Source organism: Massilia eburnea (assembly GCF_009720745.1).
GTDB lineage: Bacteria > Pseudomonadota > Gammaproteobacteria > Burkholderiales > Burkholderiaceae_D > Rugamonas > Rugamonas eburnea.
The window spans coordinates 337253-393589 of record NZ_WNKX01000001.1 but is presented as its reverse complement, the minus strand read 5'-3'; the positions used below and the strand labels follow the sequence as shown (position 1 = coordinate 393589).

Annotated in this window: 53 protein-coding genes, 3 tRNA genes, 1 other RNA gene and 1 riboswitch (2 of these 58 only partly in view); of the genes, 26 read left to right on the top strand and 31 right to left on the bottom strand. The window is 62.1% G+C overall.

Annotated features, from left to right (window positions below; all coding sequences use genetic code 11):
- Positions 1-237, bottom strand: partial view of a hypothetical protein gene (locus tag GM658_RS01970; protein ID WP_155452321.1) — the 5' portion only. The gene continues 252 nt to the left of window position 1, outside the view; 237 of the gene's 489 nt are visible here — the first part of the coding sequence; it begins with the start codon at positions 235-237; its stop codon lies off the left edge, out of view.
- Between the two features lie 43 nt (positions 238-280).
- Entirely contained in the window at positions 281-1117 is an 837-nt protein-coding gene (locus GM658_RS01965) for an alpha/beta fold hydrolase (protein ID WP_155452444.1), read from the bottom strand.
- Positions 1118-1452: 335 nt separating this feature from the next.
- On the opposite strand from GM658_RS01965, the gene GM658_RS01960 reads away from it, so the two are divergent.
- A complete protein-coding gene (locus GM658_RS01960) occupies positions 1453-2403 on the top strand; it encodes an AraC family transcriptional regulator (protein ID WP_155452320.1) in 951 nt (316 codons plus the stop codon).
- Between the two features lie 72 nt (positions 2404-2475).
- Here GM658_RS01960 and GM658_RS01955 read toward each other — a convergent pair.
- Positions 2476-2551 (bottom strand) — tRNA-Lys (locus GM658_RS01955).
- A 123-nt stretch (positions 2552-2674) separates the two neighbouring features.
- Here GM658_RS01955 and GM658_RS01950 point away from each other — a divergent pair.
- Positions 2675-2890 (top strand): hypothetical protein, encoded by a 216-nt coding sequence (locus GM658_RS01950; protein WP_155452319.1) that lies wholly within the window; start codon positions 2675-2677, stop codon positions 2888-2890.
- Positions 2890-3573 (top strand): pentapeptide repeat-containing protein, encoded by a 684-nt coding sequence (locus GM658_RS01945; protein ID WP_155452318.1) that lies wholly within the window; start codon positions 2890-2892, stop codon positions 3571-3573. Before GM658_RS01950 ends, GM658_RS01945 begins: the two co-directional genes overlap by 1 nt.
- On the opposite strand, the gene GM658_RS01940 is transcribed toward GM658_RS01945, so the two are convergent.
- The 9 genes from GM658_RS01940 to GM658_RS01900 form a co-directional block, all read right to left on the bottom strand.
- On the bottom strand, positions 3570-5747 hold the full coding sequence (locus GM658_RS01940) for a DUF945 family protein (RefSeq protein WP_155452317.1): 2178 nt from the start codon (positions 5745-5747) through the stop codon (positions 3570-3572). The genes GM658_RS01945 and GM658_RS01940 overlap by 4 nt on opposite strands.
- Positions 5748-5888: 141 nt before the next feature.
- On the bottom strand, positions 5889-7619 hold the full coding sequence (locus GM658_RS01935; protein WP_155452316.1) for an FUSC family protein: 1731 nt from the start codon (positions 7617-7619) through the stop codon (positions 5889-5891).
- Between the two features lie 5 nt (positions 7620-7624).
- Entirely contained in the window at positions 7625-8650 is a 1026-nt protein-coding gene (mdtN, locus tag GM658_RS01930) for a multidrug transporter subunit MdtN (RefSeq protein ID WP_155452315.1), read from the bottom strand.
- Between the two features lie 9 nt (positions 8651-8659).
- Positions 8660-8869, bottom strand: a complete 210-nt coding sequence (locus GM658_RS01925; protein WP_155452314.1) for a YtcA family lipoprotein — start codon at positions 8867-8869, stop codon at positions 8660-8662.
- A gap of 53 nt (positions 8870-8922) precedes the next feature.
- On the bottom strand, positions 8923-9348 hold the full coding sequence (locus GM658_RS01920) for a MarR family winged helix-turn-helix transcriptional regulator (RefSeq protein WP_155452313.1): 426 nt from the start codon (positions 9346-9348) through the stop codon (positions 8923-8925).
- A gap of 84 nt (positions 9349-9432) precedes the next feature.
- Entirely contained in the window at positions 9433-12423 is a 2991-nt protein-coding gene (locus tag GM658_RS01915) for a TonB-dependent receptor (protein WP_155452312.1), read from the bottom strand.
- A 132-nt stretch (positions 12424-12555) separates the two neighbouring features.
- A complete protein-coding gene (locus GM658_RS01910) occupies positions 12556-14568 on the bottom strand; it encodes a glucosidase family protein (protein WP_155452311.1) in 2013 nt (670 codons plus the stop codon).
- A gap of 10 nt (positions 14569-14578) precedes the next feature.
- Positions 14579-16537, bottom strand: coding sequence for a glycoside hydrolase family 97 protein (locus GM658_RS01905; RefSeq protein WP_155452310.1), 1959 nt, complete (start codon positions 16535-16537; stop codon positions 14579-14581).
- A 69-nt stretch (positions 16538-16606) separates the two neighbouring features.
- Positions 16607-17647, bottom strand: a complete 1041-nt coding sequence (locus GM658_RS01900; RefSeq protein ID WP_155452309.1) for a LysR family transcriptional regulator — start codon at positions 17645-17647, stop codon at positions 16607-16609.
- A gap of 160 nt (positions 17648-17807) precedes the next feature.
- Between GM658_RS01900 and GM658_RS01895 the strand changes: the two genes are divergently transcribed.
- Complete coding sequence (locus GM658_RS01895; RefSeq protein ID WP_155452308.1) at positions 17808-19031, top strand: GNAT family N-acetyltransferase; 1224 nt, start codon at positions 17808-17810, stop codon at positions 19029-19031.
- A gap of 103 nt (positions 19032-19134) precedes the next feature.
- Positions 19135-20199 carry an acyltransferase family protein gene (locus GM658_RS01890; RefSeq protein WP_371865014.1) on the top strand — a complete coding sequence of 355 codons (1065 nt, stop codon included), beginning with the start codon at positions 19135-19137 and terminating at the stop codon, positions 20197-20199.
- Between the two features lie 4 nt (positions 20200-20203).
- Here GM658_RS01890 and GM658_RS01885 read toward each other — a convergent pair whose 3' ends face one another.
- The gene (locus GM658_RS01885) at positions 20204-21109 is read right to left on the bottom strand and encodes a LysR family transcriptional regulator (RefSeq protein WP_155452306.1); all 906 of its coding nucleotides are present in this window, start codon (positions 21107-21109) and stop codon (positions 20204-20206) included.
- Positions 21110-21225: 116 nt separating this feature from the next.
- On the opposite strand from GM658_RS01885, the gene GM658_RS01880 reads away from it, so the two are divergent.
- Entirely contained in the window at positions 21226-21615 is a 390-nt protein-coding gene (locus tag GM658_RS01880; RefSeq protein ID WP_155452443.1) for a RidA family protein, read from the top strand.
- A 74-nt stretch (positions 21616-21689) separates the two neighbouring features.
- Here GM658_RS01880 and GM658_RS01875 read toward each other — a convergent pair whose 3' ends face one another.
- On the bottom strand, positions 21690-23636 hold the full coding sequence (locus GM658_RS01875) for a phosphatase PAP2 family protein (RefSeq protein ID WP_155452305.1): 1947 nt from the start codon (positions 23634-23636) through the stop codon (positions 21690-21692).
- Positions 23637-23888: 252 nt separating this feature from the next.
- Here GM658_RS01875 and GM658_RS01870 point away from each other — a divergent pair, with 252 nt between their 5' ends.
- On the top strand, positions 23889-24719 hold the full coding sequence (locus GM658_RS01870) for a substrate-binding periplasmic protein (protein ID WP_170298629.1): 831 nt from the start codon (positions 23889-23891) through the stop codon (positions 24717-24719).
- A 72-nt stretch (positions 24720-24791) separates the two neighbouring features.
- On the opposite strand, the gene GM658_RS01865 is transcribed toward GM658_RS01870, so the two are convergent.
- The 10 genes from GM658_RS01865 to GM658_RS01820 all read right to left on the bottom strand — a co-directional run bounded on the left by GM658_RS01865 (position 24792) and on the right by GM658_RS01820 (position 30988).
- Positions 24792-24867 (bottom strand) — tRNA-Lys (locus GM658_RS01865).
- Between the two features lie 18 nt (positions 24868-24885).
- Positions 24886-24961 (bottom strand) — tRNA-Lys (locus GM658_RS01860).
- Positions 24962-25025: 64 nt separating this feature from the next.
- A complete protein-coding gene (gene ybgF / locus GM658_RS01855) occupies positions 25026-25775 on the bottom strand; it encodes a tol-pal system protein YbgF (RefSeq protein WP_155452303.1) in 750 nt (249 codons plus the stop codon).
- Between the two features lie 87 nt (positions 25776-25862).
- Positions 25863-26387: a peptidoglycan-associated lipoprotein Pal gene (pal, locus tag GM658_RS01850; RefSeq protein ID WP_155452302.1), complete on the bottom strand. Its 525-nt coding sequence runs from the start codon at positions 26385-26387 to the stop codon at positions 25863-25865.
- Positions 26388-26442: 55 nt separating this feature from the next.
- A complete protein-coding gene (tolB, locus tag GM658_RS01845; RefSeq protein ID WP_443093802.1) occupies positions 26443-27705 on the bottom strand; it encodes a Tol-Pal system beta propeller repeat protein TolB in 1263 nt (420 codons plus the stop codon).
- A gap of 14 nt (positions 27706-27719) precedes the next feature.
- Positions 27720-28553, bottom strand: a complete 834-nt coding sequence (locus GM658_RS01840) for an energy transducer TonB (RefSeq protein ID WP_155452300.1) — start codon at positions 28551-28553, stop codon at positions 27720-27722.
- A gap of 9 nt (positions 28554-28562) precedes the next feature.
- Positions 28563-29003 (bottom strand): ExbD/TolR family protein, encoded by a 441-nt coding sequence (locus GM658_RS01835; protein WP_229416708.1) that lies wholly within the window; start codon positions 29001-29003, stop codon positions 28563-28565.
- A 15-nt stretch (positions 29004-29018) separates the two neighbouring features.
- Positions 29019-29708, bottom strand: a complete 690-nt coding sequence (gene tolQ / locus GM658_RS01830; RefSeq protein ID WP_155452299.1) for a protein TolQ — start codon at positions 29706-29708, stop codon at positions 29019-29021.
- An 18-nt stretch (positions 29709-29726) separates the two neighbouring features.
- Positions 29727-30125 carry a tol-pal system-associated acyl-CoA thioesterase gene (ybgC, locus tag GM658_RS01825; RefSeq protein WP_155452298.1) on the bottom strand — a complete coding sequence of 133 codons (399 nt, stop codon included), beginning with the start codon at positions 30123-30125 and terminating at the stop codon, positions 29727-29729.
- A 119-nt stretch (positions 30126-30244) separates the two neighbouring features.
- Complete coding sequence (locus GM658_RS01820) at positions 30245-30988, bottom strand: SDR family NAD(P)-dependent oxidoreductase (RefSeq protein ID WP_155452297.1); 744 nt, start codon at positions 30986-30988, stop codon at positions 30245-30247.
- 210 nt (positions 30989-31198) lie between these two features.
- A riboswitch (ZMP/ZTP riboswitch) is annotated at positions 31199-31311 on the top strand.
- 81 nt (positions 31312-31392) lie between these two features.
- Between GM658_RS01820 and glyA the strand changes: the two genes are divergently transcribed.
- The 10 genes from glyA to GM658_RS01770 all read left to right on the top strand — a co-directional run bounded on the left by glyA (position 31393) and on the right by GM658_RS01770 (position 38502).
- Positions 31393-32637, top strand: coding sequence for a serine hydroxymethyltransferase (glyA, locus tag GM658_RS01815; RefSeq protein WP_155452296.1), 1245 nt, complete (start codon positions 31393-31395; stop codon positions 32635-32637).
- Positions 32638-32715: 78 nt separating this feature from the next.
- A complete protein-coding gene (gene nrdR / locus GM658_RS01810) occupies positions 32716-33189 on the top strand; it encodes a transcriptional regulator NrdR (RefSeq protein ID WP_155452295.1) in 474 nt (157 codons plus the stop codon).
- 60 nt (positions 33190-33249) lie between these two features.
- Complete coding sequence (pilV, locus tag GM658_RS01805; protein ID WP_155452294.1) at positions 33250-33801, top strand: type IV pilus modification protein PilV; 552 nt, start codon at positions 33250-33252, stop codon at positions 33799-33801.
- Entirely contained in the window at positions 33798-34688 is an 891-nt protein-coding gene (locus GM658_RS01800) for a PilW family protein (protein ID WP_155452293.1), read from the top strand. Before pilV ends, GM658_RS01800 begins: the two co-directional genes overlap by 4 nt.
- Positions 34689-34697: 9 nt before the next feature.
- Positions 34698-35330: a pilus assembly PilX family protein gene (locus GM658_RS01795; RefSeq protein ID WP_155452292.1), complete on the top strand. Its 633-nt coding sequence runs from the start codon at positions 34698-34700 to the stop codon at positions 35328-35330.
- Positions 35327-35767, top strand: a complete 441-nt coding sequence (locus GM658_RS01790; protein WP_155452291.1) for a type IV pilin protein — start codon at positions 35327-35329, stop codon at positions 35765-35767. The genes GM658_RS01795 and GM658_RS01790 overlap by 4 nt, the downstream gene beginning before the upstream one ends.
- Positions 35695-36348, top strand: a complete 654-nt coding sequence (locus GM658_RS01785; RefSeq protein WP_155452290.1) for a GspH/FimT family pseudopilin — start codon at positions 35695-35697, stop codon at positions 36346-36348. Before GM658_RS01790 ends, GM658_RS01785 begins: the two co-directional genes overlap by 73 nt.
- Positions 36345-37442, top strand: coding sequence for a bifunctional diaminohydroxyphosphoribosylaminopyrimidine deaminase/5-amino-6-(5-phosphoribosylamino)uracil reductase RibD (gene ribD, locus GM658_RS01780; RefSeq protein WP_155452289.1), 1098 nt, complete (start codon positions 36345-36347; stop codon positions 37440-37442). The genes GM658_RS01785 and ribD overlap by 4 nt, the downstream gene beginning before the upstream one ends.
- 8 nt (positions 37443-37450) lie before the next feature.
- Positions 37451-38071: a riboflavin synthase gene (locus tag GM658_RS01775; RefSeq protein ID WP_155452288.1), complete on the top strand. Its 621-nt coding sequence runs from the start codon at positions 37451-37453 to the stop codon at positions 38069-38071.
- Between the two features lie 89 nt (positions 38072-38160).
- The gene (locus tag GM658_RS01770) at positions 38161-38502 is read left to right on the top strand and encodes a hypothetical protein (RefSeq protein WP_155452287.1); all 342 of its coding nucleotides are present in this window, start codon (positions 38161-38163) and stop codon (positions 38500-38502) included.
- Between the two features lie 211 nt (positions 38503-38713).
- Here GM658_RS01770 and GM658_RS01765 read toward each other — a convergent pair whose 3' ends face one another.
- Both GM658_RS01765 and GM658_RS01760 read right to left on the bottom strand, forming a co-directional pair.
- On the bottom strand, positions 38714-39427 hold the full coding sequence (locus GM658_RS01765) for an SDR family oxidoreductase (protein WP_155452286.1): 714 nt from the start codon (positions 39425-39427) through the stop codon (positions 38714-38716).
- Positions 39428-39547: 120 nt separating this feature from the next.
- Positions 39548-39970: an OsmC family protein gene (locus GM658_RS01760; RefSeq protein WP_155452285.1), complete on the bottom strand. Its 423-nt coding sequence runs from the start codon at positions 39968-39970 to the stop codon at positions 39548-39550.
- A 144-nt stretch (positions 39971-40114) separates the two neighbouring features.
- On the opposite strand from GM658_RS01760, the gene ribBA reads away from it, so the two are divergent.
- Genes ribBA through nusB form a run of 3 tightly spaced genes read left to right on the top strand, consistent with a single transcriptional unit; the run spans position 40115 to position 42249 of the window.
- The gene (gene ribBA, locus GM658_RS01755; protein ID WP_155452284.1) at positions 40115-41224 is read left to right on the top strand and encodes a bifunctional 3,4-dihydroxy-2-butanone-4-phosphate synthase/GTP cyclohydrolase II; all 1110 of its coding nucleotides are present in this window, start codon (positions 40115-40117) and stop codon (positions 41222-41224) included.
- 45 nt (positions 41225-41269) lie between these two features.
- A complete protein-coding gene (gene ribH, locus GM658_RS01750; RefSeq protein WP_155452283.1) occupies positions 41270-41758 on the top strand; it encodes a 6,7-dimethyl-8-ribityllumazine synthase in 489 nt (162 codons plus the stop codon).
- Positions 41759-41778: 20 nt separating this feature from the next.
- Positions 41779-42249, top strand: a complete 471-nt coding sequence (gene nusB, locus GM658_RS01745; RefSeq protein WP_155452282.1) for a transcription antitermination factor NusB — start codon at positions 41779-41781, stop codon at positions 42247-42249.
- Between the two features lie 203 nt (positions 42250-42452).
- Here the strand turns inward: nusB and GM658_RS01740 are convergent, their stop codons facing one another.
- Positions 42453-43367, bottom strand: a complete 915-nt coding sequence (locus GM658_RS01740; RefSeq protein WP_155452281.1) for a transglycosylase SLT domain-containing protein — start codon at positions 43365-43367, stop codon at positions 42453-42455.
- 478 nt (positions 43368-43845) lie between these two features.
- Between GM658_RS01740 and ubiD the strand changes: the two genes are divergently transcribed.
- The 6 genes from ubiD (at position 43846) to recR (ending at position 49454) form a co-directional block, all read left to right on the top strand.
- Positions 43846-45330, top strand: coding sequence for a 4-hydroxy-3-polyprenylbenzoate decarboxylase (gene ubiD, locus GM658_RS01735; protein WP_155452280.1), 1485 nt, complete (start codon positions 43846-43848; stop codon positions 45328-45330).
- Positions 45331-45346: 16 nt separating this feature from the next.
- Positions 45347-45445: signal recognition particle sRNA small type (gene ffs, locus GM658_RS01730), an RNA gene on the top strand.
- Between the two features lie 128 nt (positions 45446-45573).
- Complete coding sequence (dnaX, locus tag GM658_RS01725) at positions 45574-48195, top strand: DNA polymerase III subunit gamma/tau (protein WP_155452279.1); 2622 nt, start codon at positions 45574-45576, stop codon at positions 48193-48195.
- Between the two features lie 37 nt (positions 48196-48232).
- Positions 48233-48559, top strand: a complete 327-nt coding sequence (locus GM658_RS01720; RefSeq protein WP_155452278.1) for a YbaB/EbfC family nucleoid-associated protein — start codon at positions 48233-48235, stop codon at positions 48557-48559.
- A gap of 9 nt (positions 48560-48568) precedes the next feature.
- Positions 48569-48859 (top strand): YciI family protein, encoded by a 291-nt coding sequence (locus GM658_RS01715; protein WP_057263408.1) that lies wholly within the window; start codon positions 48569-48571, stop codon positions 48857-48859.
- Positions 48860-48863: 4 nt separating this feature from the next.
- The gene (gene recR, locus GM658_RS01710) at positions 48864-49454 is read left to right on the top strand and encodes a recombination mediator RecR (RefSeq protein ID WP_155452277.1); all 591 of its coding nucleotides are present in this window, start codon (positions 48864-48866) and stop codon (positions 49452-49454) included.
- Here the strand turns inward: recR and GM658_RS01705 are convergent.
- The 4 genes from GM658_RS01705 to GM658_RS01690 form a co-directional block, all read right to left on the bottom strand.
- Positions 49434-51521 carry a putative bifunctional diguanylate cyclase/phosphodiesterase gene (locus tag GM658_RS01705; RefSeq protein ID WP_155452276.1) on the bottom strand — a complete coding sequence of 696 codons (2088 nt, stop codon included), beginning with the start codon at positions 51519-51521 and terminating at the stop codon, positions 49434-49436. The genes recR and GM658_RS01705 overlap by 21 nt on opposite strands.
- Before the next feature lie 4 nt (positions 51522-51525).
- Complete coding sequence (locus GM658_RS01700) at positions 51526-54510, bottom strand: response regulator (protein WP_155452275.1); 2985 nt, start codon at positions 54508-54510, stop codon at positions 51526-51528.
- A gap of 174 nt (positions 54511-54684) precedes the next feature.
- The gene (locus GM658_RS01695) at positions 54685-54885 is read right to left on the bottom strand and encodes a YbdD/YjiX family protein (protein WP_130313223.1); all 201 of its coding nucleotides are present in this window, start codon (positions 54883-54885) and stop codon (positions 54685-54687) included.
- 4 nt (positions 54886-54889) lie between these two features.
- Positions 54890-56337, bottom strand: the 3' portion of a protein-coding gene (locus tag GM658_RS01690; protein ID WP_155452274.1) for a carbon starvation CstA family protein. It continues 613 nt past the right edge of the window; 1448 of the gene's 2061 nt are visible here — the last part of the coding sequence; the start codon falls outside the window, past its right edge; it ends in the stop codon at positions 54890-54892.

The window sequence follows — 56337 nt, the reverse complement described above, 5'->3', positions numbered from 1 at the left end:
CGCGGCAGCCAAAAACAAGAGTGTTATCACGCCAAGGACATGTGGTTTTCCGAAGCCGCCATGCTGGAAAATACCAAAGCCAGTCAGGCAAGTCAGTACCGTCATGATGAGGTACGTTTTTCCTGCCCCATTGACCAGGTCGATGCGCTTGTCCCGAACCAGCCCGACCACGCCTGCACCAACGGCAACCAGGCTGATCGCGGTATGGATGATACCTAAAGGCGTTAACCCCAACATGACGTACCTCCTGATTTTCGGTGTGTTGCATCTCATTCGGGTTTCAGCTGCGGATGAACGCGAGTAAATCAGCGTTGATCACGTCGGCATTCAATGTGCACATTCCATGTGAAAAGCCGGGGTAGACCTTAAGCGTACTGTTCTTGATCAGCTTCGCCTGTAGCAATGCGCCCGTCTTGTAGGGGACTATCTGGTCGTCATCGCCCGCCATCACGAGCGTCGGCACCTTGAACGCCTTCAGGTCCTCAGTCTGATCGGTTTCGGAAAACGCTTTAATTCCCTCGTAGTGAGCCTTTGCACTGCCCATCATGCCTTGGCGCCACCAGTTTTCGATGACACCCTGCGACACTTTTGCACCTGGGCGATTGAAACCATAGAAGGGGCCCGAAGGGACGTCGATAAAGAACTGAGCGCGGTTGGCAGCGAATGCCTTACGGAACCCATCGAACACTTCAATTGGAGTGCCATCGGGATTGCTCTCAGTCTTCACCATCAGCGGAGGAACCGCGCAAATCAGGACGGCCTTCGCTACCCGGCCCTGTGGCTGGCCAAACTTCGCGACGTAGCGCGCAACCTGCCCGCCTCCGGTTGAATGCCCGATGTGGATCGCATTCTTAAGGTCCAGATGTTCGACCACTGCAGAGGCATCCGCAGCATAGTGGTCCATATCGTGGCCCTCGCTGACTTGCGAGGAGCGGCCGTGACCACGGCGGTCAAACGCGATGACTCGGAAGCCATGCATGACAAAGAACAACATTTGCGCGTCCCAATCATCGGCACTGAGAGGCCAGCCGTGGTGGAACACGAGTGGTTGCGCCTCTTTTGGCCCCCAATCCTTGTAGAAGATTTGAACGCCATCTTTCGTCGTCACGTAGGACATAGCATCTACTCCTTGCTTTGAGTTGAGCGGTTTGGCTTTCGTTTTTGGCTCAGCGGCGGCGCCCAGCGGGGTGAGCAACGGGGCCGCAATCATGGCGGCACCAGCTGCGAGGCCGTCCGGCGGGAGATTGCCTCCCCGATTTCGTTTTCGGCTCTTAATTTCACGGTATTTCCCTCGCTTTCAATCATTGGATGGAAGGCTTTGCGCGACTGTTCAATCCAAGACGCGCAGTAGTCATGGTGCATTCTTGCGCTTTGACAAGTGGAGTAAGATTGCCAGACTGGCGCAAGACCGGCTACGTAAAATCGGCAATTGGCGCCTAAGGGAGTGATCGCATGACACAACTGGTCTGCCCGGAATTCGATGCGTTCGAAGCGGCGCTTTACGGTGTTCAAGGGAAATACGTCTTGCGCTCACGCCAGTATCGGGACTGGCGCCTGAAGATGATCGATCTCGATGGCGCCGCGATCATGCTCGGCAAGGAAGGCGCATCGACAGCCTACTCCGGTACGGGAATGCCCGGTTACTTCAACATTTTCGTGCCGCTGAGTGCTCAGCAGTACACCATCGTCAATGGTCACGCCTTCGATGCCGACACGATCGGATGGATGTCACCCGAGCGGATGTTCCATATCGTCGCCGAACGGGCGGCGAGCTGGCTGACCGTGGCGATTGCGGCGCCGCTGGTGGTGCGATGGTGCCAGTCCCATGCCGACGAATTTGATCTGGCATCGCTGTCTGATAACTTTGTCTGCACCGGGCGGGGCCCGGTGCCGGCGCTGCGGTCGATGATCGGCCGCATCCTGCAGGTTGAGCGTGACGATTCTGCCCAGCTCAACTTTCCGAACGCTGCAATTGTTGTGCGTGCCGAACTGGTCGACAAGGTGTTGCGCGCCGTCCTCGATGGCAATGATCGGTCGCTGCGTTACCGGATCGTGCAACGTCATCGCTGGATACTTGATAGGGCATTAGAACTGCTGAACTCGATGCCGGAAGGGCCCATCCTGGTCGATGACCTGTGCGCGGCGACAGGCGCGTCCGAGCGCACCATCCGCAATGTATTTCATCACTACCTAGGGATGAGTCCGCATCGATACCTGATGCTTTACCGTATGCACAGAATTCGCTCAGCCATACTCAATGCAGGGCCCGCTGCAACGGTCTCGGAAATTTGCGGCCGGTTCGGCGTGTGGGACTTCGGTCGATTTGCTCAACTCTATTGCCATTATTTTGGCGTGATTCCGTCGCGGACCCTGGGCACGCGTCTGTCCGTCAAGTCAAGCTAGTAGCGATGGCGCGCGGGCGGCAGAAACAAAAAAGCCCACGAATCGAAATTCGTGGGCTCCCTTGATTATTTCTGGTAGGCCGTGCGGGGCTCGAACCTGCGACCAACGGATTAAAAGTCCGCTGCTCTACCAACTGAGCTAACGACCCGAAGGGCACGAATTATATAGACCCCCGGCCGTTTCAGCAAGTGCCGCTAAGCTATCGGCGCAAAGGCCGTGCAGGTCGCGTGGCGATTATAATCAGCGCACTTAAGCTCCACTGGATTTGATCATGACTTACGAAGAATACCTGGACGAAGTGACGACGCTCATCTTCGAAAAATACAACCTGAAGGACTCGCTCGCCGTCAAGCTGGTGATGGATGCGCAAGAGGCGGAATTCTTTGTGCGCCACGATGACGACAAGAAGCTGCGCAATATCGACCAGGCGCACAAGGATGCGAAGACGATTTACGAAGCCTATGCAGGCCGGGCCCCGCGCCGTTAATGGAAGTGCAAGCGAAACAGATTGAAGGCGTCGCGCTGGGTCGCGACGCATTGGCGCAGCATCTTGCAGCCGGCGTGCGGCACTTCGTACAGTGCGATTTTGATGAGGCCGAGCTGTCGCGGCTTGACCTGCAGGACTGCGTTTTCGAGCGTTGCACTTTCAACGAATCGGTCCTGTACGCCAGCAAACTTGCGCGCAGCATGTGGCAGCGCTGCCGCGCCATGGCGGCGGACTTCGAGTCGGCCGACCTCGTCGACGCCCAATTCAGCGGCTGCGACCTGAATAACAGCAAATGGCGGCGCACCAAGCTGGCGTCGGCCAGTTTCCGCAGCTGCAAGCTGACCGGCGCGCAGTTTGAGGAAGTCGCGCATCTCGGCGCCAGTTTCGAGGAATGCCTGCTGGTTGGTGCGGACTTGCGCGGCTTCTCGTTCCGCAAAGCCGAATTGAGGCGGCTGGATTTTTCGGACGCCGATTTGTCCGGCTGCGATTTCCGCGACGCCGTGTTCCATGAATGCAGCCTGCGCGAAGCAGTGTTGAAGCAGGCGCGCTTTGAAGGCGCGGACTTGCGTGGCGCCGATCTCGGTGGCCTCAAGCTCACCGAGGTACGCGCTTTCAAAGGAGCAGTGATCTCCTACAGCCAGGCCGCCGCAATCCTGGCTGAAATGGGATTGGTTGTGGCTTAGTGCTGGACGTCAAACTTGCAATCGGCGGTTGAGCAATTAAGCATCATGACTTCAACCGGGAAATTCACCTCCTGCACCAGCGAGTCGTCGCCGTTGACGACAAAGTGAACCTCTTTTCCGCGCGTGTAGACGACGAGGTCGAATTTGTCGCCCGGCTTGTACTTAATATCCAGCCATTTTTCATTGGTCGACTGCGTGCTTCGAGGGCCTCGAATATCGCTATCGACGTGAATTGAAGGCGATTCTCCTCGTTCGCCAATCAATTTGAAACAGGCCGTATCGCTTGGATTGATGGCGGAAACGCAGACGCCAAGCAACGGCCCCCATTTCTCATGTGCTTGAAGGTTATCCATCGAGACAGAAAGCTTTCGGTGTTTATCTTTGTCGAAGCGGAATTCCCGTTTGACGTAGTAGCCGGCTTCTACGCTCGCAGGGAAGGACCATGCATCTGACGTGGCGTCGTCGGAACCGTTGCGCGCAGGTGGCTGGTAGTTTGCATCGGCTTCCTTCATTGCCTTGACCGCATCGGCAAATCCCTGGTCGGCAGCCTGCTGCAGGTAGGCTTGAGCCTTCTTCTTGTCCCTGGTCACGCCTTTGCCTTCGCTGAGCAGCAGGTACATCAGGTACTGCGCCTTCCAGTTTTCGCCCTCGTCGGCAGCCTTCTGGACCATGCCTGGAATCGCGGCGTCTTCCAGTTCCCCCTTCAGGTAAAGCTGACCCAGGACATTTGCCGCCGAATACTGCTCTTGATCGAAGGCTTTGGTGCACCAAGAAATCGCCTGCTGCAGATCTTTCTCGACACCGAGTCCGGCTGCAGTCCGTTCGCACATATCAAGCTGGCCTTCGCCGTCGCCGTTCAGCGCAAACAGCTGGGCCGCTTCCACTCCACGGTCGCGCATGCTGATGGCGACAGGCGGTTCGGTATCGGCCGGTGGCAGATTCTTGTCTTCGAACAGCGCCAGCAAAGGTTCGATCGGCGTGACGTTACCGTTGATTGCGAGCAGGCCGCCTTTCAGTTCAATGGTGGTGCGCAGCATGTTCTTGTCCAGGCGCGCGTAATTGTTGGCCAGTGCTTTGCCAAGCATCATTTCGTAGATCTGTGCCGACATCTGCTCAACCGTCATCTTCGCCTTTTCCCTGGACTTGTCGTTGCGGGCCATGGCATCGGCAATCTCGCGCAGCAAAGGGAGTGGAACGGCGATTTCCAGCCTGCCCGCCATTTTCTTGACGAAAGCGGTGCCGGATTCAAAGTCGGCATCGGAAGCATTGGGCAGCGCCATGCTGCCCTTGATGACAACCTTCTGGCCGTTGTAGCTGCCACTGAGGTCTTCGATGTCCAGCGCAGCGCCAAGCTTGACCAGGCGTTTGAGCAGAGGTGCATAACGTGCCAGCAGCTGGCCTGCATTGTCGTCCGCGCCTTCGCCACGCATCCTGTCCATTTCCTGTTTCAGGCCGGTCATCGCGCTTGCATCGAGTTTGCGCCAGCGTAAGGCCAGGTGCACATTGTCGACGGATTGGTCATGCGTGCTGAAGCTGCCGAAAGTGATTTCGGATAGTCCGCCATAGTATTGGCCCTGGCGTTTCATCTCGTTACTGTAGTGGGTGTCGCTGACAGTGAATCCGTCGCCTTCTTCGCTCGCCAGGGTAAAGCGCATCTTGCCAATCTCGCCGCGCGATTTGCCGGTCCAATAGTCTGGCTGCATGGTGCCCGAGCTGCGCATGTTTTCCAGGTCGAAGCGGTCGCCCTTGTCGGTGAAGCTCAGCGAAGGGAGGCTGCCGTTGACGGTCAGGCTGCCGTTCGGCGCTACGCCCACCTGCATGCTGGTCTGCGCCCATTTCACCTGGTTCTGGTCGGCCAGGTATTCATTGGCGGGCAGCGTAATACTGTAATTGGTACGGCCGCCAGTTGCCGGCAGGCGCTTGACCAAGAACGGATCTTCGCTGCCGAACACGGTGCGCACTGCAGCCAACTGTTCGGCTGAATATCGATTCTTGCTGGCCTTATCCGGCTGGATAGTCTTGCCTTGTTTGATTACCAGGCGGGAGCCAAGCTCGCGCATCACGTAATCGCTTGCCAGCGTAGCGGTGCGTACGGGGTTTGGCGTTTCAACTGGTTGAGCAAAGGCGAGGGGAGTGAGGGCGATCAGGGCCCCCAGGATGTGCAGTTTTGCCACGGCGGGATTCGATTTCTTTTATTGCAAAAAGAATATTCTAGCAGTTTTGCGGGCAACATTTTGCTTTAGAAACTTTTGAATAAGCAGCCGATTATGTAGCGCTTCCGAAAACTGCTGCCCGCCGCCTGCGAGACCAGCGTATCAAGTGCGGGCCTGCTGCGCCACCAGGCTTTCTTCGGCTTTCGCCAGCAGGTTCGAGATGCGGCGCGCATTGCGGTCGCGCCAGCCCGGCTCCATCGCCACACGCGCCTGCAATTCGCGGCATTGGTTCAGTAGGGACCAAGCCTGCAGGCGTGCCGCGCCGATGCTGTGATGATCGGCGTGGGCGCATGCGGCAACTGCTTTCCGCAGCCGCGCCAGCGCAGTTTTCAGAGCCTGGCCTTCGCGCTCCGGCCACAGCAGCGTGTACACGGTAATCGATACCGACAGGCCAAGCATGATGCCCAGCAGGCGGTCGCGAATTTCGGTCAGGTCGGTCACCGGGCCGAAACTGCCCAGCTGCGCCAGGGCGAAGGCAAACATCATCTGCACGCCGATATAGTTGGAGCGCGGTGAACCGGCAGCGATCCATGCGCCGACCGCAATGACCGGCAGCGCCATGGCCAGCAGGCCGACGATGCTCTCCAGGTGCGGCACCACAAATACGGTCGCCACCAAAGCGGCCACGCTGCCCAGCAAGCAACCGAGCAGGCGATTCAAGCCTTTGTGCGTGGTAGCGCCCAGGCTTGGCAGCGCCAGGATGATGCAGGTCTGCGTCGCAGTGCCGATCCCCGGCCATTGGAGGCTGGTGTAAATCACATAGCTGATCATCGCGGCCAGGATGGCTTTGAAAGCAAACTTGGCGTAGAGCACGCGGGGAACTGCTGCGGGCATTACTGCGCCGCTTGCGCCGTTGTTTGCCGTGCCGGCGGGCTGCTCTTCGTCACTGTCGGCCGCAGTAGCTGCGCGCAAAGCGCGTTCCATTTCGCGCAGGATCGCATTGCGGGCGCCGCCAGTGCCCGCCGTGGCTGTCGTCGCCGCGAAGGTGAATGGGGTTTCGTGGCCCAGGCACTGCCGCAACGTGGTGCAGGCATTGCGGATCGCGATCATCTGCAGGCGCTCATCCTCGCTGGCCTCGAAAGGCGCCTGGCGTGCCAGCTGCGCCGCCGCTGCATGCAGGCGGCTGACGGCAGCGGCGCGCGCCGCAGTGCGCTCCTTGTGGCCCAGGGAAGCAAAGGCCAATTGCCGCTGCAATGCCAATGCGCCGCGCGCAACCTGCGCGCCATGCAGGGTGGGCGGCTTGCCGCCGGTGATGCGCGCTTCGAGCTGGTGCTCGATCTCGACCAGCTGGCGGCTATATTCGCTCACCAGCAGATTGACAGGCAACGCGGGCCGGAACAGGCGCTGGATAGTCATCGCCACCACGACAGGGTAGGTGGTGGCGACCCACACCCACAACTGCAGGCGCGTCAGCACGTCAGGGTCTGCATAGTTGTCGGCCATGGCCTGCGCGTTCACCACGAGCAGCGCGACCAGGAAGCCGATTGCGCCCAGCTTGCTGGTCCGCAGGAAGTACATGCCGCAGAACGCGATCACGGCTGCGCCAAGAATGCGCAGCATCGGATAATCGATGGTGAACATCAGCAGGATCAGCGAGGCCATCACCGCCAGCGTGCTGCCGGCCAGCAGGCCGATTGCGCTCATGCGGGACAGCACGGTGTTCTCCTGTGCCGTGAAGAACACCATGATCAGCGACAGCGACAGCATGGGAATCTGCAGGGTCATCGAACAGACGATCACGATGGTGCAGCTGGCCAGCAGGCGCCACACCGCATCCATGCGTCCGTGGAAGGGCGCCAGTTCGGTGCGGATACGTGCGATCAGCGATTCCATGATGTTCACTTGGCGGCAAGTACGGCGACTGCGGAGGCGCCGATGCGGAAGGCCGCATCAGGCTTTTCGACCAGGATACGTACCGGGAAGCGCTGCGCCACCCGCACCCAGTTGATCGAACGCGGTACGTGCGGCAGGCCTGCCACCTCGGTGCCGCCATCGTCGGGGAACACGCCGTAGCCGATCGATTCCACGGTTCCGCTGTAGCGCTTGTGCGCATCGCCAAGCAGGTAGACCTGGGCGTGGCGGCCGGACTTGATCCCTGCCAGATCGGTCTCACGGAAATTGGCCACCACGTACCAGCGGTCGGAGCTGGCGAGGGTGAACACCGGGTGGCCCGCGCCGACGAACTGGCCGGCGGACGTCTTCAGGTTCAGCACGATGCCGTCGCCTGGTGCGCGTACTTCGGTATAGGAGAGATTCAGGCGGGCCAGGGCGATTTCGGCCTTCGCCACTTCGCGCTTCGCCACCAGGGCATCGACGCCGCTGACGGCGGCTTCGGCACGCCGTGCATCAAGCAGTGCGGCGCTAAGCTGGGATTGCGCGCTGCGCCGCGCGGTGCGTGCCTGGTCGATGCGCTCGGCTGAGACAAAACCCTTGCTAAGCAGCGGCTCCAGGCGCGCCAGCGAATCGTTGGCCTGCTCGGATGCCGCCTGGGCGTGTTCGACGTTGGCGCGGGCCGCGGCGGCGGCGAACTTCTGGGCTTCCACGGAGCGCTGGGTCAGTTTGATCTCGCTGTCCAGCGCCACCAGGCTGGCTTCGGCCTTGGCCAGCGTTTCCTTGAAAGGCTCGGGATCGATGCGAAACAGCAGGTCGCCTTTTTTCACCCGCTGGTTGTCCGCTACCGGCAATTCCACAATGCGTCCGTTTACTTCGGGCGCGACGTTGATGGTGTCGGCGTAGACGTAAGCGTCGTCCGTGCGAGGCGAATTGTCGATCGAGCGGATGACGTAGATGGCCAGGCCGATTGCGGCCAGCATCAGGGCCAGCACGATGGCGGTCCAGCGCCGCGAATTCTTGGTCTTCTTCATAACATCACCTTAGTGTTGGAAAAATACGAGCCAGGCCGAAAGTGAAAGCACGGTCGCCAGTGCTGGGTAGCCCAGTGCCAGCAGGTGCGCTGGCGCGCCGGCCAGCCAGCCGCGTGCCTCCAGCACGGCGTGCAGCAGGAAGCACAGCACCGTCGCTCCGGCCATGCAGAACAGCCAGTCGGGGAAATACGCCCCCAGCACATTGATCGATGGTTCCATATCTATTCCTTAATGAATCATTGCCTAGGCAATGCTTAGGGCAAAAAAAAGAGCTACTTCCCGGCGAACATTTTCAAGAGCAGGGCTTCGAAGGTATCGAGTTCCTGCGCGCTGAAAGTGCCAAAGTACTGGTCGATCACGGTGCCCGAAGCTTGCAGCAGGCTTGGGAACAGGCGCTGGCCTTCTTCAGTCAATTCCAGTTGCACGGTGCGGCGGTTGCCGATGCTGGGCGCCTTCCGGACCATGCCTTTCTGCTCCAGGCGGTTGAGCATGCGGGTCATGGCGCCGGGGCTGTAGGACAGCTCCTTGCAGATCTGCGCGGCGATATTGGCACGGCCGCTGTGCAGCGTCGACAGGACGACGTATTGGGCCGCCGTGATGTCAAAAGGTACAAGCTTGACGTCCAGTTCATCCGCCAGCGCATTCTGGGCACGGCTGATGAGGCGGGCAACACGGCGCGGGTCGGGGTGTTTGTTCATAAATGAACTATACGTTGCCTAGGCAACGTTTGTCAAGCACTTTGAGGAAGCGGGGAGCAACCCCCGCTTCCTCATGCGGCAAGCTTAGAACTTATGGTTGTATTCCGCCGTGAAGCGCACCTGGCGTTCAGGCGCACGCCCCAGCACTTCGCCGTAGTACGGGCTGACGGTATCCTTGCCGGAGTTGTAGACCGGCTGGGTAGCCAGGACGGTCTGACGGTTCAGCAGGTTGAATACGTCCGCCTTCAGCGTCAGGCCCTTGAACATGCGCGGCGAATAGGCTGCATTCAGCGCGATGCGGAAGTCGGTCGGCAGCGTGCCCGCCGAACCGCGCGGCGCCAGCTTCTCGTCGCAATAGAAGTTGGCGGAGCCGTACCAGCCGCCAGGATTGGTGCCGTTCTGGTCCAGTGCATGCGGCAGGTTGCCGATACAGGACTTCGGACCGCCGGTGACAATATTGATGTTGCCGCCCACCGTCCATTCAGGCGCCACCTGGTAGTAGCCGAAAGCCTTGAGCACGTGGGTGTGGTTGTTCGGCAGCAGGCCGTCCGCGCCGTCCATCAGCTCCGGGAAATCGAAGGCCGTGGTGGCGGCGATGTCGGCCTGGCCGATATCGGACATCACCTGGCCTTCCATATTGCCGCGGCTGCGCGACAGGGTGTAGTTAACCTTGCCGTACCAGCCGTTGCGGAACGGATGCTCGACGAACATATCGAGCGCGGTGTAGATGCGCTTCACCTTCGGCAGGCCCATGTCCGCGGCCGACAGCGGGATGGTGACCAGCTGGCCGTTGCCGCGCAGGTCCAGCGTCAGGGTGTTGGCGCGCCCAGGGTTGACCAGCAGGCATGGCATGCCGTAGCCGCTGTTGTCGATGCCGTTCCTCTTGGCCCAGGCATCAACCGGACGCTGGTCGCACCAGTCTTCGATGGTGTTGCGCAGGGTCCTGTAGGTGACTTTGGAGCCGACCGTGTATTCCGGATTCAGCGCCGCTTCGAAGCCCAGCGCCAGTTCATCCTGGTAGGTGGCGCCCAGGTTGGCTGCTGCTACCTGGCGTGCGTCTTTTGGCTTACCCCATTCATTAGCAGCGGAGAAAGGCGGGCTGATTTCGTTCAGTCCAGTCGGCGCACCGGTCACAGGATCGACGCCGGTGTAGGTGAAGTATTGGTCGATGTGCACCGGATTGCCTGCGATACGCTGCGCCACGCTGGTCGGGATCTGAAGGTGGTAGCGGCCGGCGTTGGCAAACGCCTTCAGGGTGCCGTCGCCGTGCACGTCCCAGGCTGCGCCCAGGCGCGGCGCCAGCATGTGGCGCTGCGAGGCGTATGGCTCGCCGAAGCTGTTCTTGTTCGTGAACTGCTCGTTGCGCAGGCCCAGGTCAAGCAGCAGGTTGTCGGTAATTTGCCAGCGGTCCTGGATGTATTGCGCGGCCTGGTCGGTCTTTGGCGAGGCCGAGTCGCTCTGGTGATAGATGTCGACGTAATAGCCTTGCGGACCAAAGCCGCCGCCCGATGCCGGCGAGCGGCCGCCGGTGACGTTTGCATTCGGATTGTCGGAACGCAGGTAGAAGTATTCGCCGCCGCCGGCCAGTTCCGAACCGTTGACGGACGAAACGTTGTTGCGGTCGATACCGGCGCGCAGGGCGTGGGCGCCAAGCTTGTATTCCACGTCCAGGCGCAGGGTGGATTGCCTGTCTTCCGCATTCGGTACCTGGATGGTGCCGCCGATGGTCTGCGGGTTGTTGTATGTCAGGCCTGGAACCTGGGCGCGCAGGGGCGCGCTGACCTGGTACAGCCCCGGCACGTAGCCTTCGCGGCTTTGCGGATAGGTCGACTTGAAGCGGCCGGCCAGTGCGGTTACCGTCAGGTTGTCGGTCAGGAAGCCGGTGTATTTGAGGATCGAGTCGTCGGTCTTGGCGCCGTCGCCCGTGGTGCCGCCGGCGACGATATCGTTGTGCTGCAGGGTGGCGTAGTCGAAGCCGTAATTCTGCTGCGTCTTCTTGTACTCGTCGTGGATCTGGGTGAATTCGAGGCGATGTTCGTCGCTGACGTTGTAATCGAGCTTGACCATGTAGCGCGGCGTCATGGTCTTGCGCTTGGTCCAGCCGTTGGTCTTGTTCAGCGAGTCGGAGTCCTTGCTGATGTAGCTGGTGGTGAAGCGGTCGTCTTCGATATTGGCGAACATGAACAGCTTGTCCTTGATCAGCGGGCCGCCGACATAGGCGCTGCCGAAGACGTCGTTGGCGGTGTTGGCGCCACGGTAGGTGAGCAGCTTGCCATCGGTCTTGGGATTGTGGCCTGTCTCCGGATAGTAGGTGTCCTTCGGCTTGTCGCGCAGCCAGTTCGGCGTGTACTGCATCACGGCGCCGGCTTCCCAGGTGTTGGTGCCGCTCTTGGTGGTGATGTTCACCACGCCGCCGGTGGAGCGGCCGAATTCCGCGCTGTAGCCGCCCTGCAGGATCTGCGCCTGTGCAATGGCGAAGAAGGGCAGGGTGGTCGAACCGATCTGGCGATACACGTTGGTGACCGGGAAGCCGTTGATATAGTAGGCGTTCTCCGTCACGCCCGAGCCGCCGAAACTATCGCCGCCGATACGCGGGTTGGCGCGCGTGGTGCCGGGCGCCAGCTGGATAATGGCCGAAATGCTTTGCCCGATCGGCAGCGCATCCAGTTGGCGCGCCGTGAAGACCACGCCGTTGTTGGTGTTGGTCACGTCAATCGATGCGCGCCGGCCGGTAACGCTCACCGCCTGCACAGTTTCAAATGAAGCTTCCACACCCTGTCCAATCAGCGCTTCCACTTCGAGCGTGCGCTCGACGGTGCCGCCGCGCACCAGCATCACCTTGTAAGCGCCAGGCTGCATGGAGTTCGCGTTGTAATGCCCGGTGGCGTCCACAGTCACGGTACGGCGCGCGCCGGTGGCCACGTTCTCCAGCACCACGGTGGCGCCGCTGGCGTTGGTGACCTGGCCGAAGATGGTACCGGTGGCATTCGATTGTGCAACGGCCGTCCCAGCGAAAGCCATTGCAAGGGCGTGTGCAACAAGCGTCATCCGCACACGTTGGGAAGTGATCTTCATTTCGTCTCCTGTTTAGTTAGCAATCGGCCGCGCATGGCGGCCGATGGAGACATGCTAGGTAGGTAAGCGATAGCGAACAATTGAATGTTTGCTAGCCTCCTATGCCGAAAACGGTATATCGGGTTTTTCGCCTTATTCCGGCAGGGTTACAAGCAGCGGCGCCTTGCCGTCCCAGGCCTGGTCAAGCAAGGTTTTTCCGTTCAGGCTGACCAATACCCGCTGCCCGCGCGGCGTGCGCGTGGTGACGATGTCGATGCCGGCGCTGCCATCGTCGCCTTCGCCTGCGCCGAACGCACGTATATGCCGCAAGGCCATGCGCGGCCAGCCTTTGGGCAAGCGCGGCGTGGTGGTAAAGCTGCGCAGGCTTGTCGCTTCGATGCCGAACAATCCTTCCGTCACTACGCGCGCATACAGCCCGCTTTCTGCCGACAGGTGGCGTTGCTGGCCTTCCGGCCATGCTTCAACTGCGTATGGCACGTGCTCGCCGAGCAGGCGCCGGTTCGAGTAATAGCGCAGGTAGGGCATGGTGCGTTCCAGTTCGCCTGCTTTCAGCAGGCCACGCAAGGCATACAGCGTGGAGCGGTCCCAGAAAGTCTTGTCGCCCGCTTCGGTCAGCACGCCATTTTCGCTCCATAGCTGCGGCGACAGCAGCGCATCGACGGTGCCGCGCTGGCGTTCGCTGATGCCCAGTGCCAGCGGCAGCGCGATCCAGGCCCGCAGTTTTTCGTTGCCGTCGTAGTAGCGGTAGGTGTCGTAGCCTGCCATGCGTGCGCCGAAATAGTGCTCGATGGCGGCGCGCTGGGCCTCGGCTTCTTGCCGCAGTTGTGACGCGCGTTGCGTGTCGCCCAGCGAGGCCACCAGGCGCGCTGCGCCTTGCAGGCCGCCGTAGGCCAGCACATTGGTCGACAGGTTGGCTTTGCCTGCCGGGAAGCGGCCCTCCAGTTCATCGCTGTCCGAATGCACGATGCCTTGTGCGTCGCGTTTTCGGCGCGTGAATTCCAGGCACCAGTCGATCAGCGGCAGCAGCTGACGTGCCGTACCGCTGTCGCCTTGCGCCAGTGCGAACTGGCTGGCGCCGTATGAAATCATGGCGCAGTCGCCACGGTCGCCGGCGCCGTTCCAATAGCTGCGGCCTTCGGCGATGATGGAGGAGGGGATCGGCTTGAAGTCTGCGTTCATGTAGCGCGCGAACATGCCGAAGCTGGTCAGGGCGCTTTGGACGCCTGCGCGGTCGCCCAGGTAAGGGAAGAACGGGTTGATGTACTCCGCCTGGTCGTTGGCCCAGATGGCGGCGTAATAGCGGGTGCCGCCAGGGCCGTGCAGCAGGCCGCCGCGCGTGGAGAAGATACTTTCTGCGGCGCGTACTTTGGCGAAGGCGAACATGGCGTCCAACGCGGGTTCCGGCGTCTCCAGCACCAGGTTGGCGCGCCATTGTTGCACCTTGCGCGCGCGTTCCTGCAAGGCCTCGCCGCCATCGACGTACACCATGTCGTTTTGCAGCCGGCCGCTGATGATGAGGTCCACATGCACGCGGGCGCCCGGCGCCAGCTCTCCTTGGCGGGCGGGGGAGCGGACTTCGACCACGTAAGCGCCATGCGTGCCTTTTTCTGCGGGCGTCGTTTCACTGCGTTCGAGTGCTGCGAAGCTGTAGCGGCGCGCGTTCTTGCCGGTGTTGGCCAGTTCCAGCCGTTCCACCAGCGCCGGTTCGGTGGGCGAGGGCGTCAGGGTGCGCGTCAGAACCAGCCCCGGCGCCAGTTCGGACTGCAGGGCGAGGCGGCCGTCGAAGCGAACTTGCTGCAGGCGCTCGGTACTGACGGCACGGCCGTCGATTTCGATCGCCGGCGACGCCTCCGCGCCAAACTTGCGAATCAGGCTGGCGTGGGTGTCGTCAGGAATGGTGCGCAGCATCGGCCACACAACGGTGCGTTCCAGCAGCAGAGTACCATCGGGCTGGCTGCCATAGTCGATGACGGCGGAGACCTGGCGGCCGCTCATCTCAAGCTGGTCGCGGTGGACATCCTTCACCTGCCAGCGAATGGCGTTGCCATCGAGCTGCCAGCGCGGCGTGAAGGCCGGCGGCGCGGCCGACGCGGTGGCCGCGGCTAGCAACGCGGCGAGGAAAGCGGAGCTGAATTTTCCTGGCATGCGATTCTCCTTAATTCGCCTTGCGGATGATCGCCGCCCAGCCGCCGCCCGGCGCAAGGTGCATCGTCATGCGGGTGCTGCGCGTCACGCTGGCGCTGCCTTTCTGCACGTCGGTCGCGAAGACTGCGGCATTCGGACCATCTTCCATGCTCTCCAGCTGGTAGCTGTCGTCGCCCAGGAAGGACAGGTCGAGTTCCAGGTCGCAGCCATCGTTGCCGGCCATGGCGCCCACGTACCACGAGTCACCGTGGCGGCGCGCCATGGCGATGTAGCGGCCCAGCTGCGCGTGCAGCACGCGGCTTTCGTCCCACTCGACCGGCACCTGGCGGATGAATTCCAGCGAAGATGGATTTGCGCGGTATTGCGATGGGCTGTCAGCCAGCATCTGCAGCGGGCTTTCGTAAATCATGTACATCGCCAGCTGGTGCGCTCGCGTGCCCTGGCTCATGGGCCGGTCGAAGCTGGCCACGAAATCCTTGCGGTGCGCATTGCTCATGGCGCCCGGCGTGTAGTCCACCGGGCCCGCGAACATGCGGATGAAGGGCAGGGTGACGTCGTGCTCCGGCGTCTGCTTGTCGGTCCATTTATTGTTTTCCAGGCCTTTCACGCCTTCGAAAGTCAGCACGTTGGGCCAAGTGCGCTGCAGGCCGCTGGGCTTGAAACTGCCGTGGAAATCCACCAGCAGGTGGCGGGCCGCCGCTTCGCGCGCGACGCGCTCGTAATAGTTCACCATCCACTGGTCGGAGCGCTGCATGAAGTCGACCTTGATGCCGGCTGCGCCCCAGCGCGCAAACTGGTCCAGCGCAGGCGCCATCTGGCTATCGAGCGTCTTCCACGACACCCAGAGGATGATGCCGACGCCGCGCTGCTTTGCGTGCGCCATCAATTCCGGCATGTCGATCTCCGGCTTGACGGACAGCAGGTCGCCCAGCTTGTACCAGCCTTCATCCATGATGATGTATTCGAGGCCGTTGTCGGCTGCGAAGTCGATGTAATGGCGGTAAGTGCGCGTATCCAGCCCTGCCTTGAACGGCACGCCATACAGCTTGTTGCCGTTGTACCAGTCCCAGGCCACCTTGCCCGGCCTGATCCAGCTGGTCTCCTTCAATTCCTGCGGATCGGCCAGCAAGTAGGGCATCTGGTTCAGCAGCAGTCCGCCTGCATCGGCGGCAATGCCCAGGATGCGCCATGGGAAGGCGCGCTTGCCTTCGGTGCGCGCGATATACGGCGCCTCTTGCGTCACCGGCACATTACGGTCGTCGCGCGCGGTTTCGGCCAGCGCCACTTTCGGGAAAATGGCTTTCAGCCCGGCCGCCTCGCCGTGCAGGTACAGGCCGGGATAATCGCGCAAGCCCGATTCGGTGAATACCAGGTGCAGGTTGCCATTCCTGACCAGGGCTGGCACGCCAACCAGCTTGCCTTCGGCACTGGCCACAGTCAGGGCCTGGTAATAGTGCTCGTTGTGCGACTGCATCGACTTTTCCTGCGGCCAGTACAAGGTGTCCTGCGGCCGCAGGTTGACGCCAGCCTGTTCGTCTTCCACCGTGACCTGGCCGGGCAGGTTCGTGCGGAAGCGGTAGGCGACGCCTTCGTCGTAGGCGCGCACTTCCAGCGCAAAGCCGCCGGCGAAGTCCAGCTGGAGGGCGTTGTAATGGTCGCGTACCACGCGCGATTTCTGCGCCACGACCGGGCGCACGGTGGTGTCGACGCTTTGGCGCTGCTGGCCGGTCAGGCGGGGCTTGTCGCCCAGCGTGCCGATGCCGGTCAACGTCATGCCGATCGGGGTCGGCAGCACCAGCGGCGTGGCGCCATGGCTGACGGCCAGCGCAAGGCGCTCACTGGTGTCGATCGTCACGCGCAGCTGGCGGTCGGGGGAGCTCAGCTCGAGCGGGCGCGCGGCATGGCTGGCCAGCGGCGCGAGAAGCAGCAGGGCGCCGGCCAGGCGGCGCGCAAGGGACAGGTGTTTCAAGACAGGTCTCCGGATATGGGTATGCCGGTCCATGCTATGCCCATGGGGGTATGCCAATCCAATGACTTTTCAGGCCAGCGCTATGTCGTAAAGGTTATACGGGGCGGGCACGCCTGGCGCCGCGGGCATGGCCGCGGGCGCGGTCACTGGCGCCGCGGGTACAGTTGCCGACGCCGCAGCCAATGCCTCGCGCCGGATCGCGTCCAGCAGCAATTCCGCACCCGGTGTGAGCACGTGGTCGCGGCGGCGGACGATGCCGAAAGGGTCCATGCGGCAGTCAAGTTTCACCGGCAGGATCGTCAGCAGCCCCAGTTCCTGATAGCGCCGTGCCACGTCTTCCGACATCACATTCAGCGCATCGCTCATTTGCAGCATGCTCGTAATCAGCACAATTTCGCGCGTATCGACCACGTCGCTCGGCGGCTCCATGCCCGCGTTATGGAACAGCTGGTCGAAACGCTCGCGCAGGATGCTGCCCGGCGGCGGCGTAATCCATGAGGCCTGCACCAGGTCGTGCATGGACAGGCTGCCGCGCTCCGCCAGTGGATGCCCGACGCGCGCCACCGCCACCACGGGTTCAGGCGCCAGCTCCTCGTACTGCAGGTCGCCGCTGTCCTGGAATCCGGTAATGCGCGCGATCAGGAAATCGAGCGTGCCGCGCTGCAGCCGCTCCAGCAGCTCCGGGCTCGCCTCGATCTGCACGCCGATGCGCAGCTGCGGCACCTGCTGCTTGACACGCGTGATGGCGCGCGGCAGCAGGCTCATTGCAGGCGTCATGATGCTGCCCACGTCCACCTTGCCCGCCATGCCGGACTTCAAAGCGACGATGTCCTCATGCGCGCGCGCCAGGCTGGTGAGCGCCATGCGCGCGTGGCGGATCATGCTTTCGCCATAAATGGTGGGCGCCACGCCGCGCGGATGGCGCTCGAACAGGGCGATGCCAAGCATGTCTTCCAGCTCCTTCAGCTGTTTGGACGCCGCCGGCTGCGTCATGCACAACACTTCTGCGGCGCGCAGGATATTGCCTTGTTCGTCGAGCGCGATCAGCAGCAGCAGCTGGCGCGTCTTGAGCCGCGCGCGCAGGAACCAGTTTGGATTTGGTGCAGTCATTCGAGTGCCTTTCGGATTGTTTGGCATTTTTAACATGTCCAAATTGGCATGGCTGTCGCCATTTTGTGGATTGGATGCATATAGCGCACTCCGATGACATAATCGGCACAATCGCTGTTGGGAATGGTAGACTGCGCCGTCGATTGCTAAATTTGTAACAATGAAAATCCAGCAAAAGCTCCGCTCCGTCAAAACCGCCTTGTCCGAACGCCGCGAAGTGCGCAAGCGCCTGCGCGGCCCCGCCCAACTGCGCTACGCCATCGCCGACTCCATCGGCCTGCTCGACGCCAACGCCTGGAAAGGGCTTACCGGGCAAGCAAGCTTTTTCCTGTCCTACGAATACCTGCGCCGCATCGAAGGCGTGCTGCCGGCGAACCTCGACCCGCGCTATGCGCTGGTGTACGAAGACGATCAGCCGGTGGCTGCAATCTATATGCAGGTTGCCGATATCAAACTGGCGCAGGCCAGCAAGGCCTCGCTCGGGGCGATTGGCGAAACCCTGCGCCAGCGCGTGCTCACCTGCGGCAACCTGCTGACCTTCGGCCAGCATGGCATCGTGTTCGCGCCAGGCGTCGATCCGGAACTGGCATGGCATGGCGTGGCGGAAGTGCTGTATCGCGTGCGCCAGGCCGAAAAGCTGGCGGGCGAAGCCAATTTCGTCATGATCAAGGACTTGCACGGCCCGCACGTGGAGGACGCCACCTTCCTCAAGAACCTCAGCTACCGTTTCGTGGAAACGGAGCCGAACATGGTGCTGACCATTGGCGACGACTGGAAAAGCTACGACGATTACCTGGCCAGCCTGGCCTCCAAATACCGCGCCAACATCCGCAACGGCGTGTTCAAGCCGATCGAACAGGCGCAATGCACGGTGGAGCACTTCACCGGTATGGCAGAAATGCAACACGAAGTCCACGCCTTGTATAAGGCGGTGCAGGTGAATGCCGGCTTCCGCCCATTCGAACTGCTGCCGGAATATTTCCCGGCGTTGCAAGAAGCGGCAGGGGAGCGCTTCCGCTGCAGCGTGGTCAAACGCGAAGGCAAGATCCTGGGCTTCCTGGTCACGATTGCCGATGGCGAAACCGCGATTGCCTTCCACGTCGGCTTTGACCGCGCCGCCGCGGCCGACCTGCCGATCTACCTGCGCCTGCTGCACGCCGGTATCGCCGACGCCATTGCGCTGGGCTGCAAACGCATCTCTTTCGGCCGCACTGCGCTGGAACCGAAAGCGGCGCTGGGCGCCAAACCGGAAGCATTCGCGGTCCTGATCCGCCACCGCCAGCCCCTGATGAACAATTTGATCAAGCACCTGCTGCTGAATATTGGCCACGATGAAGCGCCCGACCGCAGCCCGTTCAAGAAGTCGGAAGGTAAAGCTGCGTAACATCTCGTTACTTAGAATCTGATAGGCGAGCGCCGTTCACTGCCGAGCTCCTGTATCATGTCGACCTTTGGTAAAGTTGACAGCAGGCGTAATGAAGTATGGCGTGATCAATTTGTTAAAGGCTGTTGCAGCGCAGTTAATTGTGCTGCACCACCTGGCGTTTTACGGCCCGATGGCCGATCACGTCCGGCTCATCCTGCCGGACCTGATCGACTGGCTGGCTGGAAGCGCGCGCCTCGCCGTCCAGGTTTTCCTGGTGGTCGGCGGCTTTTTGGCGGCCAAATCGCTGGCGCCCAGTGCACAGCCGGTCATGGTCGAGCCTTTGGGCGCGATCTGGCGCCGCTATGCCAAGCTGGCGCCGCCCTTCATCGCCGCTACCCTGATCGCCGCCATCGCTTCTGTCCTGGCCAGCCAATGGATGGACCACGATTCGATCTCCGCGCCAGCGACGGTGGGCCAGCTTGCCGCACACGCCGCCCTGGCGCATGGCGTGCTGGGATACCCCTCGCTTTCTGCCGGCGCCTGGTATGTCGCCATCGATTTCCAGCTGTACGCCATGATGGTCGCCATCCTGTGGCTGGCGGCCCGTATTTCGGGCCCGGTGCGCCGCGCCTGGCTGGTGCCGAGCATGGTTGCCGTTCTTGGCGGCTTCTCGGTCATGTACTTCAACCTGAATTCCGACCTGGATAACTGGGGTCCATACTTCTTCGGCAGCTATGGCCTGGGCCTGGCCGCCTGGTGGGCCGGCGACCCGCGCCGCAAGACGCGCGGTGCCGTCATGGTGCAGGCGGCAATCTTCCTGCCAGCCCTGGTGGCGCTGGCCGTGAATTTCCGCAGCCGCCTGGCGCTGGCCATGATGGTAGCCTGCGCGCTGGTGATCTGCGGCCGTGCAGAAATCGAGAAGGGCGGCCGCATCTGGTCCGTCATCAATGCGCTGGCCCGCACTTCGTACTCGGTCTTCCTGATCCACTTCCCGGTCTGCCTGTTGGTGAACGCCGCTTTCACCCGTTTCGTGCCCGCCGATCCGGTACTGCAAGGCCTCGGCATGCTGACCGCGTGGGGCGCCAGCCTGGCCGCCGGCGCCGCTTTCCACCGCTGGGTGGAAGTCCCGCTGGGCCGATTGCTGCAGTCGTCTTCGCGCACATCCAGCGCTGCCCAGCGCGCCTGATTCGCTAACGTCGCTGTAATTCCTGCCGCGCCATCAATTCGACGATCCAGTCGATGAATACGCGAAGCGGCTTGCGAACATAACGATTGGGCGGATATGCGACGTGGAGCGGCATCGGATCGATTCGCCAGTCGGTGAAGAGCCGCATCAGCGCGCCGCTGGCGACATGTTCCCTTGCCATATAGTGCGGTAGCCATAACACGCCAAGCCCGGCCAGGCCTGCTGTCAGGTAAGCGTTGCCGTCGTCGATCGCCAGGAAGTAGCGGCCACTGATCTTGACCCGTTCTCCGGATTTCTCCATTGCGTAAGGCAAACCGTTTGTCCAACGATAGTTGATGATGCGGTGGCCGGCGCTGTGCAAATCATCTGGAGTCTTCGGCGCTCCCGCCTGCGCCAGGTAGGATGGCGCAGCATAGACGCCCAATTCCAGGTCAGCGATGCGTCGCGCAACGAGCGATGCATCCTCGATTTCGCCACCCCGCAGCACGCAGTCGACATTGTCGCCAATCAGGTCGACCTTGCGGTCGCTGGCGCCGAGATCAAGCTGGATCTCCGGGAAGCGGGCGTGGAAATCAGGCAGCGCCGGCACCAGGACGATGTTCGCAAATGGGCTCGGAACATCCACCCGCAACAGGCCTCGCGGCGCAGTGGATTCGCCGAGGATATTGTTTTCGATGTCTTCCAGATCGGCCAGCAGGCGGATCACGCGCTCGTAATAATCAGAGCCGGCCGTCGTCACGTTCACTTTACGGGTCGTTCTGTTGAGAAGCTTGATGCGCAGTGCGGCTTCCAGCTGCTGCACCAGCTGGGTGACGGTGGTTTTGCTGACATCCAGTGTTTCCGCTGCCTTGGTGAAGCTGCCGGCCTCAACAACGCGAACGAATGCCCGCATGGCTTCCAGTTTGTCCATCTGTTGGCTTCAGTCATAGTTTGGCTTATCCAAACAGTGTAGCAATGTTTTTGCTGTTTATCGGAATGATTGCCGACGCTAAAGTGCTTGCATTCACCAACACAAGGAGAAGCAGCATGAAATCACCCGAAACCATTTTTCCCGCCGGGCGGCACGAACTTTACACGGCTCATAAATACTCGGCGGCGATCCGTTCAGGCGACTTGCTGTTCGTATCCGGCCAGGTCGGCAGCCGTGGAGACGGCGCCCCCGAACCGGAATTTGAGGCACAAGTGCGGCTGGCGTTTGAAAACCTGAAAGCGACGCTGGAGGCGGGAGGGTGTGGCCTGGGCGATATTGTGGACGTAACGACTTTCCACACGGACCCGCAAAGCCAGTTTGACACGGTCCTGGCAGTAAAGGACGAGATCTTCCCGACTGCGCCTTATCCGAACTGGACCGCTGTTGGCGTCAACTGGCTGGCAGGGTTCGATTTTGAGATCAAAGTGATTGCCCGGATTCCTTAATGCCCTCATGAGCGTATTCGGCCACGTACGAACCATATATTGGCCCGCGGCCTTGACCCGCCGCGGGCATTTACTTAGTTCCCGATGGTCAGCGCGAGTGCGGTCGCACCGTAGTTTGGCGTCACGTTGGCGAAGCCATCGACCTTGATGGCGCTGAATTTGCCCCTCAGCCTGGCGGCTGTGATGACGACCAGCACGTCACCGGCCTTGGGCTTGTAGCCATTGGCGAACTTCACGTGCAGCGTGCCGCCGGCGATGGTGGCCGCGGACGATACAGCCAGGCTGCCCTGGCCGCCGGCTGGGCCCCCGAGGTCCAGCTCCAGCGTGGTGTCCCCGCTCAATTGGGTGTATTTGCCGCTGATCGTCAAAGCGCCTGGCGCGTTGGCGACCAAGGTGCCACCGCTGACATACACGTCGCCGCTACCGAAGGCTGCGGCGGAATCGCCTTCCAGCGTGCCACCCGACAGTTCCGTGCCGCCGCTCCAGCTGTTGGCGCCGGCCAGCTTCAATGTGCCCGTGCCTTGTTTGACCAGTTTGCCGGTGCCGCCGATGTCGTTGCGCCAGCGGTCCACCGCGCTGAAGCCGCCCTTGCTGGCGTCCATGACGATGGTGACGTTGCCGTTGAACGCGCCGTAGCCGTCGGCCGCAGCGAACAAATTCAAACGGCCCCAGCCCTCAGCGTCATCGATGACCGGATAGCCCGATGGCAGCGCTGTCGTCTTCAGCACCACACGGCGCTGCGCGTCGCTCAGGTAGGGCAGGCGGGTTTCCAACAGTACTTCGGCGCTTTTCGGCACCGTTGCAGGGACGTTGGTGGCCGCAATCGGCGCGAAGCCATAGCTGCTGCGGCGCAGGTAATTGGCCTTATTGGTCGCGTAGTCGGCAAAGCGGTCGTTGGCTGCCGTGCCCGACTGTGCAAAGGCCGCGAAGGTATCGGCCGTGGTCCCGGTTGCCGCCATCAGTGCCGTGTGCGCTTGCGCGACAGCGGCGGCTTTTTTCGCCGCATTTAAGGGATCGGCGAGGTTGGCGGCAGCGCTGGCCTGGCCAAGGATGCGGCCGCTCAGCACATCGAGCGGCGAATGCATGCCGGCCAGGATGCGCGATTCACCCAATTCAAGGCCTCGGCTCAGCATTTCCTGGAAGCGCTCCGGTACGGCGTACGCCATGGCGACCGCATCGCGCATGGCTTCGGCTGAATGGCCGCTGGTAAAGCCGCCATCGGTGGTCGGGTTGCTGCTCTTGGCCGGTACCAGCGCCGGCAGCACCTGCACGCTGCTGCTCCAGCGGTAGGGGCGCGCATATTTGTAGAAGCGCTTGGCAGGCTCGGTGGAAGCATTGTTGCCGACCAGGTTGACCAGGTCGACCACGCTGCCGAAATTGGCGTTAGCGCTACCTGCGACGCCGGTATTGTTGCCGCTGTCGTTGTACAGCACGGCGGTGGCGTCGGCCGCCACGGTGGTGATGCTGGTGGTCTGCTGCGCCGCGTTGCGCCAGGCATTGGTCAGCGGTCCCATGCCATCGGTGACGCTGTAACCTTTGCCGCGGCGGTCATCGAGGTAGGCCTGCACGGCCTGATCCGGCGTACGGTTGGCGGTCGCTTTGACGACGTAGTCGATATTGGCTTGATGCACAGCGGCGTTGAGCACCTGGCCATCCGGGGAGCCGTCGTTCGGCACGCCGCTCCAGCTCGAGGCGACGACGGCCGGGAAGGCGCCGGCGGCGGGCGCACTTACGCCGGCATCGACGATTTCGGTCAGTGGCTTCCAAATGTTAAGAAATCCACCCAGGACACGCACACCGGCATTGGTATCGAGCGTCGCATAACGCGCATCGCCGCGCTGGTTGGTCGCGCTGGTATCGACAAACGCAGCGACCGTGGGGAGTGCCGCCACCTCCGCCGCGCCCTGGTCGGCCGGAGCGGCGGGAATGACCAACGGTTCTTCGGTGGAGCCGCCGCAGGCGCTCAAGGCCAGCGCGATGCTCAAGGCCAGGATGTGGGGACGAGATGAAAACAAGTGCATAACAATTACCGTGCGTGGGTTGAAAACCCAGCAAGGTAAAGGGGGCTTGTGACACGCCTGTTACGCGCGACTGCAGATTGCAAATATGATCGCACGATACCCAAAACAATATCACTCGCTCGCCGGCAACTGCAGCCGCTTGCCTGGTGCTGGCGAACGGCGCTAGACTGGTTTCAATCATGCAATATTGAGATTGGAAGGTGCATGCCCCGAAGCCGATCCTGTCTGTTTGCGTTCCTCACTTCGATATGTGTGCTGGGCGCCCTGCGTTGGGCCTCTGCCAAGGAGCCGGTGGTGGTCTTTTATCCGCCGCCTTATTCAGAAACCGATACGCGGGACGTGTACACGACGCGCCTGCTCGCCATGGCGCTGGAAAAGTCGGGCGGCCGCTTTGTCGCGCGGCCAGCAGAGGGCAAGATGCTTCAGGGCCGTTCGCTGTTGATGCTGCAGCAAAGGCGCGGCATTGACGTCGCTTGGGCAGCGACTTCAAACGAGATCGAAGCCCGGGTGCATCCAGTCCGGATACCTATTTTCAAAGGACTGATCGGATACAGGCTATTGCTGATTGCCCGCAGCGATGCGGAAAAGTTCAGCAAAATCAGGACGGCGGAGGAACTCAAGGTACTGGTAGCAGGGCAGGGACACGATTGGATCGATACCCCGATCCTGCGCGCAAACGGCTTCCGGGTGCACAGCGGTTCATATTACGACGCCATGTTCAAGATGCTGGCCCAGCATCGCTTCGACTATTTCCCCCGCTCGGTGCTGGAGATCTGGGCCGAGGCCGAGGCGCACAAGGATGAAGGGCTGATGATCGAGCCGCACCTGATGCTGCGCTACCCCAGCGCGGTCTATTTCTTTACCAGCAAGGAAAACACTGCCTTGGCGCAGGCGATCGAAAGCGGCCTGGAAAAGATGCTGCGCGACGGTTCTTTCGACAAGCTGTTCAATGAGCACCATGCCGAGTTGCTGGCCAGGGTAGGCATGGAGGGGCGGATCGTTTTTGACCTGGAAAATCCAGAACTTCCGCCCGGCACGCCAGTCGAGCGGCCAGCCTTGTGGCACCGGCCGCCTGAGCGCTAAAAATGCTTCTTATTGCCAAGTTGAAAACAAAAAAGCCCACGAACCGAAATTCGTGGGCTTCTCTGCGTATCTTGGTAGGCCGTGCGGGGCTCGAACCTGCGACCAACGGATTAAAAGTCCGCTGCTCTACCAACTGAGCTAACGACCCAAGGTTCCTCTATTCGAATGGTAGGCCGTGCGGGGCTCGAACCTGCGACCAACGGATTAAAAGTCCGCTGCTCTACCAACTGAGCTAACGACCCGTCGAAAGAAGAAGCGAGATTATAGGCTGGACCGGCCCAGCTGTCAAATCCCCGCTAGAACTTTTTATTTGGCTTTCAGGCGGTCCTTGGCGGTGGCGGCTGCCGGGGTGCCTGGATAGTTCTTTATCAACTCTTGCAACGTCTTCTTGGCGTTGGCAGTGGCCTTCAGCTCGGTCTGGCAGCTGGCGATGTTCAAGAGGGCGTCCGCGGCCTTCGGATTGTCAGGCCAGGTCTTCACGACCACCTGCTGTGCGGTGATGGCGTTTTTGCAGTCGCCTTGGGCGTAGTAGGCGTTGCCCAGCCAGTATTGCGCGTTGGGCGCGTAGGCGGAGGCGCCAAAGCGCTTCACGAAGTCGCCCAGTGCGTTGGCTGCGCCTTTGTAGTCGCCGCTCTTGAACTGGCCCATCGCGTTGTCATACGCGTTCTGTTCATCCATGTTGACGGAGGATGTCTGGCCGTCAATGGTCACCTGGCGCGGCTCGAGCTTTTTCAGGCGGGCGTCGAGGTCGGTGTAGTAGTCCTTCTGGCGCTTTTGCGCGATCTGGATTTCGTTGAGCAGGATTTCGGTCTGGCCGCGCAGGCGCGCGACTTCTTCGCGGAGCTGGTCCTGCTGCGCGATCATGTCCAGCGTAGTGCTCTTGTCGGTCTTGGTGTCGATCAGGTTTTTCAGGTCCGCTTCCAGCTTGGCGACTTTGGACTTCAGGTCCATGATGGCCTTGCGCGCTTCATCATCGTCGAACAGGCCGGCAGAAGCGGTCAGGGGCAGGGTGGCGGCAAACAGGGCTGCCATCAGGGCAGACTTAGTGAATTTCATTTTTCTTCCTTGCACAAAAAAAGAAATGGGGCAGGGCGCAGTATAAACTGCGCGCTGCCCCTTGTGCGGCATTACTAAGCTACTGGATTACTTAGCTTTGTAAACGATGTCAGCACGGCGGTTCTGTGCCCATGCTTCTTCGTTGTGGCCTTCAGCCTTTGGCTTTTCTTTGCCCAGGGATACGGCTTCCATGCGGGAGTCGGCTACGCCCAGAGCGGCCAGCGACTTGCGCACAGCTTCAGCACGCTTCTGGCCCAGGGCCAGGTTGTACTCGGCGCCGCCGCGTTCGTCGGTGTTACCTTGGATCAGGATGGTGCGCTGGTTTTTGCCCAGGTATGCAGCGTGGTTCTGCACCACTTCCTGGCCGTCAGCTTTAACAACGTAGCTGTCGAAGTCGAAGTACACGGAACGGTTCGCCAGCTTGCCGCCTGGGATGTCCAGTTCGTCAACTTGCGCAACTGCTGGCTGCACCACTTGTGGCTTTTCCACTGGGGTTTGAGCCACTGGCTTTTCTTCCACGACTGGTGGTTTGGTTTCTGGTGCTGGGGTGGAGCAAGCTGCCAGCAGGGCGGCGGTGCTGAGGATGAAGGCTACGTGTTTTACGTTACGCATTTTTATTTCTCCTGGTCGTTAAAGGTGCTACTTCTCGTTTACTTCTTCTACTTCTTTACTTCATGAAAGGACCCCAAGTGGGTTCCTTGATATTGCCCGCCTGAATACTCAGGCGCTGCTTCACTCGGCCGTCTGTCGATGCCACAGCCAGCGAGCGGCGGCCGCCGTTCTGAGTGGCGTACAGGATGTACTTGCCATTCGGAGCGAAGCTCGGCGAATCGTCGCTGGTGGTGTCGGACAGGCGTTGCTCTTGGCGGGATTCCAGGTCCAGTGTGAACAGCTGGAAGGCGCCGCCATCGCGCCGCGAAATATAAGCCAGCGTCTTGCCATCGGCGGAAATGCGCGGGCTGATATTGTACTGGCTGCCAAACGTCAGGCGTTGCGGGTCACCGCCATTGACGCTCATGCGATAAATCTGCGGACCGCCGCTGCGGTCGCTGGTGAAATAGATCGACTGGCCATCGGGGCTGAATTGCGGCTCGGTGTCGATGGTGGTGCCATTGGTCAGGCGACGCAAGCCGCTGCCGTCGGCATTGGCGATGAAGATCTGCGTGTTGCCGGTCTTGGACAGGGCCACGGCCAGGCGTTTGCCGTCCGGCGACCAGGCAGGCGCCGAGTTGTTGCCCTTTTCGTTGGCGATCACGACGCGCTGGCGGGTGGTCAGGTTTTGCACGTACACCACCGGCTTGCGCTGTTCGAACGAAACGTAGGCCACCTTGGTGCCGTCAGGCGACCAGGAAGGGGAGATGATCGGCTCGGTCGAAGTCAGCGCCGGGATAATGTTCTCGCCGTCGGCATCCGCAACTTCCAGGCGGTACTGCTTGCCTTGCTGGACCACGTACGCAATACGGGTCGAGAAGATACCTTTAATGCCGGTAAGCTTTTCATAGATATCGTCGGCCAGCTTGTGGGCTGCCAGGCGGGCGAACTGGTTCGGCACTGCGGTTTTCAGGGCCGACAGGTCCTTGCCCTGGGTGGAAATCAGGCGGTACTGCACCTCGAACGCGCCATTTACGGAGGGCACCACGGCGCAGGCGGCAACCGCCTCGACGCCGAGCGATTTCAGTCCGGTCGCATCGACCTGCATCAGGTTATTGGTCGGCGTGATGTCGATGACCTTGAACATGCCGCTGCGGGTCAGGTCGGCCTTGATGATGTCCGAAATCTGGGCCGGCGCTGCAGCCTGATTGGCGCAAGGGCCGATTGCCACAGGAATCTGGTTGCTGCCCACGCCGGAGATTTCGACTTGCAGCTGCGCCTGCGCCGACAGCACGAACGCCGCGCCAGCCAGTGCCATCAGATATTTTGCGTTATTCATCATTCTCTGCATCCTTATTGCCGCATTTCCTTGAGTTTGAAGGTCGCCGTGATCTCGCGTTCCACCGTGCCATCCTTGCGCTTTGGCAGAGGGGAGGCGTTGCGGATCGCGCTCTCGATCGCGGAATCATATGCCGGAACGCCGCTGGATTTTACCCTGCGAACGCCCAATACTTCACCAGACGGCAGTTGCGAGATGGTGTAGACGGCTTCGACGTCTTCCTGGCCTGGGTAGTTCAGGAAGCTTCGGATACGCGTCACGATCGCAGCTTTGTAGCCATCGTCCAGCCGCGGTGCGGTGGACCTGGCTGCCGTGCCGGTGGAGCCGGCTGCTGCCTGGCCCGTGATGCGCTGCAATTCCGCAGCACGGGCTTTGGCCAGCTTTTCCTTCTCTTTCAGATCAGCCAGTTTCTTGGCTTTTTCTTGTTCCAGCTTGTCCTTCTTTTCTTGCTCGGCGAGGCGCTTCTCTTCGTCGATCTTCTTCTTCAGTTCGGCAAGCTTTTTCTCTTCAGCTTCCTTCTTTTCTTTCTCTTTCTTCTTCTGCAGCGCGATGTCCGGCTCTTTCGGCAGAGGCTTCACCTCTTCCGGCGGCGTCTCCTTCACTGGCGGCCGCTCCGGTTCCGGCTCCGGTTCCTTCACAGGCTCGGGCTCCGGTGCTTTCGGCGCGGCCATCTGCGTGGTCACGTCCCAGATCTCGGCATCGACGCCGGTCGGGTCGTTATTCCAGCGGATGCCCACCCACAGGAAGGCAAACAGCACGCAGTGCATGGCCAGCGCGAGCAGGAACGCGCGCGTCCCGCCGTGCCGCTTGGGCACACGGTATGGACCGCCAGCATTTCCCATCGTCATTGCCATGCCTTACTTGGTTGCCAGGCCAACGCGGTTAATCCCCATCTTCTTCGCTTCGGAAATCAGAGTGATCACATCGTCGTACTTGCTTTCCTTGTCGCCGGCGATCAGCACCGGATACTCAGGATATTGTTCGTGCAGGCCGCGCAGCTTGCGCACCAGCGCATCGCGGTTCGGCTCGGTCTCTGGCGCTTCGGCCGACTTGCCGGCGATGCCGATCATCAGCGAGCCGTTCGGCTTCACCTGCACCTGGATGTAGGCATCCGGCGGGCGCGAGGCTTTTTCAGCGTGCGGCAGGTCGATCGAGCTCGGGTTGTTCGAGGTCGGCATCACCATGAAGATGATCAGCAGGCAGAGCATCACGTCGATGTAGGGCACGACGTTGATCTCGGACTTCAGCTTGCGGCCGCCGCGGCTGCCGCGCATGCCACTGGAGAAGGAGGATGCCATCTTCTGTTTCGCCTATTAACGGGACTGGCGCTGCAGGATGTTCGAGAATTCTTCAACGAAGCTCTCGAAGCGGATCGCCAGGCGCTCAATATCGTGCGAGAAGCGGTTGTACGCCACCACGGCCGGAATCGCCGCGAACAGGCCAATGGCGGTTGCGATCAGCGCTTCGGCAATACCTGGCGCCACAGCCGACAGCGTCGCCTGCTGCACATTGGCCAGGCCGCGGAAGGCGTTCATGATGCCCCACACGGTGCCGAGCAGGCCGATGTATGGAGAGACCGAGCCCACCGAAGCCAGGAAGGCCAGGTGCGCATCCAGCGCATCCATCTCGCGCTGGAAGGCAGCGCGCATGGCGCGGCGGGCGCCGTCCAGCACGTCACCCATATTCATGTCGCGGCTGGTGGCGGCAGCTTGCTTGCCCTTGATGAACTCACCCATGCCGGCTTCGAAGATGCGGGCCAGTGCGCCGCTGTTGGCGCGGTTGCTGCCGGCGCTGGCGTGCAGGGCGTGCAGGTTGCCGCCGGCCCAGAAGGTCTTTTCGAATTCGATCGTTTGCTTGCGCGCACCGCGCACATCAAACAGCTTCTTGAAGATGTAGGACCAGCTGATGATGGAAATCGCAAGCAGCAGCACCAGGATCAACTGAACGATCACGTGCGCGTTGGTGATTAAGGAGATGAAAGAAAGGTCTTGAGTGACGTTCATTGTTTTACGGTCTAATTATTAGGCGCGCATGCGGGCCGCGACAGCATCGGGCACGGCGCGCGGACGCAGTGCGGAATCAACGCAGCCAACCTTGACGTGGGCAGTATTCAGCAGGCGGCCGCCGCACCACGCCTCCTGTACGAACTGGATCGAAGCGCGGCCCAGTTTATCTATGCGAAGCGTCAATTTTATTACATCGTCCAGACGCGCCGGCGCGTGGTAGTCCGCGCTGACGTTTTTGACAACAAACATGGCGTCGTGCTCACGCAGCAGGATGTCCTGGTTAACGCCGAGGGAGCGCAACCACTCAGTGCGTGCGCGCTCGAAGAACTTCAGATAGTTCGCGTAATAGACAATCCCGCCGGCGTCCGTGTCTTCGTAATAGACGCGGACCTCCCAGGTGAACTCAGACGACATAGATAGAAGAGCTACTAAGTGAGAATCGGCAACATTTTACGTCAAATAATTCGCCGAAATCTCTATTTGCACAATCTCGTAACAATTGCTTACGGTTTTCCCTTATATGGGCCGGCATTTTAGCTGCGTTTAATGGCAAACGGGGAGAAACCTTGGCAAGTTGGCATCAATTCAATCGAATTCACATTAATGTGTTGCGGCAATGTTGCAATCCAGAAAGCCGTATTCGCGATGTCGTCCGCGGTCAGCGGGGTGGTGCCCTCGTAGACTTTGGCCGCGGCGGCATCGTCCTTCAGGCGCACGTTGGAAAATTCGGTGCCGCCGCACAGTCCCGGCGCAATATTGGTAGCGCGCACACCGGTGCCGATCAGGTCGGCACGCAGGTTGAGCGTGAACTGTTCGACGAAAGCCTTGGTGGCGCCGTAGACATTGCCGCCCGGGTACGGGTAGGCGCCTGCGACGGAGCCGAGATTAATAATGGTGCCTCGGCCGCGTTCCACCATGCCGGGCAGCAGTGCGCGGGTGATGGTGACCAGGCCGGTGCAGTTGGTGGCGATCATGGTTTCCCAGTCTTCCAAGGAAGATTCCTGGGCGCCTTTGACGCCGAGCGCCAGGCCGGCGTTGTTGATCAGGACGTCGATTTCCTGCCAGCCGGCGGGCAGGGAGGCGAGGGCGGCGGTGATGGCGGCTTTGTCGGTAACGTCGAGTTTAACTGGGAGCAAGTTCGGGCCGAGTTCGGCGGCCAGGGTTTCCAGGCGCTCGACGCGGCGGCCGGCCGCGATGACTTGATGGCCGTTCTTGACGAAAACACGCGCCATCGCGGCGCCAAAACCGGCAGTTGCGCCGGTAACTAACACGATCATGGTCGAACTCCCAATATTAATGGGGGGATTTTAGCCTTAAACCCGGTAGGGCGGGGTCAGACCCAAGGGTCTGACCCAGGTGTGCTGAAGCCGCAGGCCAATGATCAGACCCGGATTTACCGGGTTTAGGCCGAATCAAACGCGAAACCAGCCGAATCCAGCCAAACGATTGCCGGATTTTCCCACTTAAATTACAATCTTGGCTCCATTACGGTCTCACGTAACTGGCGAAAAACTGGCAGGCAGCTTGGCGCCGCTGGTGAGAGGTGGGCAACCACCGGGGAACGTGAGATATCAAACAGCCGTTCGCCTGGGCAGCCACGATGGAATCGTACGATTTGGCTGCCCTGTCATTTTTGGCTCCCAATTCGATCCAATCTGCCTTAAAAAACTGGAGTAATTTCATGTTCGCAAAAGATCACACCCTCGCCAACGTTGACGCGGAGCTGTTTGCCGCCATCCAGAACGAGAACAAGCGCCAGCACGACCACATCGAGCTGATCGCGTCTGAGAACTACACCTCGCCAGCCGTCATGGAAGCCCAGGGCTCCCAGCTCACCAACAAATACGCCGAAGGCTACCCAGGCAAGCGCTACTACGGTGGCTGCGAGTACGTGGACGTCGTCGAGCAACTGGCGATCGACCGCGTGAAGCAGCTGTTCGGCGCCGAAGCGGCCAACGTGCAGCCTAACTCCGGTTCCCAGGCGAACCAGGGCGTGTTCTTCGCCGTCCTGAAACCAGGCGACACCATCATGGGCATGTCGCTGGCGGAAGGCGGCCACCTGACCCACGGCATGGCCCTGAACATGTCCGGCAAATGGTTCAACGTTGTTTCCTACGGCCTGACCGCGGAAGAAGACATCGACTACGACGCGATGGAAGCCCTGGCGAAGGAACACAAGCCAAAGCTGATCATTGCCGGCGCATCCGCGTTCTCCAAAAAGATCGACTTCGAGCGCTTTGCTAAAGTCGCCAAGGCCGTTGGCGCCTACTTCATGGTCGACATGGCCCACTACGCTGGCCTGATCGCCGCTGGCCTGTACCCGAACCCGGTTCCGCACGCTGACTTCGTGACCTCCACCACCCACAAGTCCCTGCGCGGCCCACGTGGCGGCATCATCCTGATGAAAGCCGAACACGAAAAGATCATCAACTCCGCGATCTTCCCTGGCATCCAGGGCGGCCCGCTGATGCACGTCATCGCCGGCAAGGCAGTGGCCTTCAAGGAAGCGCTGTCGCCGGAATTCAAGGCCTACCAGCAGCAAGTGGTGAAGAACGCCGACGTGCTGGCCAAGACCCTGATCAAGCGCGGCCTGCGCATTGTGTCCGGCGGCACCGAATCGCACGTGTTCCTGGTCGACCTGCGCGCCAAGAACCTGACCGGCAAGGAAGCGGAAGCGATCCTAGGCCAGGCGCACATGACCTGCAACAAGAACGGCATCCCTAACGACCCACAGAAGCCATTCGTGACTTCCGGCATCCGCCTGGGTTCCCCAGCGTTCACCACCCGCGGTTTCAAGGAAGCCGAAGCGGAACAAGTGGGTAACCTGATCGCCGACGTGCTGGATAACCCGCACGACGCCGCAACCATCGAGCGCGTGAAAGCCGCTGTGAAGGTGCTGGCTGATAAATTCCCTGTTTACGCCTAAGCACCCGGTTGGTACTATCGAGGCGCCGGATCGCGAGGTCCGGCGCTTTTTCATTACATAATAAGAGACGCTCCATCAATGAAATGCCCGTTCTGCCAGCACGATGATATCCAGGTCCTCGACACCCGCGTGTCGGAGGAGGGGGACGCCATCAAGCGGCGCCGGCGCTGCGTGAACTGCGACAAGCGCTTCACGACATGGGAGCGGATCGAACTGACCATGCCGTATGTGGTCAAGAAAAACGGCAGCCGCACCGAGTATTCGGCCGACAAGCTGCGCGCCAGCCTGATGCTGGCCTTGCGCAAACGTCCCGTTGCTGCCGAGTCGGTCGACAAGGCCGTTTCCTCCATCGAAGAAAAGCTGCTGACCAGTGGCCAGCGTGAAGTCGATTCCGTCTACGTTGGCGAGCTCGTCATGGCTGAGCTCAAGCGCCTCGACAAAGTGGCGTACATCCGCTTTGCTTCCGTCTACAAAAACTTCGAAGACCTGGCCGAATTCCAGGACGCGATCGAAGCTGTTGGCGACGGTCAAGAGCTCTCCCCCAAGGCTTGAGATTCCGCAAACCCGTGTGACCGCTGCTGGCTAATGTGATCAGCAGGGGAGGGCTGCGCCATGCGTCGCCAGGTTGCGGGGTTCACGATGGTGGAAGTGCTGGTTGCCGTGCTGCTGCTGGCTGTCGGGCTGGTGGGCGCGCTGGCAATGCAGGCACACGCCATGCGCACGCGACAGGAATCGGCACTGCTGACCGAAGCCATGCAGGCCGCCGCCACGCTCGCCGACCGCATCCGCGCCAACGCTGCGCAGTCCTCCGCTTACCTGGGCTTTGAATTCGACGCCGCTGCAGCGGTGGCCGCAGGCGATGCGACCGCCGCCGACTGCTTCGTGGCCGAGTGCGATGCCGCTGCACTTGCGCAGTACGATCTTGGCGCGTTCCGTCAGCAACTGCAATCCTCCCTCCCAGCGCCTCGCGCACTGACCTGCCGGGATGTATCCGCCGCCCCTGGCGGCCGATTACAGTGGGCTTGCTCGGGTGAAGCCAACGCTCCCATCGTCATCAAGATCGGTTGGCGTGGCAGCAACTCCAGCGGCATCGGCCCCGGCCCGGTCGCTGGCCCCGCCGTCGCGCTGCCAGTTGCTTTGTTCGCCCCAGGGAGTACGCCATGAAAGCGCGACAAGCTGGCCTGGCCTTGTCCGAAGTTCTTGTTGCGATGGCACTTAGCCTGCTGGTTATCCTCGCTGCCGCCTCACTGTTGCACGCGTCGAATGGCGACTTCCTGCACAACGGCGCCAATACCCGCATTGACGACAATGGCCGCTTCGCGCTGGCTATCGTCACACAGGCCTTGCGGCAAGCCGGTTATCCCGGCGAACCCGGCGAGTCCAGCGATCAAGACGGCGCCGGCGCTGCGGCACCGGCCGGCCCATTGCCCCCGCTCGCCATCGAAGGGCGCGATGCGGCCAGCGTGGCAAGCAACGCAAACGAACTCGGTGCGCCGCTGCCAGCAATCAACGGCAGCGACGCGATCGCCATCCGCTACGCGGCCGGCGCCCTTGCAGGCGCTGGCGCTGGCAGCGCCATGCTGAACTGCGCGGGGTTCCCCGCCAGCCCTGGTGAATGGGCCTGGAGCATCTTCTACGTCGCAGAAGCCAGCGATGGCGTCGCCGAACTGCGGTGCAAGTACAAAGGACCGCACGGCTGGGGCAGCGACGCCGTGATCCGCGGCGTGGATTCCTTCCAGGTACTCTACGGCATCGACACCGACACCCCGCGCGACAACGTTCCCAACCTCTACCTCAGCGCCAGCGCCATCGACGCTCGCGATGCTGCGCTTCCACCGGCGGAGCGGGCGATGCGGCCCACCTGGCGCCGCGTCACCAGCGTTCGCATCGCACTACTCCTGCATGGTGAGCGCGGCTCACGCACCGGCACCCGGCTGAGCATCTATGAACTACTGCCAGGCGAGCACCTGGACGAAGCCCGCTTGCCGCCCGCAATGCAGCGCCGCGCCCGCCGCCTGTTCGCGGCCACCGTGGCGCTGCGTAACCCGTAAGGAACCGCCATGCACCACCAGCGCGGCATCACGCTTCCCGTGACAATGTTGATGCTTCTGGCAGCACTGGCGATCGGCGCATCGGCAGCGCAAATGGCGATGCTTGGCGAGAAGTCCGCCCGTGCCGAACGAGACCACCTGATCGCCTTCCAGGCGGCGGAGGATGCCCTGATGGACGCAGAACGTGATATCAACGCCGGCCTTGGCCAGCCAATCGAAGCCCCGGCCCCGGCGCCTGTCACCGGCAGCCAGCATGCCACCGGCCAGCCGCCAGATGGCCACGTCCAGCAATCGGCCGTCGGCGGCCCCGGACCAGCGCCGGCCTGGCAAGTCGTCGACCTGGCTGGAAATGGCGGTACGGAATATGGCGCGCTGACCGGAGCCGCCATGCCGGTCGGGCAGGGCAGCCTGCCGTTCCGTCGCCCGCGCTACCTGGTGGAGCGCGTAGCCTATACGCCTGCCGGCGCGCCGCCAGCCTACTATTATCGGGTGACCGTGATGGGTTTCGGCCCGCGTCCCGGTACGGAAACGGTGCTGCAGGCCAGCTACACAGAGCCAACGCCGGTACACCGCCACAGCTGGCGTGAAATCATGGACTGGCAGTCGCTGCACGACGCAGCCGGCAGCGGGACCGAACCATGAAACGGCCAGCCAGCGGCAGCACGCTGATCGGCGTGCTCATTGCCATCGTCATTGCCGCCATTCTGGCTGCCGTCGCGCTTCCGGTATGGCATGAAGCGGTCGTGCGCATGCGCCGCAGCGAAGCGCAAGCCACGCTGCAAGAGTTGATGCAACAGCAGGAGCGCTATTTCACGCGCTACAACAGCTATGCAGCATTTTCAGCGCTGAACGCGAACGAGTTCCGCTGGTGGTCTGGCCGCGCTGCCAGCTCCAGCGCCTACGAGCTTGAGGGGAAAGCCTGCGATGGCCAGGAAATCCGCGACTGTATCCAGCTTGTCGCCACACCTGGTACGGCCAATGTCGACGCGAACTTCAGGGACCCGAGATGCGAACGCCTCATCCTCACCAGCAGTGGACTCCATCTCGCCACCGGCCCCGCCCGCGATTGCTGGCGCTAATCAGGAACCCGGCGCCGTTGCTGCACCACGCGGGAGCGGGCGCCGCTGCGCACGCCAGGCCGGCATTCACGCTCCTGGAGCTGATGATAGCCCTCGCCATCGTCTCCATCCTTTTCGCCTCCGCGCTGCCGGATCTTAGCAATATGCTGGCTGGGCGGCAGCTGCGCGCCGCCTCGTCCGACCTGCTGGCAGCCATCAATGACACCCGCGCCCAGGCGATCGCCCGCCGCCGCGTTGTCACGCTGCTGGCTGAAAACGGCGACTGGCAGCAAGGCTGGCTGGTCATTGTCGACGCCAACGCCAATCGCAGCGCCGACCCGGGCGAGCAGATTCTCGCCCGGCACAAGGCGCCACCCGGCAGGCTGGTCATCCGGGCAAGCTTCACCGACGCCACGGCCCCGTTTTACGTCGCATATAATGCAGCAGGACGCAGCTGCCGCGCCGCCTACCCGAATGCCGCCAACTTTGGCACCATCACCCTTGAACTGGACGGCGTGCAGCGCAATATCAAGATCAATATGCAGGGCAGGGCGCGCTTATGCGACCCCGCCTTGGAACCGTCAACTTGCGCGAGCATATGAACATCAACAGCGACCTCGAAGGCATGCAGCTCGCCCTGCAATGGGCGGAAAAAGGCCTGTTCACCACTTCCCCGAACCCGCGCATCGGCTGCGTGATCGTGCGCGACGGTGTCGTGATCGGCGAGGGCGTCACGCAGCCTGCCGGCCAGGATCACGCCGAAATCCAGGCCCTGAAAGACGCCAGGCGGCGCGGCCACGACGTGCGCGGCGCCACCGCCTACGTCACGCTGGAACCGTGCAGCCACCACGGCCGCACGCCGCCATGCGCCGACGCGCTGGTGCGCGAAGGCCTGGGCCGCGTGGTCGCCGCAATGGAAGACCCTAATCCGCTGGTCGCCGGCAACGGCATGGCACGCCTGTCCGCCGCCGGCATTGAAGTCGCCAGCGGCCTGCTGGCCGAGCAAGCCTATGAAATGAACATCGGCTTCTTCCACCGCATGCGGCATGGGCTGCCTTGGGTGCGCATGAAGACCGCCGCCAGCCTCGATGGCATGACGGCCCTGCATAACGGCCAAAGCCAGTGGATCACCGGCCCGGAGGCGCGCGCCGACGGCCACGCCTGGCGCGCCCGCGCCTGCGCCATCCTGACCGGCATCGGCACCGTCAAGGCCGACGACCCGCAGTTGAACGTGCGTGCCGTCGAAACTCCTCGCCAGCCGCGCCGCATCGTCGTCGACAGCAAACTGGAAATCAGCCCGCAGGCACGCGTGCTGGAGGGCGGAGGCACCTGGATCGTCGCCGCGGCCTACCATCCGGAGAAGGAAGCGGAGCTGCGCGACAAGGGCGCCGAAATCATCGTGCTGCCCAACGCCCACGGCAAGGTCGACCTGCCCGAACTGATGCGCGAGCTGGGCCGCCGCCAGATCAACGAACTGCACGTGGAAGCGGGCGGCAAGCTGAATGGCTCCATGATCCGCGAAGGCTGCGTGGATGAGCTGCTGGTCTACCTCGCACCGACCCTGCTCGGTGACGCACAAGGCATGTTCGCCCTGCCTGCGCTGACTGAGCTCAGCGGCAAGCATAATCTGAAATTTCACGAGGTTAAGCAAGTCGGCGCCGATTTGCGTATCCTTGCCAGGTTCAACCCACATTAAAGACCATTATGTTTACTGGAATCGTCGCCGCAGTTGGCAAAATCAAAACCGTAACTCCGCTGGAAGGCGGCGCCGAGGCAGGGGTACGCCTGGACGTTGATGCCGGCGGCCTTTCGATGGCCGACGTCGGCCTGGGCGACTCGATCGCCCTGAATGGCGCCTGCATGACGGTGGTGGAGAAAACCGCTACCGGCTTCACCGTCGATGTTTCGCGCGAAAGCCTGAACAAGACCGTCGGCCTGGACACCACCACCGAAGTGAACCTGGAAAAAGCCCTGACCCTGGCCGAGCGCTTGGGCGGCCACCTGGTTTCCGGCCACGTCGATGGCCTCGGTGTGGTGCGCAAATTCGAGCCGGTCGGCGAATCGCACGAACTGGTGATCGAAGCCCCGCGCGACCTGGCCAAATACCTGGCGTACAAAGGCTCGGTGGTGGTGAATGGCGTGTCCCTGACCGTCAACCGCGTCGAAGACAGTGCCAGCGGCTGCCAGTTCTCGATCAACCTGATCCCCCACACCATCCAGGTCACTACCTTGAAGCACCTGAAGGCAGGCTCCAAGGTCAACCTCGAAATCGACCTGATCGCCCGCTACGTGGAGCGCATGCTGTCGCTCAATAAGGTGGGGTAATTCGCCTGGCCCGCATCCTCGGGTTTCTTAAGCTGGCCGCCATTGTTGTCGCCTCACTGGCGCTGCTATGGTTGGCGTTTTGTTTCGCCATGTATCGCATCCCTTCATCGGAACCGGCGCATGTCGTTGAAGGGGAGGTCCATTTCAAACAACTCGAGTTGAGCCTTTCGAACCGGGCGATATTCGAGGAGATGCTTGGAAACCGGCGCATCCGGCTTGACCGGCCCGAAGACGCCGATGATGTACCGGCTTTTTATGTGCCTGAAACGCAAAAGCGAATGCTTTGGGAAGCGGATCCGTTCAAATTGCAGGAGCGTAACCAAACACTGCGTATTAAGTTGAATTCCCGCCGATTGCTGTTTGGCGGGAACGGGCCTGCAGAAGTTATCAGCATCGAGCGGATCAACAAGGAAGCGAGAATTAGCAAGTAAGGCGCTATCCTAAGCACATCTAGCTCGGCTGTCGTTAACGTTTGCAGGCTGCCAGCCATAGCTTTTGCTGCGGACACTGCGGCACCGGGAAGTCTTCGCCTGGCTGGTTCTTCTCGCGGCCGGCCTGGCTCAGCGGTCGAAAGCCTCTGTTTTAAACACTTTCTGCGGCCCATGGGGGAGTGCAGCACGTAGTGCTACACCCTTGGCGCAATTAAGCAGCGGTGCGTGCGGCGGCGATGTAGGCCGGAAGCTCCGCGTTGATGCCGAGTTTTACCTGGCGGGTGAGATCGTCCGCCAGCACTTCTTCTTTGCCTTCCGCCAGCGCTTTGAAAATTTGCGCGGCCACTTCTTCCGGCTTGATCTTCGCGACTTCATAGCCGGCGGTCATGTCGGTCTCCATATAGCCCATGTGGGCGCCCACCACGAGCGTGCCTTGGGGCGCCAGCTCGATGCGCAGGCCGTTGGTCAGTGCCCAGGCGGCGGATTTCGACATGCTGTAGGTGTTGGTCGGGCCCTGGCTGTACCAGGCCAGTACGGACAGGATATTGACGATGGCGCCGCCGCCGTTGGCTTTCAGTGCCGGAGCGAAGCCTTTGCTGAGCAGCATAGGACCGATCAGGTTGGTCTCCAGTTCGGCACGTGCTTGTTCCAGGGCGTTGTCGGCCAGGATGCCGCCGGCGCGGACGATGCCGGCGTTGTTGATCAATACATTTACATCTTTTAATTCACGGGTGACGGCTGCGATTTCGTCGTGGTTCGTCACGTCCAGCTGGACCGGGGTAACGCCGGGCAGGGTGACCGATTTTGGGTCGCGCGCGGCGCCGTAGACTTTTTTAGCGCCGGCGGCCAGGGCGGCTTTCGCCAGTTGCAAGCCCAGGCCACGGTTGGCGCCAGTGATGAATACGACGGAATCTTTGAGGTTCATGGTTTTTCCTTTGAGGGTTTATTGATGACGATCATCATCGAGTGACTTAATAATAGTGGTCGCAATTAAAAAGTTCAAGGGAAATTTTGGGGCGCGTTTTGCGCCCCATTGGGGGAAGGCCTACAGCAGGGTAGCGGTGAGGGTGATGTTGGTATTCAGGACTTTGGATACCGGGCAGCCAACTTTTGCCTTATTGGCAAGCTCTTCGAATCTGGCCTTGTCGGCGCCGGGAATCTTGGCCTGCAGGTCCAGATGGATGGCGGTGATGGCGAATCCATCGCCCACTTTATCCAGCGTCACTTCAGCCTTGGTTTCCATTTTCTCGGCCGTCAAGCCCGCCTCGCCCAGGATCAGCGACAACGCCATGGTGAAGCAGCCGGCATGCGCCGCCCCGATCAATTCTTCCGGATTGGTGCCCGGCTTACCCTCGAAACGGCTGGCAAAACCGTAGGGCGCCGCCTGCAGCGCGCCACTCGCGGTGCTGATCGCCCCACGCCCATCCTTGATGCCGCCGCTCCAGACGGCCGAACCACTGGTCTTCATCGCTGCCTCCTTCAGGGTTGTAAAGAAAACCAGTCTAGGCCAAAACGCCTAAAGGCGGCGCTTGAGGGGGCGGGAATGCTTCAAATCCTTTAAAATAGCGGGTTAACAAAGAAACGCTCTGTGCCTCACATCAAAGGAAAAAATATGTCCATTTCCAGCACCGAAGAAATCGTCGCCGAACTGCGCGCCGGTCGCATGGTGATCCTGGTCGACGAAGAAGACCGTGAAAACGAAGGCGACCTGGTGCTGGCCGCCGAGCACGTCACGCCGGAAGCGATCAACTTCATGATCAAGCACGCGCGCGGCCTGGTCTGCCTGACCCTGACCGAAGAGCATTGCAACCAGCTCGACCTGACCATGATGACGGCCAAGAACGGCACCTCGTTCGGCACCAACTTCACCGTCTCGATCGAAGCGGCGGAAGGCGTCACCACCGGCATTTCGGCTGCGGACCGCGCCAAGACCATCCAGGTGGCGGTGGCCAAGGGCGCCAAGCCTAGCGACATCGTGCAGCCGGGCCACATCTTCCCGCTGCGCGCAGTACCGGGCGGCGTGCTGATGCGCGCCGGCCACACCGAAGCCGGCTGCGACCTGACCGCAATGGCCGGCCTGATGCCAGCTTCCGTGATCTGCGAAATCATCAAGGACGACGGCACCATGGCGCGCCTGCCGGAACTGCTGGAATTCGCCAAGGAGCACGGCCTGAAAATCGGCACCATCGCCGACCTGATCCACTACCGCAGCCAGAATGAATGCATGGTGGAGCGCATCGCCGAACGTCCGCTGCGCACTGCCCACGGCGACTTCCGCATGATCGCCTTCCGCGACAAGCCAAGCGGCTCGGCCCACCTGGCCCTGGTGCATGGCTCGATGGAGGCGAGCAAGGAATCGCTGGTGCGCGTGCACCAGCCAGTGTCGATCCTGGACCTGCTGGAAACCGAAGCCACCACCCACTCCTGGAACGTGTCGTCCTCGCTGAAAGCGATCAAGGGCGCGGAGCAGGGCGTGATGGTGCTGCTGAACTGCGGCGAGACCGCGGAGCAGCTGTTCGGCCAGCTGGAAGCGCTGGACAAGAACGTGCGTCCGACCGGCCGCGCCGCCAGCATGGACCTGCGCAGCTACGGCATCGGCGCCCAGATCCTGCGCGACGTCGGCGTGCGCAAGATGCAGCTGCTGGCAAGCCCGCGCAAGATGCCGTCGATGACCGGCTTTAACCTTGAAGTGACCGGCTACATGGCCAAACCTGCCGTTTGATCAAGACAGGCGGCATCATCCAATATCCTTAGAAAGAGGTACACCATGACCGTAGCAACCTACGAAACCAACCTGTCCGGCGAAAACCTGCGCATCGGCGTCGTGCAGGCCCGCTTCAATGAAGACGTTTGCCACGGCCTGCTGTCGGCCTGCCTGCAAGAGCTGAAGAACCTGGGCGTGGAAGATGAAGACATCCTGCACGTGACCGTGCCGGGCGCCCTGGAAATTCCGCTGGTGCTGCAGAAGATGGCCGAGTCCAACCAGTTCGACGCACTGATCGCGCTGGGCGCCGTGATCCGCGGCGAAACCTACCACTTCGAGCTGGTGTCCAATGAATCCGGCGCGGGCGTGACCCGCGTGGGCCTGGACTACAGCATCCCTATCGCCAACGCCATCCTGACCACCGAGAACGACGAGCAGGCGGAAGTCCGCATGGCGGTCAAAGGCGCCGAAGCTGCGCGCTGCGCCGTCGAAATGGCCAACCTGTCGATTGCCCTGGAAGAGCTGAACCAGGACCTGGGCGACGACGAGTAATTCAACAAGAAGGTATGAATATGACTGACAATATGACGCACGCCAACCCGAGCAAGAACCGCACCCCGCGCCACCGCGCGCGCGAGTTCGCGCTGCAGGGGCTGTACCAGTGGCTGCTGAACAATGAAGAGGCGACCAAGGTCGTCAACAATATCCGCGGCGCCCATGGCTTCGACAAGGCGGACGGCGAATATTTTGCCGACCTGCTGCGCGGCACCATCAAGCAATCGGTGGAACTGCGTGAAGTGTTCACGCCGCTGGTTGACCGCGGTATCGGCGAGCTGTCCCCGATTGAGCACGCAGTGCTGCTGATCGGCGCCTACGAACTGAAGAACCACATCGAGATCCCATACCGCGTCGTGATCAACGAAGCGGTGGAGCTGACCAAATCCTTTGGCGGTATCGATGGCCACAAATACGTGAACGGCGTGCTGGACAAGCTAGCCGCCCAACTGCGCGCCGACGAATTCGCCGCCGACAAGAAGCGTTAATCGCGTTTCCGTATTGCCTGAAATGCCCTCCCGCCGCGGAGGGCGTTTTTTTTGGGGATTGCCGCAGAATACAGTGAAGGATGCCTTCAGTCCGTGGCTGCTGTGGATCGGGCCAGACCCAAGGGGCTGACCCTGAAACGCGGCTGACGCGGGGGCAAAGAAAAAGCCACCCGTGGGTGGCTTTGGCATGGGGCAGGGGAGAATTACAGGCCTGCCAGCTGTTCCGGCGTGACCTTGACCTTGTCGTTGCTCGCCACGGTGGTGGGCTGAGGCTTGGCCACCGGCGCGCTCGCCAGCACTGGCGGCGTAATGGTCGGTACCTTCTTGCCGGCGGAAACCTGTTTCAGGCGCTGGTATTCGGCCATGACGCGGGAACCATAACCATCGTCCGTCTCGAAGGCGCCTGCGCCGACGTAGGATTTCAAGCCCGCTTCCACCGAACCGCCCTTGGCCACATAATCCTTCAGGATCAGGGCGCCGACGCGGATATTGGCGACCGGGTTCAGTGCAGCCTGCACACCGCCCATTTCCTGGAATTTCTCAGTATGCACCTTGGACATCACCTGCATCAGGCCCTGCGCGCCCATCGGGCTTTCCGCGAACGGGTTCAAGCCAGATTCGATGGCCATCACAGCCAGAATCAGCAAAGGATCCATCTTGACTTCGCTGGCGGTCAGGTAGGCGGTGGAGACCAGCATGTTGGTCGCATCGCCGGCCACGCGGTAGCGCTTGGACAGCCAGCTGGTGACGGCATCTTGCTGCTTCTTGGAGCCCATCAAGGCCTTTTCATCGGCGCTGGGCTGGGCTTCAGCAGCGGCCGCTACGCGAACTGGCTGCGCCGCAGGCGCTTCCATCAGCTCGGACAGTGGCGGCGCTACGACGACCAGCGCCGGTGCCGGCGGCTGGCCGCTCAGGGCGTGCGCCAGGTCGGAGGCCAGTTCTGGACGAGCCACCATGGCGCAAGCCATGACCAATGCTGCAATACCAAAGATGCTCAAAATAGACTGAGCGGCGGTCAGCAGACCGCGTGCCGATACGCTCTGCGTGGAAATCCACGCGGCGGGCTGGCGAGCCCATAGACGGGCGCTATCAAGCAACCCATTGAATCGATTGTTCATTCAGAACTCCCCTGAAATGTAAGAGTCAAAACGCGTCCCCGCCGCGTAAAAATCGCGGTCAAATCGACGTGCCATAGTCGTTACATCAGTGTTATCTTCGTCCACCGCCGCACAGGTCGCACGGGACTGGACGCCATCATTGTTTGCTAAAGCTGGCGAATCGGTTGAGCCAGTTGCAACACAACTTTTTCCGGGTGCGAGGCAGACGCCTCAGGAAAAACACTCCTTAAAATGTCTGTGGAGCCCGGATACTCCGTGAATGTAATGAGTGACAACTTAGTTGGCATAAAGGCCATGTCCTCATCAGGTAGGTCAAATTGTAGGAGGGGTATTATATCCCGTCAATACTAACACGGACGTTCTTTATTACTTTTGAGTATGACTTTTGCGTGAACACATTGGCAAAAACCAATAAAATCAACGACTTGACCAAAAGTACTCATACGCCTCGTTCGAAGCAAAAAAATCGTAAAAAAGTATGAAATATCGCGATCTCCGAGATTTTATTTCCCAACTGCAAGCAATGGGCGAACTTAAGCGCACAAGCTTGCCCGTTTCACCACACCTGGAGATGACAGAGGTCTGCGACCGCACCCTGCGCGCTGGCGGACCCGCCATTTTGTTTGAAAAACCGGCCGGATTCGACATGCCGGTGCTGGGCAACCTGTTCGGCACCCCGCGCCGCGTGGCGCTGGGCATGGGCGCCGATGATGTGAGCGAGCTGCGCAAGATCGGCCATGTGCTGGCGCAGTTGAAGGAACCCGAGCCGCCAAAGGGCTTCAAGGATCTGATGGGACTCGGCTCGCTGGTGAAGGCGGTGTGGGATATGTCGCCGAAAGAGATGCGCGGCGCGCCTTGCCAGGAGATCGTATGGGAAGGCAATGACGTGGACCTGGGCCGCCTGCCAATCCAGCATTGCTGGCCGGGCGACGTGGCGCCCCTGATTACGTGGGGCCTCGTCATTACCAAGGGCCCTAATAAGAAGCGGCAGAACCTGGGCATCTACCGCCAGCAGGTGCTGGGTCCTAATAAGGTGATCATGCGCTGGCTGGCGCATCGCGGTGGCGCGCTGGACTTCCGTGAGCACTGCATCAAGAATCCTGGACAGCCTTATCCTGTCTGCGTCGCTTTGGGGGCGGACCCTGCGACCATCCTCGGCGCGGTGACGCCGGTGCCGGATAGCCTGTCGGAATATCAATTCGCCGGCCTGCTGCGCGGCGGCCGCACCGAGCTCGTTAAAGCCATCGGCAGCGAACTGCGCGTGCCGGCTTCCGCGGAGATCGTGCTGGAAGGGCATATCTACCCGGACGAAAACCATCCCTCCGGCTACGAGCATGGCCTGGAAGGCCCGTATGGCGACCACACCGGTTATTACAATGAGCAGGACTGGTTCCCGGTCTTCACCGTCGACCGCATCACCATGCGGCGCGACCCGATCTACCACTCTACTTATACAGGCAAGCCGCCGGACGAGCCGGCCGTGCTGGGTGTGGCGCTGAACGAGGTGTTCGTGCCGCTGCTGCAGAAGCAGTTCAGCGAGATCACAGACTTTTACTTGCCGCCGGAAGGCTGCAGCTACCGCATGGCGGTGGTGCAGATCCGCAAACAGTATGCGGGCCACGCCAAGCGCGTGATGTTCGGGGTGTGGAGCTTCCTGCGCCAGTTCATGTATACCAAGTTCATTATCGTGGTGGACGAGGATGTGAACATCCGCGACTGGAAAGAGGTGATCTGGGCCATCACGACGCGCGTCGACCCGACCCGCGACACCACCCTGGTCGACCATACGCCGATCGATTACCTCGACTTTGCTTCACCGGTCAGTGGCCTGGGCAGCAAGATGGGCATCGACGCGACCAATAAATGGCCGGGCGAAACCAGCCGTGAATGGGGCACGACCATCACCATGAGCGACGACGTGAAGGCGCGCGTCGATGGTATTTGGCAGCAGCTAGGTTTATAGCCTATAATTGCGCCCGGGCGGGCCCCTGCGCATTGTGGCACGGTTAACCTGGTCAGGTCGGGAACGAAGCAGCCAAAGCTGTTCACCGCAAGTGCCGCAGATCAGGCTCGCCTCTTTGAATTCCTATCGAAAAAGGGGACGTACCCATAAAAAGGGGTACGTCCCCTTTTTTTGTATTTATTGCGTAAATGGCAAGCATGCAATCTTGTCCGCAGCGCCCGCTATCTACGGTAAAATCGCGCAATGTCCTATCAAGTCCTCGCTCGCAAATACCGCCCCCGGAACTTTGAAACGCTCGTCGGCCAGGAGCACGTTGTCCGTGCGCTGACCCACGCGCTGCACACCGGGCGCCTGCACCATGCCTACCTGTTTACCGGGACGCGCGGTGTCGGCAAGACGACGCTGTCCCGTATCCTGGCCAAGTCGCTCAATTGCGTCGGCCCGGACGGCAACGGCGGCATCACGGCCACCCCCTGCGGCGTGTGCGAGGCTTGTACCGCGATCGATGGCGGCCGCTTTGTCGACTATGTTGAGATGGACGCGGCGTCCAACCGCGGTGTCGACGAGATGGCGCAACTGCTGGAGCAGGCGGTGTACGCACCGTCCAATGCGCGCTTCAAGGTCTATATGATCGACGAGGTGCACATGCTGACCAACCACGCCTTCAACGCGATGCTGAAGACGCTGGAGGAACCGCCGGAGCATGTGAAGTTCATCCTGGCGACCACCGATCCGCAAAAGATTCCCGTCACCGTGCTGTCGCGCTGCCTGCAGTTCAACCTGAAGCAGATGCCGCCGGGGCATATCGTTGGCCACCTGGAAAATATCCTGGGCCAGGAAAACGTGGTGTTCGAGCAGCCGGCCTTGCGCTTGCTGGCGCAGGGCGCGCACGGTTCCATGCGCGATGCATTGTCTTTGACCGACCAGGCGATTGCCTACGCCGCCGGCGCTGTGACGCTGGATGCGGTGCAGGGCATGCTGGGTGCGCTGGACCAGTCCTACCTGGTGCGCCTGCTCGATGCGCTGGCCAACAAGGACGGCGCTGATTTGATGGCGGTGGCCGATGAAATGGCGACGCGTTCGCTGTCCTACAACGGCGCGCTGCAGGACCTGGGTACTTTGCTGCACCGGATTGCGCTGGCGCAGACCGTGCCTTCCGCGGTGCCGCCGGACCTGCCTGAATATAACGATATCGTGCGCCTGGCTGGCCTCTTCGATGCCGAAGAAGTGCAGCTGTATTACCAGATCGCTGTGCATGGGCGGAATGAGCTGGGGCTGGCGCCTGACGAATATGCCGGCTTCTCCATGACGCTGTTACGCATGCTTGCCTTTCGGCCCGGTATCGGCGGGGCAGAAGGCCAACCGGCCGGCGCCCCGGTAGCGGCTCGTCCAGCGGGCGCGAATCCGGCCCGTGCCGCAGCCGCCGCCGCCATGGCGGCCAGCGCTGCGACGGCGGACCGCATGAGTGTCCCGGTCGGCCAGCCGGCATCAGTCCATGCCGCGGCGGCCGTTGCGCCGTCCGTGCCGCCAGCGCCGCCGGTCCAGCAAGTTGCGCAAGCCGCCGCGCAAGCCGCCAACGCCGCATCCGCCTCGCATCTCGCCAGCGTGCCTTCCGCCGCCGTGCCTGCCGCCACCGCATCCGTGCCTGCTGCCACCGCATCCGCGCCTGCTGTCAGCGATCCAGCCGGTGCCGCGCCCGTGCCTGGTGCCCCCGCATCTGGACCAGTCGCCGCCACATCGGCGCTTTCGGCTGTTGCGCCGGCCGCATCTGCCGCTCCTGCGTCCGCGCCAGAATTCGCCGCGCCCGCTGCGCCAGCCGCACCGCAGCCAGCCGCCGCTCCTGCACAAGCGCCTGCACCTGGGCCTGCGCCGCAGCCTGCACCGGCCGCAGATGGCCGTCCGATGAGCCCAGCGAAAATGGCCATCACCGCCGCGCTGGAAGCCGCGCGCGCCGCAGCCGCTGCCCGCACGGGTCAACGCCCTCCTGCGCCAGCACGTCCGGCAGCGCCGCAAGCCGACGCGTCGGTATCGCCTGCCTCAGCGCCTGCCGCAGCACACGCAACCCCGGCTTCCGCATCGCGAACTGCGATGCAGCAGGCCCCAGCGCATGCCGCGAACCACACCGCTCCTGCCGCGCCGGCCGCAGCACGTGCACCCGCACCGTGGGAAGACGCTCCCGTCCCAAGCGCACCATCCGCGCAAGCCAGCGCACCTTGGGATGAGCAGGGCGGCGCCGCAGCCGTCATGGAAGCCCCGCCGCAAGTGCAGCAGCGCCGCGCCGCCCCAGTGCAGCAACAGGCGGAAGAAGACGACCTGCCGCCTTGGGTAACCGATTTCTCCGAAGAATCCGCCGTGCCTGCCGGCGCCGAGCACCTTGGCGGCATGCCGCAAGCAGCACCACAGCAACGCGCCGCAGCGCCAGCGAAAGCACCATACGAATACGTCATCACCCCAGTCCCCGAATTGGGCTGGGACGGCAATTGGCCAGCGCTGGCCGCCCACCTGCCTTTGCGCGGCGTGGCGCAGCAACTGGCAACCCAGGCCGAATTGGTCAGCTGCACCTTCGACGGCAATATGGCCGTGTTCCGCATCCGCTGCCCGATCGAAACCTGGGCCACCCCGGCCAATGTGGAAAAACTGACCTCCGCGCTGACCGAGCGCTTTGGACGCGCCGCCCGCGTTGAGACGGAAATCGGCAAGGCCTGGTACACCACCAGCGTCGAAGCCCAGCTCCACCGCGACAACTGCCAGCGCGCCGCCGAAGAATCGGTCGCCGCCGATCCATTTATCAAAGCAATGGTGCGCGATTTCGGCGCCTTCATCGTGCCCGGCTCGATCGTGGCGCCGATGACGCCCGCGCACTAACCAATATACTCAACACCGAAATACGGAGAACCACACCATGATGAAGAACCAATTGGCCGGCCTGATGAAACAAGCGCAAGCCATGCAGGACAACATGAAGAAGGCGCAGGAAGCGCTGGCCCTGATCGAAGTGGAAGGCCAGGCTGGCGCCGGCATGGTTAAGGTCGTGATGACCTGCAAGAACGACGTCAAGCGCGTATCGATCGACCCGTCGCTGCTGGGCGACGACAAGGACATGCTGGAAGACCTGGTAGCTGCCGCCTTTAACGACGCCGTTCGCAAAGCCGAAGCCACTGCTACCGAAAAAATGAGCGGCCTGACCGCCGGCCTGCCGCTGCCGCCTGGCTTCAAGATGCCATTCTGATCGAATATCATGTTCATCATCACGCTCACTTACCTGAAACCGGCCGAGGAGATCGACAAGCTCCTGGCTGCCCACAGCGAGTACTTGCGTGAGCAATACGCCAACGGCATGTTCCTGATGTCCGGCCGCCTGGTGCCACGCACCGGCGGCGTGATCCTGGCAACGGCCGACAGCCGGGCCGATATCGAAGCGGTGATCGAGCTGGATCCCTTCAACGAAGCGGGGGCCGCCAGCTACACCATCACCGAATTCGTGCCTACGAAGACGGCCGATTTCCTGAGCGCCTTCAAGCAATCCTGAGCCAATGGCGAAGTCCTTTGAATTCCTGACGGAGGCGCTGCGCCGCCTGCCTGGCGTTGGCCCCAAGTCGGCGCAGCGCATGGCTTTCCACCTGCTGCAGCATGACCGTGAAGGCGCCGCCATGCTGTCGCGCGCCTTGTACCAGGCGGTGGAACAGGTACACCATTGCGCCCTGTGCAATACCTTCACCGAAACCGACATCTGCGACACCTGCGCCGATGAAACGCGCGACAAGCGCCAGCTGTGCGTGGTCGAAACGCCGGCGGACCAGGTGATGATCGAATCCACGCTGACCTACAAGGGCCTTTACTTCGTCCTGATGGGGCGCCTGTCGCCGCTGGACGGCATCGGCCCCAAGGATATCCACCTCGAAAAGCTGCTGGCGCGCGCCGCCGACGGCGTGGTGGAAGAAGTGGTCCTGGCGACCAATTTCACCAATGAAGGCGAAGCCACCGCCCACTACATCAGCGAAATGCTGAAAGCCCGTGGCCTGGCCGTGACCCGCCTGGCACGCGGCGTGCCCGTCGGCGGCGAACTCGAATACGTCGACGCCGGCACCATCGCCCGCGCCATGCTAGACCGCCGCAGCACTTGATCCCGCGCAAGCCAGCATCTGGCTGATGGCGTCCTGCGGGGCTGGGCGGCCGAGCAGGTAGCCTTGGGCCATGTCGCAGCCGTAATGCTTCAGGAGGTCGAGCTGTTCCCGGGTTTCGACGCCTTCCGCCACCACGATCATTTTCAAGCCGTGCGCCATCGCGATGATGGCGCGCGTGATGGCGGCGTTTTCGCTGTCTTGCGGCAGGCCGCTGATGAAGCTCTTGTCGATCTTCAGCGCGCGCACGTCGAAGCGTTTCAGATAGCTCATGGACGAGTAGCCGGTGCCGAAATCGTCGATCGACAGGAACACGCCAATGCCGCGCAGCTGTTCCAGCGTGGCCAGGGTGGCCAGGGCATTGTCCATCAGGGTGCCTTCGGTCAGCTCCAGTTCCAGCAGGCTGGGATCGAGGCCGGTGTCGTGCAGCACGGCCAGTACGATCTGCGCCAGGTTTTCGTCCTTGAACTGGCGCGCCGACAGGTTGACCGCCATCCGGATCGGCCGTTCGCATTCCCGTTTCCAGGCGCAGGCCTGATGGCAGGCTGTGCGCAGGACCCATTCGCCGATCGGCACGATCAGCCCAGTTTCCTCGGCCAGCGGGATGAATTCCGTCGGTGGGATGATGCCGTGTTCGGGATGGCGCCAGCGTATCAGCGCCTCCACGCCGACGATGCGCGTGGTCGGCACGTCGACCTGCGGCTGGTACAGCAGGTAAAGCTCGTTGTTCTGCAAGGCTTTGCGTAGGCCGACCTCCAGCTTGATGTGGCTCATGATCTGCATGGTCAGGGAGGAGCTGTACAGCTTGGCGTTGTTCTTGCCGCAGTTCTTCGCATGGTACATGGCGGTGTCGGCAAATTTGAGCAGGGAAGTGCAATCTTCGCCGTCTTCGGGATAAAGCGAAATGCCGATGCTGGCAGTGACGAAGATTTCATGGCCGTCCAGGTTGAAGGGGCGCCGCATGGCGTCTTTCACACGGTGCGCCACCGCCAACGCATCGTCCACGCGCTCGATATCGGGCAGCAGGATGGTGAATTCGTCGCCGCCAAGGCGCGCCAGGCTGCACAGGTGGTCGCCGGGCCGTATCGTCTCGCGCAGGCGCTCGGTGACGATCTGCAGCAGCAGGTCGCCGACATTGTGGCCCAGCGTGTCGTTGATGCGCTTGAACGAGTCCAGGTCCATGAAAAGGATGGCAAATTTGCGCTGTTCGCGCCGCGAGCGTTCCAGTTCGTTTTCCAGTGTTTCCAGGAAGGCCTGGCGGTTGGGAATGCCGGTCAGGCTATCGCAATAGGCCAGCTTGCGGATCTGTTCCTCCGCGCGTTTGCGTTCGCTGATATCGCGCACCAGGCCAAGCACTTCGCCCGACGCGGTGCCCACCAGGCGCGCTTCGAAATGGTGGCTGACGCCTTCTCGCGTCAGTTCGTAGTCGACCGAGTGCACGGAGGCCGAGTGCAGCACGGCCGAGAGCTGGTCCAGCATGCGCATGGCGATCTGCGGCGGCAGCACGTCGCGGATATGGCGGCCCACGCATTCGCGGCTGGCGAAATCGGTGCTGGGCTCGTGGCCTTCCTCGTAATCGAGGTAGTAGCCGTCTGCGCTGAGGCGGAAGAAGGTGTCGGGGATGGCCGCCAGCACGGCGCGGTTGTGGGCATCGGCGATGCGCAGGCGGGAAATGGCGTCGCTGGCGCGCAGCACGTACAGCACGCGGTGGCCGAGGATGGGCCAGTTGATCGGCTTGGAGACGAAGTCGGTGGCGCCGGCTTCATAAGCTTGCGTCACGGCTTCCAGGTCGTCGCCTCCGGTGACCATGATGACGGGGACGTGGGACGGGCCTTCCAGCTTGCGGATGGCGCGGCAGACGGAGAAGCCGTCCAGCAGCGGCATGTCGACGTCAAGCAGCACCAGGTCGGGCGCATTGTCGCGGAAGCTGGCCACTGCGGCGCGGCCGTCGCTCGCCTCCACTGCGTCCAGCCCGACCTGGGCCAGCATTTCAAGCATCAGCAGGCGCATGACGGGATCGTCATCCGCCACCAGTACGGTGCCGCGTTTGGGGGAATAGAGCGCTGCCATGATTTCATGCTCCCTTGGCCAGGATGATGCTGAGCGATTGCCGCACTGACTGGAATTCGCGCTCCAGCTGCGCCAACAGGTCGGCCGCGCCCTCGGTCTGCTCGGCACGCGCCATTTGTTCCATCTCCCTGAACAGTTTTGCCAGCGCGTCGGCGCCCACGTTGGCGCTGCTGGATTTCAGGCTGTGCGCCGTTTTGCGGATGGCGCTGGTGTCGCTGCCTGCGGTGGCCTCGCGTAGTGCCGTGATCTGGCGCGGCGTGTCTTGCAGGAAGGCTTCCAGCACGCGCCGCAGCAGCGCCTTGCCCTGGCCCGGGCTGAGGGCGCAGATGGCGTTCAGCGCCGCCGGGTTGATGGCAGCCGGGGCGGCGTCCAGCGCGGCCACTTGCGCGGCCTGGCGGGGCGCTGTGCCGACGGACGTGCTGTGGCAAAGCGTCGCCATGGCGCTGGCGTGCAGCTGTCCGGCATGGGGGGCGGATCCATTCAGGCAGGCTGGGGGAACGGCGGATGCCGACGCGGCCGGCGCCGGCGGCGGACCGCCTTGCGCCGGGTGGGAGGCTGAACGGGGCGGCGGCGTATGCCCGGCTGGCGCAGGGCGCGGCAAGGCAACCCAGCGGCCAAGCGTGTCGGCCAGCGCTTGCTGTGAAAACGGCTTGCTGATGTAATCATCCATGCCCGCCGCAAGGCAGCGTTCCCGGTCGCCCTGCAGCGCGTTGGCGGTAATGGCGACGATCGGCGTGGCGCGTGCGCGGCCGCGCTGCTGCTCGAGGCGGCGGATTTCGGCCGTGGCAGCCATGCCATCCATCACCGGCATCATGCAGTCCATCAGCACCAGGTCGTAATCGCCCGCCCGCACCGCCGCCAGCGCTTCCTCGCCGTTGGACGCGCAAGCGACCTCCATGCCCAGGCCGCGCAGCATGGCCGATGCGACTTCCACGTTGACCGGATTGTCTTCAGCCAGCAGGGCGCGCGGCCGCTGCCCAGGGCGCGGGCGCGGCGCGGCATGCGGCGCCGCGACGCCGGCCAGCGACGACACGGCAACGCCCTCGCTGGCGCGCAGCGGGGTGACGATGCAGTCATACAGGTCCGGCTCGCGCGCTGGCTTGATCAGCTGGAACGCCACCCCGGCGGCCCGCCGCTGCACGGGATCCGCCGCATTGCGCTCGGAGGCCAGCAGGATGACGCGCACCGCAGAAATATCGGGGTCGGATTTGATCTCGGCCGCCAGCGCCAGGCCGCCGATATCGTCCAGCCCCATGTCCAGCAGCGCGACGTCGTAGGGCGCACCGCGTGCCGCCGCCGCATGCAGCTCACGCAAGGCATCCGCCGCACTCGGTGCACAAGTGCCGTGCAGGTGCCAGCGCGCCAGCAGGCGTTGCAGCGCCAGCGCGCTCTCCGCCTGGCGGTCCACGACCAGCGCCCGCAATCCTTTGGTCGGCTTCTGCTGGAAGCCCGCGTCGTCCGCCTCTACCCGCCGCTTGTCGAACTGCACGGTGAACCAGAACACCGAACCATGCCCGAGGGCGTTATCGACCCCGATTGAGCCGCCCATCAGCTCCACCAGCTGCTTGGAGATGGCCAGGCCCAGGCCAGTACCGCCATGCTTGCGCGTGGTCGAACCGTCCCCCTGTGAAAACGAATCGAAGATATGTGCCCGCGCCTCGCGGGTGACACCGATGCCGGTATCGTGCACTTCCACGCGCAGCCGCGCCGATTGCGAATCCTCCTCCGCCACCCGCACCGCGACCTTGATCCGTCCCTGGTCGGTGAATTTGACGGCGTTCCCGAGCAGGTTGACGATCACCTGGCGCAGCCGGTTAGGATCGCCGCAGATGGCCAGCGGAATATTGTTCGCTACCGCGAACTCCATTTCGATGCCCTTGGCCTGTGCCTGCGGCGCAAAAACGTTCTCGATATCGTCCAGCAATTCGCGCAGGTTGAAGTTGATGTATTCGACCGTCAGCTTGCCTGCTTCCACCTTGGAGAAATCGAGGATGTCGTTGATGATCACCAGCAGGTGCTCGCCCGAACGGCGCACCATGCTGGTGTAGTTGCGCTGGGTTTCGGTCAGCTCGGTGGCCGCCAGCAGTTCCGCCATGCCCAGCACCCCGTTCATCGGCGTGCGGATTTCATGCGACATATTGGCCAGGAAGGCGCTTTTGGCCTGGCTCGCCGCCTCCGCCGAATCCTTGGCTTTTTCCAGCTGCGCGGTGCGGATGCTGACCTGGCGTTCCAGTTCGCCGCGGTATTGCGCCAGCTTGGTATCCCGGCTCTCGATCTGCGCCAGCATGCCGTTGAAGCTGTCAATCAGCGTGCCCAGTTCATCGCTGCGCTGGTGCTGCAGCTGGGCGTAGGTCTGGCTGCTGCTTACCTTGTCCGCCGCCGCGATCAGCTGCGCGATGGGCGCGGCGATGCCCTCGCGGAAGCGCGCCGACAGCACCAGCGCCAGCCAGAACGAAGAAGCCGTGGCGAGCGCGGTGATGCCAAGGTTGCGCAGGATGCCCAGCCACAGCGAAGCCTGCCCGGCCTCGATCATCACCGCCCCGATCACATGCTGGCGTACCCGCACCGGCCGGTAAAGCCGCAGGCGCGGCGCCCAGGGCGGGCCGTCATGTTCGGCCAGTTCGCCTTCCGACAGCAGGTGCAGGCGCGCGGTATCCAGTCCGCCGGGCGCCAGCTCGCGCAGGGACGGATAGGCGGCAAACAGCTGGCCGTCGCGGTCGAACAGGGCGGCGCGTGTGATATCGCTCTTGACCGCCAGCGCGGCCAGCGCCTGCTCGGCAGTCGGGCGGTCCGAGTAGAGCAGGGAAGCGACGCTATTCGCGCCGATGACGTCAGCCAGCGAGGTAAGCTGCTTGCGTTCCTCGCTGGTGTGGGAAACGATGGAGGCCACGGCAAACGCCGCGAACACCAGCAGCAAAGCGCTGCCGGTGGTGAGCACCGAGATGATGGTCAGTTTCTGGCTTAGGCCGGACCGTTCGAAGTTGAGCATTTTCGCCGCCGAAGGACGATTCCATCGGGCAAAGAATAAATGCTAAGAATTTCGACACTTTGATCTGGCTCTAAGATTCAGTTACTGGCACAGTAAAAGTCGGGGTCAGCTCTGGCAATCGGACATTTCGCACAGCGAAATGTCCGATTGCCAGAGCTGACCCCGACTTTTACCTTAGCAGCAGCCGCCGCGCTTGCCGGCGCCGCCGTAGCGGGCTTCTTGCCGCTCGCGGAAGAATTCTTCGTAGCTCATCACGGGCTCACCCGGGTGGGTGGTCTCGCGATGGGCGACGTAGGTGTCGTATTCGGGCAGGCCGCACATCAGCCGCATGCTCTGTCCGAGGTAGCGGCCTGCCTTGACGATTTCGCCCAGCATGGTCTTACTTGGCCGCAGCGGCGTATTGGGCCGGGGCTTCGTTGTGGGTTGGGCGGCTGGCGTTCCAGGCCGCCAGCGCGGTGCGCACGCCGAATACCAGCACGCTGACCACGACGATCATGAAGAAGGCTGCCAGGCCCGCGTCCAGGTAGTCGTTGAAGATCACTTGATGCATCTGCTCCATCGACTTGGCCGGCGCCAGCACCTTGCCGTCGGCCAGGGAAGCCTGGTACTTGGCTGCGTGGGCCATGAAGCCGATCTTCGGATTGGCGTCGAAGATCTTCTGCCAGCCGGCGACCAGGGTGCAGATCAGCAGCCAGATGGTTGGCAGCACGGTGACCCAGGCGTATTGCGCACGCTTCATCTTGAACAGCACGCAGGTGGCAAGGATCAGCGCAATCGCAGCGAGCATCTGGTTGGCGATGCCGAACAGCGGCCACAGGGTGTTGATGCCGCCCAGCGGATCGACCACGCCCTGGTACAGGAAGTAACCCCAGGCGGCGACGCACAGGCCGGTGGCCAGCAGGCTGGCGAACACGGAGTCGGTGCGTTTCAGCGCCGGCGAGAAAGTGCCCAGCAAGTCTTGCAGCATGAAGCGGCCGGCGCGGGTTCCGGCGTCGACGGCGGTCAGGATGAACAGCGCTTCGAACAGGATGGCGAAGTGGTACCAGAACGCCATCATGGCTTTGCCGCCCACGACGTTGGACAGGATGTGCGCCATGCCCACCGCCAGGGTCGGTGCGCCGCCGGCGCGCGAGATGATGGTGCCTTCGCCCACGTCCTTGGCGGTTTGCACCAGCATGTCAGGGGTGACGTAGAAGCCCCACTGCGAGATCGCTTGCGCGGCCGATTCGGCGGTCGGGCCGAGCAGGGCGGCCGGGCTGTTCATGGCGAAGTAGACGCCTGGCTCAATGGTCGATGCAGCCACCAGCGCCATGATGGCGACGAAGGATTCCATCAGCATCGCGCCGTAGCCGATGAAGCGGGCGTGGGTTTCGTTCTCGATCATCTTCGGCGTGGTGCCGGAGGAAATCAGCGCGTGGAAGCCGGAAACGGCGCCACAGGCGATGGTGATGAACAGGAATGGGAACAGGTTGCCGGTCCAGACAGGGCCGGTGCCGTCGATGAACTTGGTCAGCGAAGGCATCTGCAACATTGGCGAGACGATCACGATACCCAGCGCCAGGCCGACAATGGTGCCGATCTTGAGGAAGGTGGACAGGTAGTCGCGCGGCGCCAGCAGCAGCCACACCGGCAGCACGGAGGCGATAAAGCCGTAGCCGATCAGCATCCAGGTCAGTTCAGTGCCGCTGAAGTTGAACATCGGCGCCAGGGCAGGGTTTTCCTGCACTGCCTGGCCGCCGAAAATGGCCAGCATCAGCAGCACGAAGCCGATCAGCGACACTTCGCCGATGCGGCCGACGCGGAAGTAGCGCGTATAAACGCCCATGA

Coding starts and splice junctions, on each gene's coding strand:
- GM658_RS01965 (WP_155452444.1), bottom strand. CDS start 1,117: ATGTCCTACGTGACGACGAAAGATGGCGTTCAAATCTTCTACAAGGAT.
- GM658_RS01960 (WP_155452320.1), top strand. CDS start 1,453: ATGACACAACTGGTCTGCCCGGAATTCGATGCGTTCGAAGCGGCGCTT.
- GM658_RS01950 (WP_155452319.1), top strand. CDS start 2,675: ATGACTTACGAAGAATACCTGGACGAAGTGACGACGCTCATCTTCGAA.
- GM658_RS01945 (WP_155452318.1), top strand. CDS start 2,890: ATGGAAGTGCAAGCGAAACAGATTGAAGGCGTCGCGCTGGGTCGCGAC.
- GM658_RS01935 (WP_155452316.1), bottom strand. CDS start 7,619: ATGGAATCGCTGATCGCACGTATCCGCACCGAACTGGCGCCCTTCCAC.
- mdtN (WP_155452315.1), bottom strand. CDS start 8,650: ATGAAGAAGACCAAGAATTCGCGGCGCTGGACCGCCATCGTGCTGGCC.
- GM658_RS01925 (WP_155452314.1), bottom strand. CDS start 8,869: ATGGAACCATCGATCAATGTGCTGGGGGCGTATTTCCCCGACTGGCTG.
- GM658_RS01920 (WP_155452313.1), bottom strand. CDS start 9,348: ATGAACAAACACCCCGACCCGCGCCGTGTTGCCCGCCTCATCAGCCGT.
- GM658_RS01915 (WP_155452312.1), bottom strand. CDS start 12,423: ATGAAGATCACTTCCCAACGTGTGCGGATGACGCTTGTTGCACACGCC.
- GM658_RS01910 (WP_155452311.1), bottom strand. CDS start 14,568: ATGCCAGGAAAATTCAGCTCCGCTTTCCTCGCCGCGTTGCTAGCCGCG.
- GM658_RS01900 (WP_155452309.1), bottom strand. CDS start 17,647: ATGACTGCACCAAATCCAAACTGGTTCCTGCGCGCGCGGCTCAAGACG.
- GM658_RS01895 (WP_155452308.1), top strand. CDS start 17,808: ATGAAAATCCAGCAAAAGCTCCGCTCCGTCAAAACCGCCTTGTCCGAA.
- GM658_RS01885 (WP_155452306.1), bottom strand. CDS start 21,109: ATGGACAAACTGGAAGCCATGCGGGCATTCGTTCGCGTTGTTGAGGCC.
- GM658_RS01880 (WP_155452443.1), top strand. CDS start 21,226: ATGAAATCACCCGAAACCATTTTTCCCGCCGGGCGGCACGAACTTTAC.
- GM658_RS01875 (WP_155452305.1), bottom strand. CDS start 23,636: ATGCACTTGTTTTCATCTCGTCCCCACATCCTGGCCTTGAGCATCGCG.
- ybgF (WP_155452303.1), bottom strand. CDS start 25,775: ATGAAATTCACTAAGTCTGCCCTGATGGCAGCCCTGTTTGCCGCCACC.
- pal (WP_155452302.1), bottom strand. CDS start 26,387: ATGCGTAACGTAAAACACGTAGCCTTCATCCTCAGCACCGCCGCCCTG.
- tolB (WP_443093802.1), bottom strand. CDS start 27,705: ATGAATAACGCAAAATATCTGATGGCACTGGCTGGCGCGGCGTTCGTG.
- GM658_RS01840 (WP_155452300.1), bottom strand. CDS start 28,553: ATGACGATGGGAAATGCTGGCGGTCCATACCGTGTGCCCAAGCGGCAC.
- GM658_RS01835 (WP_229416708.1), bottom strand. CDS start 29,003: ATGGCATCCTCCTTCTCCAGTGGCATGCGCGGCAGCCGCGGCGGCCGC.
- tolQ (WP_155452299.1), bottom strand. CDS start 29,708: ATGAACGTCACTCAAGACCTTTCTTTCATCTCCTTAATCACCAACGCG.
- ybgC (WP_155452298.1), bottom strand. CDS start 30,125: ATGTCGTCTGAGTTCACCTGGGAGGTCCGCGTCTATTACGAAGACACG.
- GM658_RS01820 (WP_155452297.1), bottom strand. CDS start 30,988: ATGATCGTGTTAGTTACCGGCGCAACTGCCGGTTTTGGCGCCGCGATG.
- glyA (WP_155452296.1), top strand. CDS start 31,393: ATGTTCGCAAAAGATCACACCCTCGCCAACGTTGACGCGGAGCTGTTT.
- nrdR (WP_155452295.1), top strand. CDS start 32,716: ATGAAATGCCCGTTCTGCCAGCACGATGATATCCAGGTCCTCGACACC.
- pilV (WP_155452294.1), top strand. CDS start 33,250: ATGCGTCGCCAGGTTGCGGGGTTCACGATGGTGGAAGTGCTGGTTGCC.
- GM658_RS01800 (WP_155452293.1), top strand. CDS start 33,798: ATGAAAGCGCGACAAGCTGGCCTGGCCTTGTCCGAAGTTCTTGTTGCG.
- GM658_RS01795 (WP_155452292.1), top strand. CDS start 34,698: ATGCACCACCAGCGCGGCATCACGCTTCCCGTGACAATGTTGATGCTT.
- GM658_RS01790 (WP_155452291.1), top strand. CDS start 35,327: ATGAAACGGCCAGCCAGCGGCAGCACGCTGATCGGCGTGCTCATTGCC.
- GM658_RS01785 (WP_155452290.1), top strand. CDS start 35,695: ATGCGAACGCCTCATCCTCACCAGCAGTGGACTCCATCTCGCCACCGG.
- ribD (WP_155452289.1), top strand. CDS start 36,345: ATGAACATCAACAGCGACCTCGAAGGCATGCAGCTCGCCCTGCAATGG.
- GM658_RS01775 (WP_155452288.1), top strand. CDS start 37,451: ATGTTTACTGGAATCGTCGCCGCAGTTGGCAAAATCAAAACCGTAACT.
- GM658_RS01770 (WP_155452287.1), top strand. CDS start 38,161: ATGTATCGCATCCCTTCATCGGAACCGGCGCATGTCGTTGAAGGGGAG.
- GM658_RS01765 (WP_155452286.1), bottom strand. CDS start 39,427: ATGAACCTCAAAGATTCCGTCGTATTCATCACTGGCGCCAACCGTGGC.
- GM658_RS01760 (WP_155452285.1), bottom strand. CDS start 39,970: ATGAAGACCAGTGGTTCGGCCGTCTGGAGCGGCGGCATCAAGGATGGG.
- ribBA (WP_155452284.1), top strand. CDS start 40,115: ATGTCCATTTCCAGCACCGAAGAAATCGTCGCCGAACTGCGCGCCGGT.
- ribH (WP_155452283.1), top strand. CDS start 41,270: ATGACCGTAGCAACCTACGAAACCAACCTGTCCGGCGAAAACCTGCGC.
- nusB (WP_155452282.1), top strand. CDS start 41,779: ATGACTGACAATATGACGCACGCCAACCCGAGCAAGAACCGCACCCCG.
- GM658_RS01740 (WP_155452281.1), bottom strand. CDS start 43,367: ATGAACAATCGATTCAATGGGTTGCTTGATAGCGCCCGTCTATGGGCT.
- ubiD (WP_155452280.1), top strand. CDS start 43,846: ATGAAATATCGCGATCTCCGAGATTTTATTTCCCAACTGCAAGCAATG.
- dnaX (WP_155452279.1), top strand. CDS start 45,574: ATGTCCTATCAAGTCCTCGCTCGCAAATACCGCCCCCGGAACTTTGAA.
- GM658_RS01720 (WP_155452278.1), top strand. CDS start 48,233: ATGATGAAGAACCAATTGGCCGGCCTGATGAAACAAGCGCAAGCCATG.
- GM658_RS01715 (WP_057263408.1), top strand. CDS start 48,569: ATGTTCATCATCACGCTCACTTACCTGAAACCGGCCGAGGAGATCGAC.
- recR (WP_155452277.1), top strand. CDS start 48,864: ATGGCGAAGTCCTTTGAATTCCTGACGGAGGCGCTGCGCCGCCTGCCT.
- GM658_RS01705 (WP_155452276.1), bottom strand. CDS start 51,521: ATGGCAGCGCTCTATTCCCCCAAACGCGGCACCGTACTGGTGGCGGAT.
- GM658_RS01700 (WP_155452275.1), bottom strand. CDS start 54,510: ATGCTCAACTTCGAACGGTCCGGCCTAAGCCAGAAACTGACCATCATC.
- GM658_RS01695 (WP_130313223.1), bottom strand. CDS start 54,885: ATGCTGGGCGAAATCGTCAAGGCAGGCCGCTACCTCGGACAGAGCATG.